Source organism: Cyclobacterium qasimii M12-11B, assembly GCF_000427295.1.
In the GTDB taxonomy this organism is placed as follows: domain Bacteria; phylum Bacteroidota; class Bacteroidia; order Cytophagales; family Cyclobacteriaceae; genus Cyclobacterium; species Cyclobacterium qasimii.
Map to the genome: position 1 here is coordinate 57,672 of NZ_ATNM01000018.1, position 57,671 is coordinate 115,342.

Sequence of the window (57,671 nt, forward strand, 5' to 3'; positions counted from 1 at the left end):
ATAGCCAAGGAATTAAATGTTTCTGCAAGAATCCAACTGGCACCTAAATTTTTGGTAAAAATAATGGGCCTATTTAATCCCATTATGAGGGAATCTGTGGAAATGCTCTACCAATATGACAGGGATTATGTATTTAATAGCAGTAAATTTGAAAAAGCTTTTGATTATACCCCTACACCCTATGAATTGGGAATTAAAAAATAATCGAGACCGATTATAGGTGATCGGGAGAAGTGCAAACACAGGAACATGGAATTATTTGAACGCAAAATAGATCCAACTAAAAACCTTTTACCTTTTGGTGGAACCGTAAATTATTATGGGAAAATATTTGATCAAAAAAGAGCAAATGAATTCCTCTCAATTTTGATGCAAACCATCGAATGGAAAAATGATGAAGCCATAATTTTTGGTAAAAAATCATAACCAAAAGAAAAGTAGCATGGTATGGTGAAGAAGCATTTGAATACACTTATTCTAAAACCACCAAATCGGCATTGCCATGGACGCAGGCCTTGCTTGAATTAAAGCATTCAATAGAAAACCTTACTGAAGACACTTTCAATTCCTGCTTATTGAATTTGTACCATGATGGAAATGAGGGAATGGCCTGGCATAGCGATGGAGAAAAGGACCTGAAAAAACAAGGAGCCATTGCTTCACTAAGTTTTGGAGCAGAAAGGAAATTCTCTTTTAAACACAAAGAAACCAAAACCAAATCAGAGCTGATTTTAGAAAATGGAAGTTTGTTAATAATGAAGGGAGACACACAAACCAATTGGTTACATCGCTTGCCCCCTTCAAAAAGAATTATAAATCCAAGAATTAACCTGACTTTTAGGACCATTTTTAGTCGCTAAATCACCTACTAAAAATGAGCTTTAACGAAATTTAAGTGCTGTGCCCCTTAATGAAATTAATTCATTGTTCAACTGATAAAGTTCAATAATATAATTGAACTTTATAATCGAAAAAAAATAACATTTACCCATTTCACATAAACCCATGAATTGGATTCTTTTAATTATTGCAGGTCTTTTTGAGGTAGCTTTTGCCTCCTGCTTGAGTATGGCAAAGGCCTCATCAGGCAAGGAAATGTATGGCTGGTATGGTGCCTTTTTACTTTGCCTGACCATAAGTATGGCATTATTGATACGCGCTACACAAAGTTTACCGATAGGAACAGCTTATGCGGTTTGGACAGGTATTGGGGCTGTAGGGACAGTCTTGGTGGGTATATTTTTCTTTAAAGAACCGGCTCATTTCTGGCGATTGTTTTTCATTTTCATGTTGATAGGTTCCATAATTGGTTTGAAGGCAGTCTCGCATTGAAACAATTAAGGTTTAGTAATCCCGTTTTCTAGCGATTTTAGGAATTGTAAAATAGAAGGTACTTCCCTTTCCTGGTTCTGATTTTGCACCTATTGTTCCTCCATGAATTTCAAGGATACGCTTGCAAGCAGATAGTCCAATCCCTGTTCCTTGAATGCTGCCGTGAGGATCCAATCTTTTCATGAAACCAAATATTTTTTCAGATGCTTCTTGTTTAAAACCAATGCCATTGTCCTTGACAAAGACAGTGATTTGATCCTCTTTATCTTCAAATGTAACCGACACCACTGGGTCGGCATCCGACCGGTATTTAATGGCGTTGCTAAAAAGATTCTGAAAAAGTCGAATCACCTGAATCTTGTCAGCAACGATTACCGGCAACTCTCCAATAGTAAAAGTTGCATTATTTTCTTTCGCCTGATCTTCAATCATTTCCAATGCAATGCTACAAGCCTCATTTAATGAAACCTCTTCAAATTCCTTTTCATCCCCTTCCATTTTGGAATAATCGAGCAAGTCTTTGATCATTTGTTTCATTCTTTGGGTATTGTTTATAATAAGGGAATAATACATCTCCCCTTGGCTACCGGGTGGCAAATAACCTTCTTTGTCCAGCAAACCCATCAAACCAGAGATCGTATTCAGTGGTGCCTGTAAATCATGGGACGCTGTGTAAGCAAATTGTTCCAGTCCTTCATTAATATGCTTAAGCCGTTCTACAGTTTGCTCCGCCTGTTTTCTTGCTTTAATTAGCTCCACCTCATATCGCTTGCGCTGGGTAATATTAAGCACCGAAAACCTAAAAAAGGATTCTTTAGCTGAACTACCAGGAATACGTTTTCCATTTATCAGGGTCGGCAGTTTTCTGGTCTTTTTCCCTTTAAGATCGATGCTTATTTCAGAAATTTCCCCCTGCATTTGAAGTATGGGCATCATATGCGTTTCAAAATAAATCTTTTCTCCCATCCCCAGTAAGTCCTGAAAAGATTTTTTGAAGTAAGATTTCGTCTCTTTCATATCCCAACCACACTAGCAATGTGGTATTAATATTGACAATAAGCCCATCAGCGCGCATGGTCATATAACCAAAAGGGGCATTTTGATAAAGATCTTCTGAATCTTCTATAAATGGTTTTGCTATCAAAATCAGTTTTCTAAATAAGATTGTATGCTTGAAATAACTTGATCAGGTGATGTCAGGTGAGGACAGTGCCCGGAAGAATTCAAAAGCACATATTTGCTTTCCTTAATTTTATTATGAACAAATTCACCAACAGTAACGGGTGCTATCATATCCGGGTGACTCTGGAGAATCAAAGTGGGGGTAGACACATTTGTTAAATCCTCTCTGTTGTCCCCCATAAAAGTTACCTTGGCAAAATGCTTTGCTATATCAGGGTTCATAGAGCAGAAACTATTCCTTAATTCTTCGGAATATTCAGGCAACTCAGGATTGCCTATAATTATTGGAGCTATAAAACTGGACCAACCTAAATAATTACTCTCTAATGTTTCTACCAATTCATCAATATCATCCTTGTTAAATCCCCCCAAATATTCATCCTCATTTATGTAGCAAGGTGAGGGGCCTACCAATATTAATTTATCAAACAAATCAGGCCTTTTTCCAGCTGCAAGTACACCGATAATGCTACTTACTGAGTGACCAACAAAAACCACATCCTGTAGATCAAGATCAACAATAATCTTTATGAGGTCTTCAGCATATCCCTCCAGGGAGCTGTATTTTTGGTAATTGTAAGCCCTTATGTCTGATTTTCCCGAACCTACATGATCAAATAAAACAATCTTATAATCCTTCTCAAAAGCAGGTGTAATATGACGCCACATTTTCTGATCACATCCATAACCGTGACCAAAAACAATGGGCTGTATACCATTGCCGGAAATATTTACATTGTTCTTAAATAATTTATCATCAATCATTGTCGGTAGCGTTCAGGTGATCATTAATTCATTTCAATTACAGCCTGTCTTTTTATTCAACCTTAAATGAATCCGCCTTAAAACCGAATCATGTTTGGTTTGGTTCAAACAAAAAAAATATGCAGAAATTTTATCAAAATAGCTATATAATAATTGGATGGGTGAAATCCCGATTACTAAAGTTATTCTTTGGTTTAAGTTTTTGAGCCAAACCATTTAATTTGATGCTCAAACAAAATAAAATAAAAACTTAAGATTGATTTGAAGCAATTATTATACCTAACTTCTTTGACTATAAAATGAAAAAAATTTGACCTGATGGAGAATCCACTCTGAAATGTGCATAAAATCAGGAGGGAATTCCTCCCCATTGTGATTACAACCATTACAAATCATTCACTTACGCTTTTTATGATTTTATTGGTTCCTTAAAATTGTCAAGAAATTTTACCGCCAGGAAAAAAAATGGTCAATACCTACTTCGGCTTTACCCATAATGTGTATATGGTAAGATCAGAATTACATTGGCATTAATCCTTTAACTGCTTAATTTATGCCAGAATCAAAAAAAATCCCAATTTCAAAAAGCATAAAACTTTATGAAATTGGGATCATTTACTTTAAATTAAAGAGGCTATAATTATTATTTTGCAGGTACCCAAAGTACTGCATCAGCTACAACTGCACCATCAGCACCTTCTGTACTTACAGTAACAAAAGGATTAGTACCTACTTCTAAGGTATGAGCACCTACATTTACCCATTCGCCTCGTGTCTGACCTTCAACTCTAATATCAGATTCTTTTACGACAACCTCTTTTTCTGCATTACCATCTGAAATAATAATTTTCGTTTGGCTGCTTGCATCCTCGGTACCTGAAAAATAGACATAAATATCGTATTTGCCATTTTCTACCACCTTTGGACTAAAACGTACTGTATTAATGGAATTGTCTTTACCAGCGTTTTTCAAAAGTGTAGGGCCATATCCATGCCTATTTTGAACTCCCCAATCTCCAGTAACAACTACTCCCTCATCATCATTGTCAACCAATATCTCTGCGGTGCTACCATCTGCCAATGGATTTGAGCGGAGCTCTCCTTGTAGCTTTTGGATGGATACCTCTTGAACAGATTGCCCTTCATCCAATGCCAAACTTGCAGCTACCGCTGCTGACTGTCCTAACACCATAAAGACGGGTTCCATACGAATAGAACCATAGGCAATATGACTGGCAGAAAGCGCTACCGGCACAAACAGATTTTTTGCTTCGCTTGCTTTTGGAATAATAGATCTATAGGCAATCGGGTAAGGACCAAAACCGCCTTCTTCTACATTTCCTTCATTCTTCACCATTTTTTTACCGTCCTTTTCCAAGACTACACGTTGAATATTGTGAGAATCCATGGTATAAGCAGCCATTCCAACGCCATCCTCCACAACTTTATCACCCACGCAATTGGCTTGAGTCATTACATATTCTCCCACCATTCTCCTCACTTCTCTTACATACAATTGAGGGGTCCAATTTTCAGTATCTACGTATTCGTCTTTTGGATAGCCCCATTCCTGAATGGCATCCTGAAGTTCTTTCGGTACCCTTGGATCCGTCTTATAAAAGTACAGAAGGGATTGTGTGTAAAGTGTATGGGCATCTATGATCTCTTTTCGTTTTTCATAACTCCCCTCAGGATATTCATGGTTCGCACCAATCATATCTGTAGAGAAACCTCCCCTATTGTTGATATCAGTTTTGCTATTTGGCATTTTGCTCCAAATAAAATACTGTCCCAAACTTCTTTTTTCTGGTTGCGCTTCAAAAAAGCCTAACCAACAAGTCAAACATTGAAGGATCATAACCTTCCGGCTTTGTTATTTCTATGCGATTACTTGGGTCATTGGTCAAACAGATACGATAATTGTAGGCTTGAATTTTATCATCTTCTGTACCATCTTCGGCCAAAACGCCATCACTTATACCCCACAGAAGTCCACTTGAAGGATCACCAGGTGTTTTATAAGGATCAATTCCGTCAGGAAACTGATGGCCATTCATTAATTGAACTCCATTGAAGGTTTCACCATATTTATCATTGGCTTCTCTACCGATGTCATAGCTAACACCAGCCTTGGCCATCAGGTCTCCTTCATAGGTTCCATCAATAAACATTTTACCAGACACTTCCCTTAGCGGTTCTGAAGGGTTGTTGGAATTTTCCAGGGTAATTTTGTTAATCCAACCATCCTTATTTTCTGCATTTTGGATTCTAAATCCATATTGAACGGTGATTCCTGCACGGTCCAAATATTCTTGAAAAGTTGCTTTGGCTACACTTGGTTCAAATATCCATTGCTCAAACTTCCCATAATGATTTCCAAGTTTCCTATAAAAATCCCTTGAAAGGCCGGTAACGGCAAATTTATTTCCAATATCTGTATAACCAAGACCTCCGGTAGTCAAACCACCTAAGTGTTGACTTGGCTCAATTAGCAAAACTGATTTGCCCATGGTTTTGGCTGTATAAGCAGCTATTATCCCAGAGGAAGTGGCTCCATATACGACAACATCATACGTTTTTTCTTCGGCTTTTTCAGAACCTGAACAGGAAAACATCAAGCTCGACAATATCAAGCAACCTATTACTAAATAATTAAATTGTTTCTTCATTACTAATTATCAATTACTTTTAGTGAATACAATCAATCTTAAATCCATTACCTGGCTACCGGGAATATCAAGTGCTTTGATAGACAAAGTAGCCTCTCCTTTGTCCAGGTTAATCTCTCCCAGAGACATGTCTTTGAAGTCTTTCACGTAAGACTCTATACGTTTTACCCGATCATTTTCTTTCCCTTTTAATGGTGGATCATGTGGTAAAGTCACCTTCCCATCAAGAATGTTTTTCCCTACCTGAAGTCTAAAGGTAGCACCAATATCTTTTTCCGGGCAAGTATAATAAAGTTCAACATCATATTTCCCTGCTGTCAATACCTCCACATCCCAAGTGATACTGTCTTGCAAAGTCACCCAATTTGTAAAAAAGGAGTCATTAGGAAAACGATTAGAACGCTGAATCTGTCCATAAGAAGTACCATCACGAGCAGGCATTTGTGTGTATTTGGCTTCAGCAGCACCTAAAGTAAATGGCCTAAACTCAGGATCATTGGCCTGTTCCTCAGCCATTTCACTTTCCCAGCTCACTTTTGCTGCTATAAGTTTTGCCGAAACTTCTGGATATTGATCTTGGACCGGATTTTTCTGAAAGGGATCTTCATTCATCTCAAACAAGGCACCTTCGTGATCAAGAAGGAAGTTTTGGGTCCTTAAACTCGTTCGGTTGTTCCAGTGCCTATAGATTATCCTATCCTCCCAGTTTTTTGGCTTCTTTAAATATGAGGGGTTTTAAACTTATTCCATCGAAGGGTTTGACTGATTTATGTGCTAAACCCAGCATGTCCATCAGCGTGGGGAAAAGATCAATTGCCCCTGAAATTTCCTTAACAACATCTCCCCCTATAATGGTCCCTTTCCATTGCATAAAAAACGGGCTTCTTACACCCCCTTCTTCTGTAGATCCCTTTCTACCTTTCATACCACCATTCCACCTAAAACTATTGGGGCCATTGTCACTAAAATAGATAACAATGGTGTTTTCTTCAAGGTTAAGGGCCTTGAGTTGGTCCATAATTCTTCCCACATTCCAATCGATGTTTTCACACATGGCCAAAGCTGCCTTGGTAAACACCTGGTCTTCATCATTCACAAGGCTATCAAGTGCCTTGTTGGCAAATGAATCGTACCAACGATCAGGAACCTGCATGGGTGAATGGGGTGTGTTCAGCGGAAGGTAAACAAGAAAGGGTTGCTCCTGATTTTGCTCAATAAAGGCCATGGCTTTCGATGTAAGGTCATTAGCAAGAAAACCTTCTCCTTGAATAGGTTTGCCATTATGTTCCAAAGGAGGACTAAAGTAATCGCCCCAATGTCCTGAACAAAAGCCATAAAACTCATCAAAACCCCTTGCATTGGGATGATAGGGATGCTGCATCCCATTGTGCCATTTACCAAAAGCACCTGTTACATATCCTGACTTTTGAAGTACTTCTGCAAAGGTAACCTCGTCAAGATCCAGTCGCTCCTGACCTGCGGAAGTACCGCTTACCCCTCCACGCATATGGTACCTACCAGTAAGCATTTCTGCACGGGTAGGTGAGCAAACGGGAGAAACATAAAAACGATCAAAACTGATTCCATCAACACCCAACTTGTCAATATTTGGAGTTTGCAGGTTGGGATTACCGGTAAAACTTAGGTCTCCCCAGCCCTGATCGTCAGATAAGATGATCAGGATATTAGGTCTGTCTAGTTCTTTTACTTCTGACTTGCAAGCCATGAAAAAACACGAGAATATGAACAGGAACAAACAGGAATCAGTACGTTTCACAGGTATACATTTTAATTTAGCATTGACAATTACCCTATAGCAGCCTATTAAAAGTCTAATGGGAAAAATAAACAATAGGTACTTCAAACATTGTAAGTCATTGGTACTTTATCGTTTACTTTCACCATTAAATCAGCAACTCCACTGACACAATTTTTTATTATTAATGTATTTTATCAGCTAAAGTCAATACTTGGCCATCTTCCAATAATTTTGCTTTTAAGGAAGCATAAGGAAGTTCTTGTACACTAATCTCCCCATCCAATGCCATAACTGCTGCAGTAGCGGCTGACTGTCCTAAAATCATAAATACAGGCTCCATACGAATAGAACCGAAGGCAATATGACTAGCAGAAACAGCGACTGGAACCACCAAGTTTGTAATTTCATCAGCTTTAGGTACCAAAGACCCGTAAGCTATTTCATAAGGTTGACTAAGCCCAACGCCTATATCGCCTTCATTTTGCACATGCCCATTTTCATCCACATACCGTTGGATATTGTGTGAATCTATGGAGTAAGAACCCATTCCTACTGACTCAGGAGTAGGTCTTTTCTGCATCAACTCATTTTCAGTCATTACATATTTCCCAACCATTCTTCTGGCTTCTCTCACATAAATTTGATGTGGCCAGTTGCCATTGTCAGTGAATTCATCTTTGGCCAAGCCCCATTTTTTAAATTCATTCTGGGTTTCTTTCGGTACCCTTGGATCGTTGGCTACATAATACAATAGTCCTTTTTGGTAGTCCTCATGTTCTTTGATGATCTCTTTCCTTCTTTCATAACTGGCTTCAGGGTAATCATAATTCATCCCAATATTGTCTGAACTAAATGGACCATGGTTGTTTGTATCCGTTTTCTTATTAGGGATCATGTCAAATTTACCAAACCATTCTGTCCATCCTGCATCAAAAATTCGACCTAGCAATTCATACTGGGTAGAATCATAATTATCAGGTCTTGGGAAAGGCACCTGATTGTCTGGATTTACAGACATACATGTTCTGAAGCAATAGGCCTGAACTTTATTGTCACCTTCACCTTTAACACCTGGGTCTTCTCCACTAATTTTAGGAAGCAATCCTGAAGAAGGATCTCCTGGGATTATATAAGGATCTATGGGCTGATCCAAAGCTTTGAAGTGGTGTCTATGGTGGAATACACCAGTCTGAACACCATTCCACTCTTCATCGTAAACACTTGTTCCTTCTCTACCTACGTGATAACTTACACCTGCAGCGGCCATTAAGTCTCCTTCGTAAGTAGCATCTACAAACATTTTACCTTTAAACTCCTTACCACTCAAAGTTCGGATAGCGGTGATTTTTCCATCCTCCACAGTCACACCGGATTCTCTGTCCAACCATTCATCGCGAAGGACTTCAATACCTAATTCCTCCACCCATTCGTCATAAACTTCTTCAGCCACATGAGGTTCAAAAATCCACATGGTCCTGAACTCCCCATCTATAGCTGGAGTACCTTGTCCTTTATTACCAAATTCAGATTGGGCTTCCCATTTCCAGGCACCATCTTCTGTATATTTTTCGTAAACTCTTTGGTAAAACTCCCGAGATAGGCCTCCTATCACTTCTTTTTTACCTGTATCTGTCCAGCCTAAACCTCCGGCTGTCAAACCTCCTAAGTGCTTGTCAGGGGAAACCATTATTACTGATTTGCCCATTTTTTTTGCTTGGATTGCTGCAGTCACAGCTCCAGATGTGCCACCATATACAATGACATCTGTTGTTTCTTCCTGCTCCGCTTTTGGGCTACATGCCATAAAAACAAAAAGCAAAGAAAGGTTTAAAAACACAGCCTTTAAAATACTTGTTTTTCTCATAGTTATATTTGGTTAATTGCTTATTTATTAATTGTTTATATGATATTTTATTTGTTTTCTTTCACAAATTTATAGTTTAGATATTAATCAACTTACACAAAAACCACACGTTAAGCCTTAGGAAAGACCAAGGCAACAGCCATTGAGATTGCAATAAGTGTTGCTAATTTATATAAAAATTCCTCTCTGAGGTTTTTGGATTAAAATGGCATAATTAGAATTTTTAATTGTCAATAAGAAAATTCAATAACATCATTATTGGTTAAACTGAACATCCATAAGATAATCGCAAATTCAATTTAAAACGTACAATCTCAAATAATTAATTACTTTTCATAATCTAAAATTTGATTGTCTTTAAGCAGTATTTCAACCAATAAATTATAATCAAGATCCTGAACAGCTACCTGATGGTCAATCGCTAAAGAAGCGGCCGTGGCTGCAGATTGTCCCAAAACCATAAATACAGGTTCCATTCTAGCTGATCCAAAGGCCACATGGGTAGCACTTATACATACTGGCACCAATAGGTTTTCTTTTTCTCCTTTTTTAGGTACTATAGACCTGTAAGAAATAGGATATGCACTCAAGCCTCTCGCCTCGAAGTTACCTTCATTTTGAACGTAACCATTGTGATCTACATACCTTTGAACCATATGAGAATCCATCCCATAAGACCCCATTCCTACGCCATCTTCCACTTGTGGAACCAATCCTTCACAATCTGCCTGGGTAACCACATAATCACTCACCATTCTTCTTGCTTCCCTTACATACAGCTGTGGTGTCCAACCGTTTCTGTCTGTAAATTCATCCTTTGGCATTCCCCATTGGGAAACTACCTCTCTAACTTTTTTAGGGATTCTTGGGTGGTAGGCCAATGACCACATTAAGCCTTGCTGGTATTCCAATTGCTTTTGACTAAAGGCCTCTCTATCTGCATAACTTGCTTCAGGATAATCAAAATTTTGACCTATAAAATCAGTAGAAAAACCTTTTTGATTGTTTGTATCCGTCTTTTTATTGGGCATTGGAGTATTGATCCAGGGGACTAAAGGATCTCCATAATGGTACATTTTTTCAATAGGTCCATTCGCTGCTTCATAATTCCTGAACAACAACTCAAATTCCAACTCATTGTAGTTAGCGGGTTTTTCAAATGGAACTCGATTTTCAGGTTCATTTGTTAGTGTCATCCTATAGCAATAAGCTTGAATCCCTTTGTCAGCTGTTCCATCTATACCAGGTCCTCCCTCAATAATAAATGGAAGTAGGCCACTAGAAGGGTCACCTTTCACCACATAAGGATCAACCCCTGGTACAAAATTGTGGTGAATAGCATTTCTGGAAACATTCCCTTTAAGGGTAATATTATAAAAATTGGCTTGTACACCATTTAACGTTTCTCCATATTGGCTATTGGCTTCTCTTCCTGTAGTATAACTTACATCTGAAGCAGCCATCAAGTCACCCTCATAAGTGGCATCCATAAACATTTTACCTGTATAGGTCTCCCCACTTTCCATGGTGATAGAAGTAATCTTATTGTTCTTAGATTTTACACCACTTTCTCTGTTTAATCGCTTTCCGATGACTACTTTTATGTCTTCATCTGCCAACATTTTCTCATATACTTTCATGGCTACAGATGGCTCGAAAGTCCACATGGCATCTTCTCCCTCCACAGATCTGGTTTGATCTGGTCTGGATAAATAGGCGGCCCTGTCCTCATATTTCCATGTCTCAGGATTGTCATAATATGCTTTGATATTTTGATAAAACTCTTTGGAAATACCTCCAATCACCTTTTTATTCCCTATATCTGTGGCTCCTAAGCCTCCAGTGGTAAGGCCACCTAAATGATTTGAGGGCTCAATGAGTATTACCGATTTACCCATCCGTGAAATTTGAATGGCTGCGGCCACCCCTCCGGAAGTGCCTCCATAGACGACCAGGTCATAAGAGTGCTGTGCCTGAGCTGGACAGGCAAACCAAAGAGTAAAAAGAAATAGAATTGCTGTAAACGTTTGCTTCATGGTGTTGGGACTTTAGTGTCGCAACCTTCTAGGCTGCGATTTGAGTGCTTGTTTATTCGTTTATAATTTTTTGTTTATGTTTCATTTTGTATTGACCGTTAACTGCAATCAAAGAATGAATGGAATTGGGTATTGTCTTATTGCGATTAGATGGCCGAATTTAAATGATCGTTTAATAGCTTTAATAATTTTTCGGCAATTTCAGGATTCTTCAGCGCCAGGTTTATGGTCTCACCAGGGTCTTCCTTCAGGTTATAAAGTTCCACCGGCGATACAAAAGGATATTCACCTACCACTTTCCAATTCCCTTGACGCAATCCATAAACATTTCCACTGCCTCGCACCACTACTGATTCTCTTTTCCCTGCAGTCACATTATTACCATAGAAAGCGGATAATAAGTTATGTCCATCCCTTGCGGTTCCGTCTGGTAAGGATTCTCCCACTAGCCCTGCTAAAGTAGGTAAAATGTCATTGAGCGCGATGAGTTGATTGCTTACCTGGCCCTTTGGGAATTTCCCTGCCCAACTTACAATTAATGGCGTGCGAACCCCACCTTCATGGACGGACCACTTGGTACCTTTGAAAGGAAAATTGGGTTGATGCGCATCTGGATTTATTACCTTTTCCACATCCTGTGGGCTATTGGTCGCTTGCTCATTGTCTCCTTCCGGGCTTGTAGCAATAAACTGCGAACCATTGTCACTGGCGAAAATTATTATGGTATTGTCTTTCAAACCTAGACGGTCAAGTTCATCTATTAATTGACCAATGTAGTGATCCAGTTCAAAAACATAATCGCCATAAAGACCTGCATCTGTTTTCCCTATGAAGTCTTGATCAACAGCTAGGGGAATATGGGGAACATAAGGAGAATAATAGAGGAAGAAGGGGTTATCGGTTTCCTCTTCTTTGAATTGCTGGAGGTAATCAATACTTTTTTCCGTGATATAGGGTAAGAAACCCTGCAATGGGATTTTCTCAAGGTGTTCTGTTCCAGAGGCAGCTTCAATCGTATACAAATCGTGAACGAGTGCGCCAACTATATGATTGTCTTCGAATATCCAACATTCACTGGCACAACTAAACCCTAACCAGCGATTAAACCCTCTATCTAAAGGCCCATCACTTACGGGTTTGGTGACGTCAATATTAGCTCCATTTTGATCATCTTGAAATCTTCCATATCCAACTGGTGTCTCGCCATCCTTAGTGGGGAAAGTAGTTCCCAAATGCCATTTCCCGAACCCCACTGTTTGGTATCCTGCATTCTGAAGCATTTGAGGCAAGGTAAGTTTTCCTTCATCAATCATTGAAGGTTCATAATTGGCCATCACTCCAGACTTTTTCCAACTCCTCCAAGGGTACTCTCCGGTCATTAAAGCATATCGACTTGGAGAACACACTGAAACTGGACAATAGGCATCAGAGAACCGGATCCCATCCATTGCCAATTGATCCAGATTAGGTGTAGGGATTTTTGAAAGTGGATTGTATACTCCCAAATCACCATGCCCCAAATCGTCCGCATAAATAAAAAGGATATTAGGCAAGGACTCTTTTAGTTTTCCTTATCACCGGAATTGCAAGACGTAAGCATATAGGCAAAAACCAAAATAACAATCTGTATATATCTCATTCTGCCAATAAATTATTATTACTTATTTAAATGATTCTGATTTTACTTTTTATCAATCGAAATTAGCACTACTACATTTCATTCTCAATGCCAATCTCTTCCTAATACCCCATGGTTCATTGTTAAAGAATATACGATCAAGCCTAAAATAGTGAATAATTCCTTTTTTAAGATTTTGCTAACAAAGAAATTCATTTCCAGAAGATTTTTATTTATCATTAAATAGAGGGTATTAATTCCAAAATTAAAGATGCAAAATGAAATGGTATAAAATACAATAGATTTGATTTTCAATAAATGCCAGGGTTTCGGCATTTGAATATCCCTAGCAAGTTATAAAAAAGTTAATTGCCCTGCCCCACCTAATTTATAAGTGGAGCAGGCAATTCATTATGTATAGCTTATTATCAATTTACAATTGCCAAATCATGGATTTAGTAACCTGGATTTTGAGTCAATGCAGTATTGGTTTCCAATTCTATTCTTGGAATTGGCCATAAATAATCTCTGTTTGGATCAAAGGCCCTTGTTTCCACAACTACCATTTCATCAGCATTGCTAATATTGTTATAGCTCGGAGTACCAATTTCATCAATCATTGGCGCCTCAGCCAACCAGCCGCCGTCACCATATCTATTGACTCTTCCTCGATAAGGGCCAGGCATCACCTCTTCTGCTACCTTCCATCTTCGTATATCAAAATACCTAAATCCTTCAATACCTAATTCATGCCTTCTTTCCTTGCGAACAATGTTTCGCAATTCTGTTTGGGTTTTGCCCATTTCAATTGCAGGCATTTGCACTGAAGCCCTTCCACGAATTGCATTCAAAGCTTCGTAAACAGTTTCGTCTAGTTGATTCAACTCTACTTTTGCCTCGGCATAGTTAAGCAATACCTCACCTAGTCTGAATATGGTTAAGTTTTGATCCGTAGACCCTACATCTGTAGGGTAGTTGGCTACATCTATGTGTTTTCTATACAGATAGCCTGTAAAAGAGGCATAAGCATGACCCGCTTCTATATTGGGCACCCTTATCATCTCATCCCCTCTGAATTCCCAGGTCATGGTACTATCACGGTGGGTTTCATAGATCCAGTTGACCAATCTGGATCCAGGCACTACCAAAGTATAGTTCAACCTTGGGTCTCTATTTTCGAATGGACTTTGGGGGTCGAATAAAGGAGACTCATCGATAGGCAATCCATCTATGCATTCATAAGAGTCTACCATGTCCTGAGGTGGTTTTTTATTGGAGTGTCCAAGTGCCATTCTGGAAAGAAAATTTCTCGGCATACTGTGTGTATTTACCCCACGGAGGTATTGAATCCTCATGATTACTTCACTGGAATTGTCACCAGCGAAGGTAAACATCCCCTCATAGTCAGGGTCAATTTGATAGGCATCTGCATCCATTAACTCTTTGGCCGCAGCAGCTGATTCTTCCCATCTTTCATTCCATAAGGCCACTCTAGAAATCAATGCAAGAGCCACACCTTTTGTAACTCTTCCCTTCTCAGCAGCATTCATAGGGAGATGCTCTTTTATTTCATTTAATTCAGCTAGAACAAAATCAATCACCGCTTCTTTAGAAGATCTTGGTGTTTGAGATTCCTCTAAGGTAAGGTTTGAAATTACTAAAGGAACATCACCATAAAGCTCCGCGAGATAAGCATAAAAGTAAGCTCTGATAAATCTCGCTTCTCCTACAAGTCTGTCATACTTGGCAGGATCCATTTCTTGTCTTAAGTGGCTACCTTCAGAAGTAATGAAGTTCACCCTGTTAATACCACTGTAGAAATGAGACCAAAAACCATTGGTATAGCCATTGTCAGCATTTTGCTCTCCTCTGCCTAAGGCTTGTAGATCACTCCCATTTCGATCCCATCCATCATCGGACGCAAAATCAAATGACAGGAACCAAGCGATCCCAACAGGATAATACCAAAGTTTATTATAAGCTCCGGTGACTGCCATGTCCAGTTCTGTTTCATTGGCAAAATAAGTCTCACTAGAAGGCGAGTCTAGTGGCAACCGCTCCAAAAATTCTTCATTACATGCTGAAGAAAATAGTAAAGCGGGTATAAGTAGTGTATATATTATTATCTTTTTCATCAGTTCCCAGTCTTTAGAAATTAACATTCAAACCCATAGTATAAGTAGCCATTTGGGGATACCATCCTCCATTGCTAACAGGTGCTTCCGGATCATAACCTTCATAAAAATTATGAATGGTAAACAGGTTTCTACCACTTAAATAGATCCTTAATCCCTGAATATTTAATGGAGCCAAAGCTGCTTCAGTAAATGAGTAACCTACCTGAATATTCTGACCTCTCAAATAAGCGGCATTCCTCATCCAAAAACTTGAATTTTGCTCATTATTGGTTTGGTTCCAGGCCAACCTAGGGTAGGCCGCATCTGTATTGGTAGGAGTCCAATGGTCTTTGTGTTGCTCTTGTACTGTACCACCTTCGTAGAAAGGCATAATCCCTTGACCGTATAAGTAACCATCGGCCTTCCCAACGCCCTGTAGGAATATGGAAAAATCAAACCCTTTATAGTCAGCGTTTAAACGTGCACCGAAGGTATGCCTTGGAATAGGACTTCCTATCACAGCCAGGTCTCGGTCATTGATCATACCGTCACCATCTGCATCTTTGTATTTGATGTCCCCGGGGGCAATATTCCCAAACTGGTCTGCATGATTGTCAACTTCCTCTTGAGACTGAAACAAGCCTTCATCTACATATCCAAAGAAAGAACCTATTGGATACCCTTCTCTGTTTACCGTCAAGCCAGTATTTTCTATCCCTCTTATGTCTACGATTTCATTCTTAACATCAGAATAGTTCAACATGATGCTGTAATTGAGTTCGCCTACCTTATTTCGGTAGTTTACCATTAATTCATAACCTTTGTTTACCACCTCACCTGCATTTTGGAAAGGTGCACTTAAACCGATGGTTTGAGGAATATTTAAGGCAAGGAGAATATCCTTCGTTCTTCTTACATAATAATCTGCCGAAACATCCAATTTTCCCCATAGGTTAAACTCAAGACCTATATCTGTCGTCTCTGTTGTCTCCCACTTGATTGAAGAGTTGGCCATACTGTTTAGGGCAGCTCCAGGTGCATTCAAGCCACCAAAGGAATAGTCCTGTGAGCCTCCTCCCAATGCCATAAAAGCAGCAAAAGGATAAAGACCAATATTTTGGTTACCCAATTGACCCCAGGAGGCTCGAAGTTTCAATTGATCGATTAACCCTGAATAATCCTGCATAAATGATTCTTCAGAAATTCTCCATCCAGCAGAAAAGGAAGGGAAAATACCTGACCTGTTTCCTTCTGCAAACCTGGAAGAAGCATCTCTTCGAACATTGCCTTCTAAAAGATATCTTTCGTCAAAATTATAGGCAACCCTACCAAATACGGACTGCAAAGCCCAATGAGAGGCAGCCCCACCTGTTCGCTCATTTGCACGATTTCCGGCATTGATCTGCTCATATTGAGGCAGGGGAAATACTTCCCTGTAAGCTGAAATCCAAAGATTGGTCTGATCTTCCTGCTGGTAACCGGCCGTTATTCCAAGGGTATGAACATCATTAAAGGTCTTGTCATAGGTGACAATGGCTCGAATATTATTGTACCATTCCCGATTAAAACTTTCCGACAATGAGTTTCTTTGTGGGACAAAGTGAGTTGGGGTAACTCCATCTCTGGCATAAGTCTGGGTAATATTGGAAAAACTCTTATTGTGTGGATTCCAAAATTTAGGCGCATACATCACCTCTGCATTTAGTCCTTCTGTAATTTTATACTTCAGGCGAAAATTCAGGATTGCGTCCAGGCTTTCATTGGTATTCAACCCACCATCTTTAGCCCTTGCCAAAGGGTGGTCACCGTTCCATCCTTCACCGTAGAGGCCATTGGACAATATGCCTACTTCGTTAGAAGGGATCCTTCTCATCCAGTGAAAAACATAACCTGTTCCACTAGATGGTTGGGTTTGTAAAGCCCTTCTTAAAAATATATCCGTAGAAAGTGTCAACCGCTCAGAAACATTAATGTCCGAATTAAGTCTTAGGTTAAATCGATTAAAGCTTGTATTTGGAATAATCCCCTCCTGCTCTAAGTAACTAACAGAAGCAAATAACTTTGACTTTTCACTTCCTGCATTCACGCTCAAATTGTGGTTTTGCATGAAGGCTGAATTAGCCATCGTAATTCCCTGCCAATCTGTATCAGGATATTGATCAGAAGGCATTCCTGCTTTATAAGCATTGATGAAATCGTCTGTGTATTGTGGATCATTACCAATGTTGGTGAAAGCCTCATTGGCCATTTCCATATGATCAATCGCTCCTACAATTTTTGGTAACTGAGTGGGTACTTGAAAACCAGCATACATATTATAGTTTACCCTCACTCCTTCAACACCACGTTTGGTAGTAATTAACACAACTCCATTGGCAGCTCTCGCACCATAGATGGCAGCAGAAGAGGCATCCTTCAGAATAGAGATACTCTCAATTTCATTTGGGTCTACATTGTTCAAGCTTGTTTCTACTCCATCTACCATTACTAGTGGATTAGAATCGCCCAGTGTACCAACTCCCCTAATACGAATGGAACCGCCATCACTACCTGGTTGACCACTTCTTTGGGTTACAGTAACTCCTGCTGCAATTCCTTGCAATGCCATTGAGGTTTGCCCTACTGGCTGGTTGACAAGTTCTTTGGAAGTAATGGAACTCACCGCACCAGTTAGGTTTACTTTTTTCTGCGTGCCATAACCTACGACAACAATTTCATCTAAAGAGGATAAATCTTCAGCCATCGTCACATTTACTTCGCTTTGGTTACCTACGCTGATTACTTGTTGCTCATAGCCAATAAAGGAGAATATCAAAACAGCATTGTCCGGTATGTCTAAGGAAAAATTGCCGTCAATATCGGTGGCTGTTCCCATATTGGTTCCCTGTATCAATACAGTGGCACCAGGAATGCCCAATCCTTTACTGTCCACAACCCTGCCTTTTATAGGACGCTCCTCTATGGTAATTTCAATCTTTTGACTAGAAACCACGTTGGTTCCGTTCGCTACATAAATTGAATTGTCAACCTGCTTAAATTTTATTCCTGCAGCTACTGCAATATCCATCAACAATTCATTGACTGACTGTCGCTTATTTTTAATTTTAATTTGGGTTTTTGTCTAATATTTCTTCTGGAAGTACAAATTTATAATCGGTTGATTTTTCTACTTTTCGAAAAATCTCCGCCAAATCCCATTGAACTTTATTAAGTCGGATAAAGGATTCATCAATGGGTCTGATCTGAGCATTAATCTCATGGGCAGCTAATGTTGTCATAAACAAACACTGCATCAATAGGCCATATAATAGGTTTTTAGATACCATTTTAATTAGGCACAGTAATTTTCTTTTCATAATTTTAAATGATTTTAAAGGTTAAATTTTAAGGTCTGCAGGGTAATTCTTTTCATTTGGCGATGTTCGTTTTGCCCTGCTTTTTGTTTCTATTTCATTGGCTATTTTTTTTATCATTACCTGGTTTTTGTTTATACTAAATTCAAATTCCATTGAAAACCCAAGACCTGTTAAAACATCGCTTAGGTTCTTGTTTCGAAAGGTCCCAATCACCCTTCTATCCACCTTGAACCCTTCCTCAATTGTTATTTTAACGTCATACCATTTTTCCAGGTCATTAAAAATGGACCTTAGCGCAACCCTGTCAAAGTTTAGTATTCCTTCTTTCCATCCAACTATTTCATTGAACTCAAAGGCTTCTATCTTGAAATTTGATAAAGGATCATGTTTATCCAAAATGAGTCTTTGACCAGGCTTTAGTTCAACCTTCTTATTAGTCTCTTCTATCGCAACCTTTCCTTCGGTGAGCGCAACCGCATAAACGCCATCTCTTGCATAGGCATTGAACTCGGTCCCCAAAGCTGTCGTCCGCATCCCTCCGGTTTGAACCTGAAAGGGTCTCAAACTATCTTTTGCAATCTCAAAGTACCCTTCACCTGTCAACTCGATAAATCGATTTGTTTTACCAAAGCCTGACGAAAATTTAATACTGGAATTGGCATTCAAAACGATGCCCGTACCGTCAGGGAGCTTAAGTGTCAATTTTTCACCCAAGCCCGTCTTTCGTAGAATTGTCCTTTCTGCCAAAGTGGGTGTTTCTTCCTTGTAATCAATCCCTTTTTTAATCAGAAACATACTCGCAACCAAAAGGACAAAGCATGCCACTAATCTAAAAATCTTGGACCATGGGGCAATTGAGTACAGTTGAGATCTTTTTTTCTCTACCGATGTTCTGAAATGGATTTGCTGAAGAAGCTTTTGGTAGTCTGTTTCGTCCTCTTCTTTTGGGAATGTGCTATCCCATTCTGTTTTTAATATCTCATCCAAGGCTTTCTTTGCACCAGGTTGCGCTAACCACACCAATACCTGACGCTGTTCTTCAAGAATAGCTGTATGCCTTAAAAATTTGATGATAATCTCTCGTTTCAATGGGTTTATTGTAATTTGGGTATATAAACCATCAACTAGTACATTTACTTAATTAAAAGCAGAAAAAATTACAAATAAATCTAAAAACAATTAAAATATATTAAAAATAAAATTTAATACTAAAATATGAGGACTAACATTCTTTTTCAAAAGAATATATTGAAGAAAATTATTAAGTTAAGGGTAGGGTTATGGAGAAGGTTTTTTTTCAGTGATTTTGAAGCCAAGTAAATATGATGTTCAATGGTTCTTTTTGATAAATTCATTTGGTGGGCGATTTGGTCACTGTTCATCCCTTTTAATTTATTCAACTTAAATACCTCTTTTTGTACTTTAGGTAGTTTTTCAATAAGCTCCATTACCATCCCCTCCATTTCGCTATAGGTCAAGTCATCCTCTTGATTATTTGAAGCAACCAAACAATCCACTGACAAATCATCAAGGCTACAATCTTTCTTCCTGTCTCTTATATAGTTATACATGTAGAATTTGACAGCTTGAAAAAGGTAGCTTTTAAATGATTTTGTTTCATCTAACTTTTTTCTTCGCTCCCACACTCTTACGAAAACTTCTTGAACCGCTTCTTCTGCCAATTGTTGATCCGCTAAAAAAGTAAGTGAAAAAGCCATCAATTTCTTGGCATACCGGAAGTACAATTCATCAAAAGCAGCCATATCTCCTTGTTTAAGGGAAATCAGCAAAATGTCGTCTGCATGTTTCATCAGTATACCCATGGGTTTATTGCTTGGTGTTACAAATTCCCATCAAAAGTAATTGAAAGCGAAGGAAATAATATAGATTTCGAAAGACAATATAGTCTAATAAAATTTAAATAAAAAAATGTCCTATTCCTTTATTCCCCTATAAAAATAGTTACTTTCCAGTGTGTTTTGTAATCCATCGAATAGCATAATATTCGCATGTTCCTTTCCCTGCATTTCGAATACCATGAGCATCCTGCGCATGCAAATAGATTAGTGAACCTGGCCCTAAGAGGTAAGGCACACCATTTATCATCTCTTCCACTTCGCCCTGAAGCACCACTATTATTTCCTCATCAGCATGCACATGAGGGTCATGACTTTTTTCACCTTCCTTTAAGGTCGTAATGTGCATCTCCAATTCCTGTAAAGTAGGTGTAGGGCCTCTTGCCACATCTCTTCTTCCTCCCTTAGTACTTTCCTTAAAAGCCAATTTCTGATAATCATAACTGGTCAATGAGCTAACGTCTGGCTTGAATTCATTCCCCACCTTATCGGCGTCCCATTCTATCACAAAAAATGCTGTAGGAGAATCTCCCAGATGTTGAATCTTAACCGACTTATCTCTTGGTAACCAAGCTACACTCCTACTCCCTATTTGACCACTTTCACCTCCCTGTTGGATTAGAAGTTCACCAGCACCTATCAATATCAATTTTTCATCCCCTTTCTTTATGGAGATTGATTTACCTTCTGATAGTTTATAATGGTTGACACGGAAATTGTTTAATGTTTCGGTAGGACCATCAATAATTGGCCTTATTTCCTTACCAGCCACAGCTGAAGCAGGCAACATTTTCCATTCAAAAACAGCAGAAGGTATAGGTAAATACTGTGCATTTGCAAAGGCGGGTAGGGCCAATAACAAAAGGAAGAGAAGTTTTTTCATAATTTTGGGTATTGCTTGTTTTCTTAATCAAACAATAAAACACCATTTTATTTGGCCTCCAAATATATTTAGAAATTACTAACCCTACCGAACCTATATCACCTAATAATTATACCTGAAAAGGCCTATTTTCCATAGCATTTCAACTTTTACGCTTGGCCTTTTCCCAGGTACTTTTTTGACTCCCTTTCATAAAGCGAAGCAAACCTGCTACCACAGCATAATTCATCATACAAAAATAGAAAGGAACGAATAGAATCTTGATCCTAATTTTTCTACTTTCCAAAAAGTATCCAAGTAATGCCGCAGCATAAAAAAACAATTGACTAAACATCAATAGCTGGTAAATCACTCCTTGACTCAAAAGAAAGAAATTGACCACAAAAATTAACACCAACAAAAATGGGGTGATCGTCCATCTAAGGACCCTATGTGAAAGATACTGGAAAAATAAAACTGGGTGATTGAATGGGGTGATTTTGAAAAACAACCTTTTCATTGATTGCCAACCACCGGCACTGATCCTTATTTTCCGTTTTAATTCTTCTCCGGTTGAGTCTGAACCAGTTTCCATCGCATAAGCCTCAGGTTCATAAACAATTCTGTAACCATCAGAAGCGATAAGAAGTGATTGCATAAAATCATCTAAAATGGTATCTTCTGGCAAGTCACGATAGAGATCAGATCTGAAAGCTACCAACTCTCCTGCAGCCCCTACTGCTGAATAAAGCTTTGAATCCATCTTTTTTAGAAAGGATTCATACTTCCAATACATGCCTTCCCCTGCAGAACTGGCGGAATCTTCTTCCTCTACGAGCACTCTTTTTTCTCCAGATACGCAACCTACTTTTTCATCACTAAAATGTCTGACAATATTTTTTATAGCCTTGACATTCAGCACGGTATTGGCATCAGTAAATACCACAATCGGACTGCTAACAAATTTCATTGCCCTATTTTCTGCGGCAGTCTTCCCTGCCCTTCTATCATCATGAAGCAATTTCACTTGGGGGAATTCTGATAAAACCTCCTTAAAATTATCATTTGACCCATCTGTTATAAAAAATATTTTCAATTTTTCATTCGGATATTCAAGTCCAAGCGAATTAAGTACCTTGTCTTTAATTATATCAGCCTCATTGTAACAAGGTACAACGAGTGTGACATCAGGTAAAAATTCTTTTTCTGTTTGATTTATCTTTTTACTCAATAAATCCTTTAATTTTACTAGGAAGCCAATCACGATGCCATAACCTAAAAATGTATACGCAACCACACCTATTGCTATCCAAAAAACTACTTGCACCATAAGAATTAATTTAAATAATGAATTTGTTTTTAAATTTAAAATTTCGATTTTGTAAAAATTTAAAGTCCGTTTAAAACAAAACTAGATTTTTCTCAGATACTTTAATTTTTTAAAAAAATAGAACTACTCTATTTAGCTTAACAAGAATTGATTTTATTTTGGTAATTATTTTGAGATAATGCATCCATCTCAAGAAAGTATAATTCAGAGTATGAAAAAAAATATTTCAGATAATAATACGGAGAATACCGGACATATTAAAAAAATGATACCAGAAAATAATTCCATCCATGAAAATAACTCAAAGATTGCAACCCTAGCAATAAAATTAACCTCATGTAATCATGCTTTTCTATGCACATTAAAGGGTGATGGTATTTATATCAATGCTTCGTCTGATCTGGAATCTTCAAATAGTATCAAAACAAACGACCCTCTATTTGACTTTTTAAAAGAGGCAGTTGAATTTACAGAAATTCAAGATTTATCAAATCATAAAACGCTAGCTAAAAGTGGCTATCTAAACCTGTTAGGCGAATTAAAATTCCTTGCTGTACTCCCAATTACGGACCAAATGGAGGGAAACATAGGTTATTTAGTAGTTTTAAATCAAGAAATTCCCGCAGAAAATGCTTCAATAGCAGATAATTTACGCCTTTTAACCCCACAAGCACAAGAGTTACTAATGCCTCAATCTGACGATTTAGAAGACAGGATACTTAGCAAAGCCATGGTCCTATCCCAGGACCTTATTACCATTTTAAGATTTGACGGGAAATTCATTAAGGTAAACAAAGCTTTTAAGACACTACTAGGCTACAACGAAAATGAGCTTTCTAACAAACCAGTAACTGACTACATACATCCTGAGGATGTAGTCAGTACGATGAAACAGATAAATTCATTAATTACTGGAGGGCCCACTACTAGTTTTAGTCATCGTTTAAAATGCCAAAATGGAGGATATAAAACTTTTGCTTGGCGGGCTACTGGGGATTTTAAAAACAAATGGGTTTTTGCCATTGGTAGAGACATTAGTGAAGAGAAAGAGAATGAAGAACGACTTCTTGCAAGTGAAGAGAAATTCCGTTCCTTCTTTGAAAACAGCCAAGGTCTGATGTTAACGCATGACATGGAAGGCAACTTTTTGAGCTTTAACAACTATGGTGCTAGGCTTTTGGGCTATACTGTAGAGGAAATGTTAAAGAAAAAGCTGTGGGACATTATACCTTTAAAATTCCGACACGAGATTGATGATTATCTCAAGGAGATTAAGGAGAATGGTAAGGCACAGGGATTAATGACAACCTTCCAGGCGAATGGTCAATTAAAGGTTTGGTTATACAGCAACAAAATGGAAAAAGACCATTTTGGCAATAGCTATGTAATAGGAAATTCCATAGACATTTCTGAAAGATTACGGCTGGAAAAGAGAATCCAAAATGCCAGAGAAATTCTAAACCAGACCCACATCATGGCAAAAATAGGTGGCTGGAAATACGATTTAGAAAAACAATCTATAACCTGGACAGATATCACCAAAACAATTTTCGGAGTATCTGAAGACTTCATTCCTACCCTAGATAACGGTATTACCTACTATAAAGAAGGTTATAATAGAGATAAAATAAAGGAAGTCATTGATTTGGCCATAAATTACGGAAAATCATGGGACGAGAAATTAAAGATTGTAAATGAATTAGGAGAAGAATTATGGGTGAGAACCCTTGGAGAAGCCAATATTGAAAACGGAAAATGCCTTCATTTGTCTGGCACCATACAAGACATAGACGAAGAAGTTAGAAGAGAAAATCAGCTTATTCAGAAAGAGCAAATGCTTTTGGCTATATCTAAAGCTACAGATGAGCTCCTTTCGAATAATAAAGTATATGAGGCCATTCAAAATAGCCTTGAAATAATTGGTAAATCTGTAGGAGTAGACAGGATCTATTACTTTGAAAATAGTTTGGATGAAAACAGTGAGAAAATTTCTTCACAAAGGTTTGAGTGGAGTGCAGACACAGTAGATCCTCAGATAAATAACCCAGACCTACAAAATGTACCTTTTGAAGCATTTGGAGAATTTATGCTCCCAATGAAGAACAATGAAATTTTTCAGGCAATCATTTCAACCTTACCCGAAGAATCTGATCTCAGGAAATTGCTAGATGCACAAAATATAAAATCAATATTGACAACACCTATTTTCACAGACAATGGGTTCTGGGGATTTATTGGTTATGACGATTGTACCAATGAAAGAGAGTGGTCCCAAGCTGAACTATCCCTTTTAAAAAGTTTTGCCAACAGTATTTCTAACGCTATTGATAGAAATAGTTTAGAAAGTAACCTTATCGAATCCAAGGAAATTGCAGAAAAAGCGAGCTTAGCCAAATCGGAATTTCTGGCCAATATGAGCCACGAGATAAGAACGCCTCTCAATGGCATTATTGGTTTTACTGATCTTCTCGTGAAAACAGAACTCAATGAAACACAAAATCAATACATAGGAATTGTCAATCAATCTGCAATTGCTTTATTAAACATTATAAATGACATCCTGGATTTTTCGAAAATTGAGGCTGGTAAACTCGAACTAGAACTTAATAAATCAGATATTTTTGAACTTTCAGGCCAAGCCACTGATGTTGTGTCTTATCAAGCACAGAAAAACGGAGTGGAAATGTTGCTTAACATCGAAAAATCCCTGCCAAGATTCATTTTCGTGGATGATATTCGCCTAAAACAAATATTAATCAACCTTTTAGGAAATGCTGTTAAGTTCACAAATGAAGGTGAAATTGAACTTAAAATACAAACGCTCGAAATAATTGAGGAAAACAAAAGAAAAATTAGGTTCGAGGTTCGAGACACAGGGATAGGCATCTCTGAAGAGTACCAAAAAAGAATTTTTGAAGCCTTTATGCAGGAAGATGGCTCTACAACAAAGAAGTATGGAGGTACAGGTTTAGGCCTTACTATATCCAATAAACTTTTGTCTATGATGGGCTCAGAACTACAGTTGAAAAGTAAAATAAAAGAAGGGAGCACCTTTTACTTCGATATAGTCCTCAACACAGAAGAAGGGGTTTGTATCAAACCAGAGGATTACCCTATCAATAATGTTCTGGTAGTGGATGACAACGAAAACAACAGGTTTATCCTCAAAGAAATTTTCTCTTTGAATGATATTGCAATGGATGAGGCTCAAAATGGCTTTGAAGCGTTGCAGCAAATAGAAAACAATGATTATGATGTAGTATTAATGGATTTGAATATGCCCTATATGGATGGGCTAGAGACCTCCAAAAAAATAAGAGAGAATTTCAGCGGGGAAAAAGCGCAAGTGCCTATATTACTATTACACAGTTCTGCTGAGGACGATTTCATACAAAAGCAATGTAAGGAACTATCAATAAATATCAGGCTATCAAAACCAATCAAAAACAATGAATTGTTTAAGGCCTTGGCTAAATTGACGCTACCTACCAAAGAAAAAACACAAAGCCCCTCAGGTGAAACTGACATAAGTAAGCATCAAAACAAGGGAAAAGTGCTTATCGCCGAAGACAATACAATTAACATGTTTTTAGCTAAAACAATTGTTTTGAAGGTTTCTCCACAGATTGAAATCATTGAGGCTACAGATGGGCTTGATGCCTATGAATTGGCGATAGAACATCTACCGGACCTTATCCTTATGGACATTCAGATGCCAGTAATGAGCGGGCATGAGGCCACTCGGAAAATTAAAGCAGATTCAAGGACCAAAAATATACCTATAGTAGCCATTACCGCTGGAAACATTAAAGGTGAGAAAGAAAAATGCCTGGAGTCAGGCATGTCAGACTTTGTTCCTAAACCAATAGTTGAAAAAAACATACGGTATATTTTCGATAAGTGGCTAAAAGTGAAAGAGGATAGTTTAGATACTGAAAAAGAGGTTCCATCGGCAATTGACAGCTCAAACAGCATAAACACCCAAGACCAAAAGCCACATTTTGATGTTGAAAAGGTAAAGGAATACTTGGGTGACGAACCGGAAATTATAAAAGAAGTACTCAAGCTCACGATTCACGAGTTGGAACAGTCGAGGAAAATCCTTCAAAATCATTTCAACGACAAAAACTTAGAAGGTTTAAATTCTGAAGGCCATAAACTTAAAGGATCTGCACTTACTGCTGGGTTGGGAGAAACATTTAAAATAGCTTTAAAACTAGAGGAAATGCCAGTATTGGATTTAGAATTATCGAAAAATCTAATAGACAGCTACAATACTGAAAATGAAATAGTGAAAGATCTAATTAATGATTACATCCTCAATGGCAACTAATCTTTTTTAAACTCAATTAGAGATTGACTTTAAAGTATTTGATCACCACTTGCCAAGTCTTCCAAAGGTTTCCCCAAGCGAATAAGCTAAAAAAAAGAAATTTAAATCATTACAGAAGTACTGCACTCACAATTCTAGAAGTTTAAAGGCTTTACATGAACAGAATTGTGAAGGCAAAAAATTCAAAATTGGGAATAAGTTAGTGCAAGCCCAGCAGCCTTAATCTCCAGACATTTCAGTTTATTTTCTTTTGCAGAAATTGACTAAAGAACCAAAAAGGTTTAAATAAAATTGAATTATTCGGTTTAGAGGAAATTTACACTACTTTTAATTGCTCTTTATATTTAGCTCCAATAGGTATTATTTTCCCATCAACTACAGAGGTATCGCTATCAAAATCTGTAAGATAATGCAGGTTTATAACATAGGATCTATGTACTTGAACAAATTCCAAGTTTCCTGATAACTTGTCTAGAAAATTTGAAATAGTTGATTTAATAGTATAGGTTTTATTTTTACACTTCAGACTAATATAATCTCCTTTACCTTCACAATAGCTTATATCAGAAAAGAGTATTTTTTTATATAACCTATCATCTTTCACAAAGATAAAATCTTTTGAATAAGCATTTGGATCGATGTTAAACTCTTTTTCCTTTCGCTTTTCTAATCCCTTTAAAAATTGAGGATAACTAAATGGTTTAGGTAGGTAAAAGCAGGCATTGGTTTCAAAGGCCGCAATTGCATTGTCATTGTTGGCAGAAATAATTATTAATGCGCCATTGTACTGACTGTGTTTTAAGATTTCAAAACCATTCATTTCTGGCATTTCAATGTCTAGGAATAAAAGGTCAATCTTTCCTCGGTTTTCCACCAAATAGTTCAATCCATCAATTGCATCTGAGAACTCCGCCATTAATTTTAGCGTCTTTGTCTTTTCAATATAATGTGAAAGTACTTTTATGCTAGATGAATCATCATCCAAGATTACGCAGTTATCCATTGTTAAAATTGTAATATCAAATAAAGATTAAAAAAAGCCAGCTGCACTTAGCAGGTGTCTTTTATTTTGTTTTGGCACTTCAAGATTTCGGATAAGTTTTGCCGGAACTCCTCCTACTAAAGTGTATGGAGCTACATTTTTTGTAACTACCGAACCAGCAGCCACAGTTGCCCCCTCTCCTATTTCCACTCCTTTCAAGATCATTGATCTAGTGGCCAACCACGCATTATCTCCTATAATGATGGCATCCGATTTACCAGGCGCTTCCCTGTCATCTACTCCATGAAAATCCCCATCCATTATAATTACCTGATTGGCTATTTGGCAATTTTTGCCAATAACAATCCGATTACTTGCTGACACTATACAAGCCGTATTAATGAAAGTACCTTCCCCAATTATTAATTCTGCACCCCTATCAGCAAATAACTGAGTAACCCCCATATGAGACCAAATCGTACAATGGTCACCTATTCGAATGTCACCTGAACCTTCTACTCTCAAAGGCCCTCGAACAGTTATCAGTTTACCAGTACTTTTACAATTTCTTAAGCGGAATTTCCCATTAAGAACTCGAAGTACTCCTTTTGTTAGGTCTTTAATTAAGGAAACATATACATAAAGTCTTTCTTTAAAACCGCTTGTTTCCCGTCCATAAATACTGTAACTTAATTGAGATATTTTACTCGAAATCTTGCCTTGAACCATTCGATTTTTTAAATATTTAATGAATATAGAAGTGAAAATTTTAAATTCAAAAAAAGGATAAACTAAAATTTTTATTACATTTATTTTAAAAATAAGATAAAAACAGTTAATTATTTTACGTGAAACATTTAATGTCATTGATATATAAATAAATGAAATTCATATTTAAAAAGCCTCAAGTCAATTTTTTTATTTATACAATTGCGTTTTTAATTTTTTTATTTCCGAGAAAAATCTTTGTGCTCAGGAACAAAATGATATTGAAAAGTACATAAATTTAAATATGCCTCTTGAGAATCAATTGCCAAAATTAGACAGTTTGATTGGAGTCGCTATTTCCAACCACCCAACGGTAAAAGTTAATCAAGCCTTGGTAGGTTCGGCAGAAGCTAGAATAAGTTTGGCCAAAAAATCATGGTCGGATTTGGCACGTGTTTATGTTGATTATTCTTATGGTAATCAAGCAATATTATATGCTTCTGGGTCAGACTTATCCAATGTAGCAAACGGTTACAGAACAGGAGCAAACCTCAGTATTCCGCTTTCAGAGATCTTTTTGAAAAAGGATAGGGTTAAACTTCAAAAACAAGAACTTGAGGCGACCTTTTATAAAACAAAGGAAATGGAATTAACCATTGCAAACCAAGTGATAGAGGAATACAACAGTGCGTTATTGGGTCAGAAGCTAATGCTCATTCGGTTAGAAATGCAAGAGAAAGCCCGAACCAATTTACAACAGATGGAGATGGAATTTAACCTGGGAAACCTTGATCCAACAGCCTATTTAAGAAATCAGGAAATATATACCATTGCACGTTCAGAGTATGAAAATGCAAGGAAAAACTTTTTTGTAGCTATTCAAAAATTAGAAGTTCTATTAGGAGAATCGCTCGCCAACTTTATTCAGTGAAATGACTATAAAACAAATTATTCGGCTTCTTTGGAAAAACAAATATTGGATTTTTTTAACCCCGATTTTTGTAGCTGTAGGTGTATTTTTACTTACTCAAAACCTCCCAAGGCAATATGAAAGCTCCACATTGGTGTTTACAAACCCTACCTCCGACAGAGGTGCCTCTGATGGAGGAGTAACAAGAATGGATTTTTATACCTCCAACAACCTCTTTGACAATTTAACACTTATCGTAAAGTCTAGAAAAACCATCACCGAAGCCTCCCTTAAACTTTTAGCAAAACACATGGCCCTGCCAGAGCAGAATGATGAGGTCCTATGTTATGATGCTTATATAGATTTAAAAACACATTTTCCTCCCCCACTTTGGGGACAATTGGCAGTGACAAATGATGAAGAAAAAACGCTTGAAAACATAGTAAAGAACTTAGGGGAGGACGAAAATTCTCCAATTGAGTATTTACTTAGAGAGCATGAATATTATTCCGTCAATAATATAATCAATAAGTTATCTGTCTCAAGAAAATTTTCCAGCGATATGATGGAAATTAAATACAGTTCAGATGATGCTGGTATTTGTTATTACACACTCAAAATGATAGCGGAATCCTTTATGAATGGATACTCTAAGATGAAAGAGTTAGAAAACACGAATACCATTGCCTATTTTCAAAATCAACTGACCATAGCTCAAACTAAGTTAAGGGATGCAGAAGAAATCCTAAAAGGGTTCATGTCAGACAATCGAATACTAAACTATTACGAGCAGGGCAAATACCTTGACATCGCTAAACTAGAGCACGATCAAGATGAAGAACGCTCACGACGGCTTCTTTCAGGAACCAGTTTTAATTTAGAGCAAATCGAGCAAATGTTTGAAAATTTTGACCAGCGACAAGTCATCATTGAAAACATCTCAACCCTACAGCAACAAATTGTAAGTAGAAATTTAAAAATACAAGGTCTCTCGGTTCTAAACAATCAAACCACGCAGATTGAAAACATCAAAAAAGAGGTAGCCTCTTTAGAAAAAGACATAAAAGAGCTTTCAGATAAATTGTTTAAAAACAGCAATTCAATTCAGGGAGTCCAAAGAGAAACCATTTTAGAGCAATGGTTGACTTTAAAAATATCTTACGAGGATCAAAAACAAGCCTTGGATGTAATGAAAACTCGAAAAGCTTATCTATTAGAAAAGATTGATGAATTTGCCCCACTAGGTGCTGAATTGAAAAAATTAGAGCGCGAAGTGACTGTCAATGAAGAACAATACCTTTCTATCCTGCATGGTCTTAATATGGCCTATCTTCAGAAATATGACTTAGAAATGGCAGCTTCCCAAAAACTCATTGACAAACCTTTTTATCCTAAAACACCAATGGCATCAAAAAGGATGATGCTGGTCATTGGCGGAATGCTCGGTACAGGAGGTTTAGTCCTCACAGGAGTATTGCTTTCCTTTTTCTTAATTCAACAATCAAATCCGGCAAGCGTGCCACCGAATTAACAGGCCTTCCTGTTATAGGGGGATGGGTCAATGAAAACAAAATTCCAAAGAAAGTGTATTTGGATGAATTACAAAACAACCAAATCAAACAATTTTACAATAATTTGAGCATGCATTTTACCAGCTCTGGGCAGAAAATATTGCTTTTCTATAGTCATCAGAATGAGGAAGGAAAAACATTTTTAATTGAGTTTTTGGCAAGAGAACTTTTACGACAAAACAGAAGCACAATTTATTTCGGAAATCAAGAAGGCGCCAAGAATATGCCTTGTGAAACATTGGTAATGGATAATGATTTTATATCTAACCCGGTAAAAGAAGCCCAATTCTGGGAAGAAAAGTTAACGAAATCGCCCTATGAATTCATCCTTGTAGAGCTTCCAAACATTAATGTAAAGCCTTTTAATTACAGCTTGATTAATAAAGCCAATGCTCTGATTTTGGTCACAGAGGCTAACAGAACCTGGAAATCCTCCGACACCTACCTTAACAACAGTCTTAAAGAAATGATTAAGATTCCTCATTTACTTTGGCTCAATAAGATGGATGGCGATGAACTAGAAGACATCAATGGTGAAATACCGAGTAAAAGATCATCTATTAGAACAAAGGTCAAGCACATGCTTTCTTAATTATTTTAAATGCATTATATCGGAACAAATATCACAAATAAGGTCTTCTGTCTTCTGATAGCGGGATTATTGAGTGTATTTGTAGTTAAAACGGGTGTTATAGGCATTGGGTTAATGTTGGTTTTGCCATTTGCACTTGCGTTGGTGATATTCATGATGAGCCACCCTAATAAATCTTTGGCTATGGGGCTTGTTTTTGCATTCGTATCTATCGGTGCCACACGCTACATTACCAATTTACCTTTGGGGCTTTCGGTAGATTTGGCTTTAGCAGCACTAATCGTCAGTGCCATGTTTCATACCAATATAAAGACAGATTTCTCCAAGCTAAACAATAGTCTTTTTCTAGTTACCCTCATTTGGATGGGATATAATGTAGCAGAAATCTTTAACCCGGAAGCAAGAAGTGTTTCGGCCTGGATCTATGCAGTAAGGGGAACTGCTTTGTACATGTTTCTTACAGTACCACTAACGCTACTTTATGCCAATAAACCTTCGGATCTAAATAGGCTTTTCATCATTGTTTTTTCTTTTGCATAATTGCCTCATTTTGGGGATTAAAGCAATTTTATATTGGATTAGACGCTGCCGAAAACCGTTGGTTAGATGCAGGAGCACGATCTACTCATGTTTTGTTTGGTAATCTAAGAGTCTTTAGTTTCTTCTCAGATGCAGGTCAATTTGGCGCTGGAATAGCTCATGCAGGAGTCATGGCAATGGTTTTAGCCATAGGCCCTTTCTCTTTAAAAAAACGAATAATATTTGCTTCAATGGCTTTATTATTCTTTTACCTTATGATAATGAGTGGCACCAGGGGTGCATTAATGGTGCCTGTTGCTGGCACAATGGCTTACCTGTTTGCTTCAAAGAATTTCAAATTAATGCTCATAGGAATCTTGGGGTTAGCCTTGGTCTTTTCGTTCTTAAATTATACTACAATCGCTAATGACAACTACCAGGTTCGAAGAATGCGATCTGCTTTGGATCCTGACGATCCTTCTTTGAATGTAAGGTATTTAAATAAAAGAAAATTCTCCGAATATTTAAAATCAAGACCTTTTGGGGGGGGCATAGGCACTTCAGGATTTTGGGGACAAAGGTTTAGTCCAGGAACATTTCTGGCAGACACGCCAAATGACAGTTGGTTCATCAAAATCTGGGCGGAGATGGGGATTGTAGGCCTTTACCTTCACATAGGCATCCTTGCCTTTATTGCAGGTGTGGGATTATTGAAAATCTGGAAAGTTAAAGACCCTAAGTTGCGGCAAAAGCTACTCGCTTTATTCGGTGGATATGTAGGTATCGCTGCAGCCTCATATGGCAACCCACTATTGGGTCAAATGCCTACCGGTATCATTCTCTATATGTCTTGGGCCTACTTTTTTCTAGCCGAAGACATGGACAAAAGTTTAATTAAATCGTCTAAAAATGAATAAACCATTAATTTCCGTTATCACCATTAATTATAATGGACTGATCCATACCATGGGATTTTTAGCATCTTTTCAAAAAATCACCTATCCCAATGTGGAAATAATAGTGGTAGACAATGCCTCTAAAGAATCTCCCGATAGCATTCTTGATGAATATCCTGACACCATATTAATCAAAAACCCAGAAAACGAAGGGTTTGCTGGAGGGAATAACCGTGGAATGGAGGTAGCCAAAGGGGAATATTTCTTTTTGATCAACAACGATACAGAAGTCGCTCCCGATATTTTAGAAGTCTTACTAGAACGTGCTCTAAAATCAGAAAAAGTTGGTTTGGTATGCCCTAAAATCCTTTACCATGAAGAACCTGATATCATTCAATATGCTGGATTTTCGGCCATTAACCCAATAACAGGTAGAGGCAAAGGAAAAGGTTATTTAGAAAAAGACGAAGGTCAACACCAGGTTGCAGAAATTACTCAATTGGCACACGGCGCTGCCATGTTTATACCAAAAAAGGTAGTAAAAGAAATCGGTTTAATGGCTGAACTCTATTTTTTATACTATGAAGAGATGGACTATTGTGAACGAATCAAACAAGCAGGATATGAGATATGGTATGAGCCCAAAAGTTATATTCTTCACAAAGAATCGATGAGTGTAGGAAAAAACTCTCTTTTAAAAACCTATTATATGAGCCGAAACAGGTGGTTATACCTCAGGAGAAATGTACATTACCCATTATTCATTTTCACCGCAGGTTATTATCTGCTAGTTGCCCTTCCAAAAAACTTGTTGGTCTATGTCTTTAGATCAGAGTGGGATCATTTCAAGAAATACTTTAAAGGATTTTTAGACGGACTTTTTTTAAAAGACATCAAAGAGAACCCTACCTTAATTAATTAAACTACCCTCCGATGAGAATAGGCATAGAAGCACAACGTATTTTTAGAAAGAAAAAGCACGGCATGGACATGGTAGCCCTTGCCCTGATTAGAAATCTGCAACAATTGGATACTGAAAATGAATATTTCATTTTTGTAAATGATACTGAAGACCCTTCAGCCATTAAGGAAACAAGTAATTTCAAAATTGTCCCCTTGCCTCCAGCCCCCTACCCTATTTGGGAACAAAAGAACCTTGCCAAAGCTATAAAGACGTATCAATTAGACCTTCTTCATTGCACTAGCAATACAGCACCAGTATCTTGTTCAATACCATTGCTTATCACTTTACACGACATCATTTACCTTGAAAAAATCAACTTAAAAGAAGGAACCTGGTACCAAAGGCTTGGCAACATTTACAGGAGGTGGAATGTACCAAAGGTGGTAAAAAAAGCAGCCATGATTTTTACTGTTTCCCATTACGAACAGAAAAGAATTGTAGAGCATTTTGGGCTGCAAAACAATGAGGTTCAGGTCATCTACAATGGGGTGGCAGGTCATTTTAAAATAGAAGATATCCAAAAACAGGAGGCTATCCGATTAAAGTATGATCTACCCAAATCGTTCATCCTTTTTCTGGGTAATACTGACCCAAAGAAAAACCTTCGTGGGGTACTTAAAAGTCTTGCAATTTTGGAAGAGAAAGGCATTGAACACCCTGATTTAGTCATGCCTGATTTTGGAAAAGAGGTTTTAATATCCATGTTGGAGGAAATTAATGCTTCACACTTGATTTCAAGGATTCACCTTACTGGATATATTCCAAATGAAGATTTACCTGCCATTTATAGCGCAGCCAAAGTATTCTTATACCCATCTCTAAGAGAAAGCTTTGGTCTACCAATTTTAGAAGCAATGGCTTGTGGTTGCCCTGTAATCACCTCTGACACTTCTTCCATGCCTGAAGTAGCTGGAGATGCTGCTATTATCGTTGATCCATTTAATCCAGCATCAATCAGCAAGGCCATCGAAAAATCCTTGACCGATTCTGCGTCAAGAAACATGCTTATACAGAGAGGATTTCTTAGACCACCTTTATTCGATTATAAAAAAGGAGCATTGGACACCCTTTCTGCCTATCAGAAAATTTATTCGCGCAAATGACAGATAAGAAATATTGGCTTACTGGAGGATTTTTCACAATGATGCACCGAGGTGTAGATTTTTTACTCGGCTTCATAGGATTCATGCTGTTGGTAAGGGTATTTAGTCCAGAAGAATTTGGAATTTGGGTATTATTAATCACCATAGTCTCCATTATTGATATGGCCAGAAATGGATTCATTCAAAATGGGATGATTAAATTCCTTGTCGGTAAGAATGATGCCATACAAGCAAAAATTCAGACCGCTTCAATCTGGTTAAATGCCGCTCTAAGCTTTTTGATGGTGCTTTTATTGTGGCTATTTGCCAAACCTTTAGAGCAACTGTTAAATGCAGAAGGGTTGGCCGATTTATTAAAAATTCACTCTTTGGTACTTCCTGTATTGATTTTTCATACCCATAATATGGTGCTTATGCAGGCCAAGTATGATTTTAAAGCCTACTTCATTGCAGGAATAAGTAAAAGCCTGCCTTTCTTTTTGGTTATTCTTTTTGCCTACCTAATTGATACTAAGCTTAGTTTGATTGAATTGGCCTGGTACCAAAATCTCGCCTTCCTATTGGCTACTTTTATGTCTGTGTATCAGGTTAGGCAATATTTTAAATTTCGTCTCAAAGCGAAAAAATACTGGTTAAGCAAAATTTTCCATTTTGGTAAATATGTTTTTGGTACTAATCTAGTGTCAATGCTAACAAATAGCCTTGACAAATTTCTATTGGGTGCTTTGTTGTCACCAGTACAAGTGGCAATGGCCAATACTGCAGGAAGAGTAATGAATATGGTGGAAATACCCGTCAACTCCATCGCTTCTATCAGCTACCCAAAAGCGGCAGAGGCACATGACAAAAAACAATCCGGCCTTGTGGGGGAAATCTATGAGAAAACCTTGGGAATGATGCTTAGCCTAACAACTCCCTTTTGGCTGTTTTGCATGCTATTTGCCCATTACATCGTTCTTCTAATAGCAGGTGAGGCCTACTTAGACGCCGTTCAGTTTTTAAGAATCATGGCTTTTTTAGCATTAATAAAGCCTTTTGATAGACAGTCTGGCGTATTCTTAGATGCAATAGGTAAGCCTTTTATAAATATGATAATGGTATTTGGCACATTCATCTATGGTGCCCTTTTTAGCTGGATTTTTATCCAATGGTTTGGTCTTTTAGGAGCAGCCTACGGATTGGTACTTGCAATTTTAACAACTGCAATAATTAAACACATCATTTTAAGCAAATTTATTGAAGTCAATTTCGGTCGTTGTTGGATAAAAGCAATTCAAAATTATCCCATCATGCTCCATACGCTACGCAGTAAGCTTAAGAAATAAAATCATAAAAATGCTAAGCCAATTACTTCCAATATTTTTCAAGGTGTTTAAACTCTTTTTTCCTAGCCTCCCATAGTGGCCCAATCTCAGTAATTTCATTGTGAGTTGTTGCCATAAAATCCTTATTGGCTTTCCTAATGTTAAGCATTCCAGAGATTTGCCCCAACACAAATAGAGGTATTTTAGGAATGGCGTTTAGCACTTTTTGAGGTGTCTTATTAAGCAGTAATAGCAATAGGAAACCTAGCGCAAACAAAACAAGGCTCCCTGCTAAAAGGAAGAAATAGCTCCATTTGATAAATAACGCAGCTATTGCCAGCAAGCCACTTATACCAACCAAAAACACCATAGGTGGCATAGCAGTCATCAGGGCAAAATAAATTCGGTTCCAATCAAACTTTAAGATCCCATTCACAAATAGTTTTAATGTTCCGGGCAACTGCCCAAAATAACTATTAAGCCATCTTCCCCTTTGCCTACCAATTTGTGTAGCAGCGGTAATCTTCTCATCAAAAATAATGGCTGCCGCAGCGTAAGCAATTTTATGTCCTTGATCTACAAGTTCTGATTGCAAAGATTTATCTTCTGCTACCACCACCCCTTGTTCCTTTAATACCAATAACTCTTTAGCGATATTATTACTGTATAGCTTTTTTTCAATAGACATTCCAGAACCTGCAATTGTAGAAGACGACCCTAGTAGAAAAGGGATATTTCTCACAGCAAAATCATAGTAATACTCTCCCAAGGCATCCAATGCGGCATAGGTACCAGCTATATTTTTAGCAATTCTTTTTCCTTGCACTGCCATATACCCACTTGCATGAAACTTACTCATTACGCTTAAGAAATGACCAGGCACCAGGTTATCCGGATCAAAAACCACCACATGACTATGGTTCTCTTTCATTTTTTCCAGCACCAATCCCAAAGAGGCTACTTTACTATTTAGAAAAGGACTAGGTTGATATACGGTGAGCTTTTCATGTACCATTGCATCCATATTTTCTGTGATCCCATCAGCTACTAAATAAATGTGAAAATGAGGATAATCCTGAGCCAGAAGAGCTCTGACCAAAGGCCAGGCAATATCTTTTTCCTTATAAACGGTGATCACACACGCAAAATCAGCGGTTAATGTAGATTCATTAAGCTTTATTTTACTACCAAAAAATGAAATAAAAGTACTCAATAATGGGAATAAAAGATAAAAACTGCAAATACACGAAATAATAATAAATAAGATCAAAGCTTTAAAAATTAATGGTTTACATAAACCTAAATTTAAGCTTTCCAATGCGGAAAACATTCATTATTTTAGAAAAAAAACAGCTTTTTATGAAGGATTTTTCTAACCTTACTTTTGACAAGGTTACCATAGTAATGACTAGCATGTCCCGATGGGACGGTGAATTTTCATCAGCTTCCTGGTCGCTTGCCAAAACTTTTGCTCAAACCCAAAAAGTTATCTATGTAGACTATCCATTTACTTTATTGGATTACTTCAAAGAGCGCAAGAAACCCTCCGTCTACGCCAGAAAACAAGCCTTAATTTGGGGGAAGAATAGCCTTAAACCATTGCCTCAATTTAGCCCTTTTCTATATGCCCTGACTCCTCCTTTGATGCTGCCAATAAACTGGCTTCCTCATGGAATGTTGTACAACCTACTTTCAGATTGGAATGACAGAAGATTAGCCAAATCAATAAAAAAAGCATTAAAAGAACTTAGTGAAAATGATTTCATTTTCTTTAATTCATTTAACCCTTTGTACCTAAGTAAATTACCCAAAGAATTTAAACCCAACGCGTTCGTTTACCAATCCCGGGACAATATCAGAGCTTTAGAACTGTATTTGAGAAAGCATGGTGCGCAGAAAGAAATTGAAGCTGTTAGAAATGCAGATGAAAGTCTTGTTACATCCTTAATGCTGCAAAAAGACCTGGAACAACTTTCAGGAAAAAAGGTCTCCTACTTTCCAAATGCAGCAGATTTTGATTTGTTCAAAACAGCCTACGAGAAGCAACTTGAAATACCAGAAGACATTAAAAGCATCCCAAAACCTATAATTGGTTATACTGGAAACATTTGCCATAGACTGGATTATGATTTGATAAAAAGTATTTGTGAAGCAAATCCAGATAAAAGCATAGTGATGGTAGGCCCTAGAAATCATCAAGGACACACCACAATAAATTTGGATGAAATTTCAAACTTATACTTTACAGGACCTAAAAAAATAGAACAACTTCCCCAATACCTGGCGCATTTCCAGCTTTTGATATTACCATTTCTGTGCAATGAGGTGACAAAAAGTATCTATCCTCTAAAAATCAATGAATACCTCGCATCTGGAAAACCCATAGTAGCGACACCCTTTTCAGAGGACATTCAATTGTTTCATCCACTTATTAGCTTAGAAAAAACGCATAAGGCATTTAATGAAGCTATCGAAGCGGAATTGGCAACTGATACAAGTCAAAAAGCTGAGCTTAGGTACCTTGAAGCTTCCAAAAACACTTGGAAAGGGAGGGTTAAGTTATTTTGGGAATTATTAATGGACTAAACATTTTCACTTTGAAACAAAGCTGGGATAGTTCTTAGAAGAATTTTTATGTCAAACCAAATACTAAAATTTTTGACGTAATCATTGTCAAGGCTTAATCGTTCTTCTTCAGACATGGCGCCTCTTCCACGTTTTTCTACTTGCCAAAGCCCGGTAATCCCGGCTGGACCAAGAAATCTAAGTGAATATTTGTCAGTAGTGATTTTCTCGGCCTCATAAAGTGGTAAAGGTCGATTCCCCACAAGCGACATGTCTCCTCTTAGCACATTCCATAATTGAGGCAGTTCATCAATACTGGTGTTTCTAATGAATTTCCCAATACGTGTTACTCTCGGGTCGTCTTTGATTTTAATGAATGCGGCGTCCTTATTGCTATCTTTTTTAGCCATAAGTATTTTCTCGCAAACCATTTTATTGTCATCATACAATGGCTGTAGACATCCCCCTCCTGCTTGTTCACAAAACTCACAGAGTTCCTTAACTTCATTTACTACTTTAGAAGATTGAACTTCTTCTTCCACTTCTTCAGGATCATTGTATTGGTTGAGATGCTTGAGTTGCTGCAATTTGGCATCTGCATCCGGATCCATAGACCTGAACTTGTAAAATTTAAAGATATTATAACCTGTCCCAACTCTATAAGAATAATAAAATACGGGACCTCTTGATTCTAGTTTGATTAAAATAGCTACAATCAGGAACAAAGGAATCAATGCTAAAAGAATAAATCCGCATACTACTATATCAAAAACTCTTTTAATAAATGGCGTTTTAGATTCTTTTAAAGCCGTGTATTCAGCATTCTTCTTTTTTATTACTGGATGATTCATTTGAAACTCCAGTCGGGTTTTTAATTGCCTACCATTGATAGGCTTTAAAATAAAATCAGAAACCCCTTTAGAAATGGCATTATAAATGTCTGTTGGTGTGGCTTTATCCACGATCATGAAAAATGGAAGGTGCCCAAAACCTAGTTTTTCAATTGTATTTTTTAAAGCGACCCCGTGCACATCTAATAATGAAGAATCACTTAGGATCAAACAAAAGCTATCTGTAGAGGTAGAAAGCGAATTATAAAAAATAATACCATTAGAAAAAGTATTAATTTCAAAGACATCGCCAACAGCCTTTTCAATTGCATCGATCACTTTGGGATCCTCGGAAATCAACGCGATTTTTTTAGTTTGTTTATTCATTTATGGAATCGATTGCAAATTTTCCTGTTCTTCTCAAAATTGAATTTATTCTAGCTTCAAGTTCTTTGGGGTTAAATGGTTTAACCATAAAGTCGTCTGCTCCAAGATTTAAAATATCGATTTTCTTTTCAGAAGAATCGGTAGCAGAAAGAACGATTAAAGGAATAGAAGAGAAAAAGCCGCTTGAACGAACAAGACCGACAAATTCAGCACCACTTATCTCGGGCATATTCAAGTCACAGATAATAATGTCCGGCAGATCTCCCTCTTGCATATTGGCAATGGCATCTGCAGGCTTATTAAATACCTTGACGTCAAATTTCTCTTTGAAATAATGCTGAATGATCAGTAAAACTGAAGGTTCATCGTCAATACCAAAAATTTTATATTTACTTTTCATGGTTGCCAAATAAAAATTTCACCTGTTAAATTACTATTAAAGGTAAAAACGAACGTGCATATAAAAAAAGGTTTTAATATTTAATTTCCTTATTTAATTAAATGTTTTGGGAAATTAAAGAACAATTCTTCTTATAAAATTATAAAATACAATATATATGATTTAAATAACTTAATTATGTATTTCAAAACAGTGAGCAGAAGGCAAAAAAAAGCATTGCTCCTTTGGAAAAGAACAATGCTAAAATAGAATTTGGGACCTATATGTTATCCTCTTTTAAAACAAGATCGAAATATTTTATAGTTTCAATTAAACCTTCTTTCAACTGCACTTTAGGCTCCCAATTTAGTTCTTTTCGCGCCAAATCTATAGTTGGTTTTCTTTGCATAGGATCATCTTGAGGCAAAGGCATAAACTTAAGTTTACTTTTTGAATCAGTAAGTTCCAATACATTTTCCGCCAATTCCAGCATGGTAAATTCCACTGGATTACCAATATTGATTGGCCCAATCACACTGTCCGGACTATTCATCAATTTATGCATTCCTGAAATCAAATCGCTCACATAACCGAAACTACGTGTTTGCTTGCCATCTCCAAAAATCGTGATGTCTTCTCCTTTCAAAGCCTGAACAATGAAATTACTAACTACCCTACCATCATTTGGATGCATTCTTGGTCCATACGTATTAAAAATCCGCATTACCTTTATATTCAAATCATGCTGCCTGTGGTAATCAAAGAATAAAGTTTCTGCACATCTTTTCCCTTCATCATAACAGGCCCGAGGTCCTATTGTACTTACACTGCCCTTATATGATTCTGGTTGAGGATGAATTTCAGGGTCCCCATAAACTTCACTGGTACTGGCCTGTAAAATTTTTATTTTCAACCTTTTGGCAAGCCCCAACATGTTAATGGCACCAATTACACTTGTTTTTGTGGTTTGAACTGGATCAAACTGGTAATGAACAGGACTGGCAGGACAGGCTAGGTTATAAATTTCATCCACTTCTACATACAATGGAAGCGTCACATCATGCCTTAAAAATTCGAAATTTTTATTCTCCAATAGGTGGTGAATATTTCTTCTTCTTCCTGTAAAAAGGTTGTCGGCACATATCACTTCATGACCTTCACCCAAAAGTTTATCACAAAGATGGCTACCTAAAAATCCGGCTCCACCGGTTACTAAAATCCTTTTCATTTTATTAAATAATTAGTTAAAAACTTAAAGTCTACTATTGCTGCTGTGTAACTTCCAAAAATAATAATATATTACCCATTCAAATAACATTTTTTTAATGTTGTCTATAATTTACTTAAATTTAGGTATCTATTTAATAATTTAAACAACAAAATCGTTAAAAACCTAAAATAACATGAAAAACAGCCTGCCTATTTTAAAGCTATTCACAATAGCACTACTTTTCATTGTTTCCTTTTCTCCGTTGACAGCCCAAGATGGCAAGCGCGATCTTTACGAGATAAGGATGTATCATATCGAAAATTCAAGCCAAGAAAAAGTAATTGATAACTACCTGGAAAATGCCTTTATCCCTGCAGCACATAGGGCAGGTGTAGAGCATGTAGGTGTATTCAAGCCTTTGTCTTCTGAACCAGATGCAGGTAAAAAAATCTATGTTTTTTTACCATTTACTAACTCTAAAGACTTTTTCAGGTTCCAGAGAAAGTTAAATACTGATGCCAAACACCAAGCGGATGGTAAAGAATATATCCAGGCTGCTTTCGATAACCCTTCTTTCAGCAGGATAGAAACGTCTTTAATGCAAGCCTTTGAAACGAGAACCAGAATGGCACTGCCTAAACTAAGCGCTCCTAAAAGCGAAAGAATCTATGAATTAAGAAGTTACGAATCAGCCACTGAACGTCTATACAATCAAAAAGTGAAAATGTTTAATGAGGGTGAAATCGATATTTTTGATGAATTGAATTTCAATGGCGTATTTTATGGCGAACCAATTGCTGGTGCAAATATGCCTAACCTGGTTTACATGACTGCATTTGAAAACTTGGAAGATCGAGACGCTCATTGGGCCACTTTTAGTGATTACCCTGCTTGGTTAGACTTGAAAGCAAATAACGAGTATGACAATACAGTAGCTAAAAATGACAAAAGACTTTTGAGACCTACTGCTTACTCAGATTTCTAATTTTATTTTCTACATAAAAAAGCCGATCATAATTTCTTATGACCGGCTTTTTTATGCCTTGAAGGACCTGGACGAAAATAGAAACTGCATTATATACGGCCATTACCTTAAAAGCCTTTACTTATAATTTTTCAATTATTTCTTCTGGTGCTAACCTTTTATTTATTAAGCCAAGATTAAGCAAAGCATCCAAGGTCGTATTAATATCAAGATCAGGCACCTCCTCATCAATTGCCCAACTGGTTTGTGCAATCCATTCTTGAACATCCTTTTTATCAAGCTTATAGTTTTCACTTATAGGCAAAACAAAGCTTTGCTTGTCTTCCATAAGTGTTTTATTGATACGGTATATTTCTTTTTGAATTTTGTGAAGCAATTCTTTATTCTCCTTTAACATTTGTCCAGAAGCAACAATTACAAAGCACGGCCAAGGTGTTGGGATTTCTCCTACCCGACGAAATATACCACTATCCACCAGTGGCTTCGTGGTATATTTTTCCCAAAGAAAAGCCTTAGCCTTATTGTCCTTAAAGGAATTAATGGCACCGTCTAAATTACTAATAATATCAAAATCAAGGCTATTTGGATCCCAACTTTCTCTTTTCGCTAGTAGGTAAGCCATTAAATGTGAGCCAGACCCCATTCGACTTACTAAAAAAGGTGCATTCTTCAAGTCATTGAGGCTTTGTACCTCACAGGCCCCAGGAACATGAATCCCCCAAACTAAAGGAGATTTCACATGATAGCCTATGATTTTACCCGGATTCCCTTCAACCTTGTCTTTCAAAAAACTTTCAGTAAGAACAATGGCCAAATCTGTAGCACCAGTCCTAATGGCACTATTCATGGCACCAGATCCTCTGGGCTCATTTTCCCAAACCAATTCAACCTCATCTTCTAAAAAAGGTTGTTTTTTAACCAACTGTTGCCAGGGAAAATTAAAATGTTCCGGTACCCCTGTAATCCTTATCGTTTCCATAAAACAAATATATAAAGGAAATTTTATAGTTTCCAACCAATAATTTTAGCTTTAAAATTTATGAAATATTCGGTAAAAATGTATTTTTCAACCAAATCATAAGGTAATTGTTCTGCACTATTTATATCTTTGAGTTCCAAACCTTTCTTTCAATGGATATGGGGAGGATCAATATTTAATAGAACCATAAAATATTTAATATGAAATTCAAACCTGGAGTAAAGTACGGCGAAGAGCTTAAAGACCTATTGGCCTATGCGAAAGAAAGTGAATTTGCAATGCCTGCAGTAAACTGTATCAACAGTAATACTGTGAATGCTGTATTAGAAACCGCGAAAAGGGTCAACTCCCCGGTAATGATTCAGTTTTCAAATGGTGGTGCTCAGTTTTATGCTGGTAAAGGTCTGCCAAATGACAAGCAACAAGCTTCTATTGCAGGTGGTGTTTCTGGCGCCCTGCATGTTCATAAAATGGCTGAAATATATGGTGTCCCTGTGGTTTTACACACGGATCATGCTGCAAAGAAATTGCTTCCTTGGATAGACGGTTTACTTGCTGAAGGGAAAGCCTATTTTGAAGCTTATAAAAAACCTCTCTTCAGCTCTCACATGCTAGATTTATCTGAAGAGTCTATCGAGGAAAACATAGAAACATCTGTAAAATATTTCAAGGAGTTTGCCAAAATCAAAATGGCAATTGAAATTGAACTAGGTGTGACTGGTGGAGAAGAAGATGGTGTAGACAATACAGAAATCGATAGCTCCAAACTATATACTCAGCCTGAAGAAGTAGCTTATGCTTATGAGGAGTTGAAGAAAGTGGACGACCTGTTTACTGTAGCTGCAGCATTTGGAAATGTTCACGGTGTTTACAAACCGGGTAATGTTTCATTGAAACCTATAATTTTGAAAAACTCTCAGGATTATATCAATGTGAAATTCGGAACTACTGGCAAACCTGTAAATTTCGTGTTCCATGGTGGATCAGGATCTACTGTAGAAGAAATTAGAGAAGCCAATAGCTATGGTTCTGTAAAAATGAATATTGATACAGATCTTCAGTGGGCATTCTGGGAAGGTGTGTTGAAATACTACCACAGCAAAGAAGGATATCTTCAAACTCAATTGGGAAATCCTGAAGGCGCAGACAATCCTAACAAAAAGTCTTATGACCCAAGGGTATGGCTTAGAAAAGGTGAAGATAACTTCAGCAAAAGACTGGAACTTGCTTTTGATATGCTTAATGCATTGGATAGAAATTAAGTTTAGAAAATGCTATTTTATTGTTAAAGCTGCCCTATTTGGGCAGCTTTTTTTGTTCTATTTTTTTTGAGATCGCTTCTAAAGCTATTACTTAATGACTTAAAGTTTTACAATTGACACTATTTAAAAGGGGACCTCAACTTACAAATCTTCTCCCTATAATGGTTTCAAAATAGCCGCTTCCCCGCTAAAAATTGTTGGCGCTTCAGGCGCACCAGCAAGGGTGTTGCCCTATTTAAGTAAAGTTTAAATTAAAACATAGAAAGGGAAATTTAGACAGACTCTTTTTCGACTTGGTTCCTGATGGCTTCTGCTACAAAATTATTCAATGAGGTCTTTGATTCCATGGCTTTTAAAGCTGCCTTTTGGTGCAAAGTAGATGGTATTCTAACATTAAAACTCCCTTTAAATGGTTTCTCAGGAGCCTTGCCCTCATCTCTACAATCTGCTAAATAACTATCTACTACCGCTTTAAAGTCCTCTTCTAAATGCTTCCCAGTTTCTCCTTCATATGAGATCAGCCCCATCACCCCTAGTACCTTACCATATAGCAAGTTATCTTCGGGACTGTACTCAATTGTGCCTGTATAACCTTTGTATTCCAAATATTTCATAATTCCAATAATTCTTTTATCTGCCTCATCTGATACCGCTTCATAATCCCGTTTGGATGTGGTTTATGAAGTATAATTGGAACGCTCACTTCATTCTCAAATTTCACCCTTGATCCTGAAGTCTTCCCTTTCTTTACTTCCTTAAAACCAAAATACCTAAGAAGTCTCGCCAACTCTTCGTAATGAAAGTCGGATGGCATACTCAAAAACCTAGTAATTAGTTTTTCCCTCTTAGCCATAAACTCAATGCAACTACATTTAGTTGCATATTACAAACTATTTTTTCATTTTCATAATGAATATCGCCTTAAACCCCTGATTGTAGGCATTGTACCGACCTGTTTGGTGTCGTCCCGTTTTATGTATCTGAGTGGTAGGTTCTCCCCGTTCACTTCAGTACCTATCTGGGTTAATAACACACTCCTATTAAACAAAAAAAGCACCGAGTCGAAACCCGATGCTTTATAACTGTGTTCATGATAACTTTATTCATGTTTCAGGTCAAACCTGTTCCTGAAATTGAAAGAATATCCTTGCTTAAGGATTAAGCCATTTTGTCAAATGGGCTTTTCTATCGTTTGCATTTTTTACGGAAAAGGCTTTGATTTTTCGTTACCTCCACGCTCAGGCAATAATGAGTGTTCTTTTTTCAACTCAGTGTTTTCATGAAGTACCAATGGGTTGGTAATGCTCAAATTCTCCAACAAGTCTGGTAAATCATAATGCTTCAATGCACCTGCTACTGTATAATTAATTTCACTAGTATTGTACTTAAAAGACTCTACAATTCCTCTGTATGAACTCATTGGATCTATTAATGCTATTGAAGATATAGCAGTGTTGAAATTTGCTGCATGAAGCAGTACCGAAGACATTTCTCCTTTAGCAAGGCCTTTGATCTCTCTGGCGCCTTCTTTTTCCTGTAATACAGCTACCAGACGATTGGCATCACCTGCATCAATTCCCACAATGCTTCTTCCAATAAGAATGCTTTCAAACCAGAGGTTATATGAATGGCCGTCGAAATTGGCATCGCCTCTAAAGCCACCATTGCCCATCTCTCCGGTATTTAAGAGGTCCGGTGCAAGCACCATGGCTCCTGCTTTAACTAAAGCCTCCATGTCTCCGCCAACACCAGCATCAAGAGCTTTACCAGAAGGATCTAAATAAAGCACCGCTTTATCCGTAGCCTGGTCAGGTTTCATCAATAGATAAGGCAACCAGTAGTCTCCCTCTCCCTTCATAAGGTGTTTTTCTATGGTATACCCGTCGCGTTGAAATCTTCCCACCATCATGGTTTCTGACAATATTTCTGGCTTTTGATAACCGGAAAGTTTCTTTGCCCAGGCTACTTTCTCTTCCAAAGAGCCATTCAATTCCTGTAGCTCAGCCTTGTTAAGGTCATACGTTGTTTTACCATTATAGCTAGTCACTAGCTGCCCTGTTGGTGATACCTGCAAAATCTCCATGGACAATGTATCTATGTCCTGGTCCACTACTGATCCTGGAAGGTCTAGGTGTTTTCTAAAGAAAGCATACATGCGCTCTCTGTTTTTCTTTGTCGAAGCATGGCCATCATCATCTTCAATTTTTTGAAAATTCTCAGAAACACCATAGGCATCATATATTCTTTGAACCTCCTTACTTGTTTCTCTAACCCCTTCTATATTGAACATGTCACGGGTAGTGGAGATAAGCAGGTTGGGTTTAGGAGCTCTGACGATCATTAGATCAGAATGGTCTAATCCCTCTGCAATGGCATGGTAAAAATTTTGTTCTGCATCCTGAGGACCATGAGTAAGCATCAGTCGCTTAAAATTGGTAATGTAGTTTTCAGGGGCAGAGGCGTTAATCCTTTCATCAAAGGCCGCAATTTGTGAGGATTGTGTACCTCCTCCAGACCTACCTGTGATTCCAATTCTTTCAGGATCCACTTCTTTTCTAGTCATTAGGTAATCTACCACCCTGATACCATCCCATATCATGTGCCTGGCCTCAGAGGAGCCTACAACAAATGCTTGTGCTCCTGGATAAGAATGTTGCTTCGTGGGACCACCTACAAGATCTTTATTGGTTTCATGATCAAAATATTCCAATCTTTCTCCTTGTCCAACAGGGTCGAAGCCAAAGACAATAAAGCCTTTTTTCACCAGGTTAAGAATTACATGCTGGTAAGTAGGAGCTCTATAAGCCAAAGGAGTATGCCCTGAGCAATATATAATGGTAGGTGTTTTCCCTTTCACTCCGTCAGGAATAAACAGGGTCCCACTTACATAAAATCCCGGCTGGGACTCAAATACAATGTTTTCCAATTTATATCCATCGCCTTTATGCTTTCCGGTAACTTTTGGATTTAAAGGAGTTTTTTCAGGAAAAGGACCTACTACTTTCATTAGCTTGTCTTTCGCATTGGCCTGCCAGTCTTTCCATTCGTTCAAGGAAGTGATGGAGGAAATGGCCTTTTCTCTTTTTTCAAGCATTTCAAGTGCTTGTTGGCTTTGGTGTTTGTAGAGGGCATTGGGACCATCGGTAAAGTTAACCCAGTGAGATTGGATCACTGTTAGGTCTTCTTGAGCAAACCCGATGGTAGACAAGCCTATAAAAAGCAGTAGTGTCAGTGGTATGTTTTTCATTTAAAGAAAGTTTGTAATTAAATGGTCCAACTGGTTTTCAAAACCAGCTGTCGTTTGTTTATAAAATTTATTTAGTTAAATATTAGGCCGCTACTATTGGAGTAAAAACGGAAGGTTTTTTCCTTCAAAACAAAAGAAAAACCTTCCTGATTTATTGTAAAGAATAAAATACCAACTTTTTAGCTCTTTATTCTTAGTAATTATACTTGATCTGGAACAACATAGGGAGGTCGGCTAGGTCTGGTAAGCATGGTATCTGCCTCAGAATCGTTAGCAAACTTCTCATAATCCCCCATAAACTTAAGACCTCTCTCCAAACGATAGGAAATGTTAGCTATCTGCGGTAAAGCAGAAGAATAATAGCCTTCTCTAATATCGCAATTCAATGCTTCATTGTTTCCTGCCCTGACACTATCAAGGAAGTTAGCATAATGCTCAGAACCTCCTGGAGCAGCCACCAATACATTACTACCGGAAACTTCAGATTTAGCCATTTGGGAAGTAGCAAATGGTTCTTTCTCATCTGTACGGAAAGCTTTCCAAGTACCGCCGTTAAGTTCAAGGTACCCATCAGTGCCATAAAACATGTTTCCTATTTTGGTTCCAAGACTAGACTCTCCATTGGTATACCTTCCACGGGTTTCAAATTCCAAGGTTTTACCATCCTCATACTTAAAGATGGAGGTCTGCGTATTAGGGGTTTCCTGAGAACATTCTTGAGGGGTTATTCCGTAAATGGCTCCTGAAGAAAATACAGATACAGGATGCTCATTTTTATTCAATCCCCAGCGAGCAACATCAAATTGATGTGGCCCTTGGTTTCCGGTATCACCATTTCCTGTATCCCAGTGCCAATGCCAGTTATAATGTCCTTTTTTCTCGTTATATGCCCTGTACGGTGCTGGCCCTAGCCACATGTCGTAATGTAAGCCTGTAGGCGGTGCACTGTCTTTGGCAATACCAAAACTATTTCTTGGCTTGTAACATAAGCCTCTGGCCATGTACACTTCGCCTATATTACCATCATGAAGAAATTTCATGGCTTCTTGTACATTCTCAATAGACCTATTTTGAAAACCTACCTGAACAACTCTGTCGTATTTTCTGGCTGCTTCAATCATCTTCCTGCCTTCAAAGACATTATGACTAGCAGGTTTTTCAACATAAACGTGTTTTCCAGCCTGACATGCCCAAATAGTGCCAAGTGCATGCCAATGGTTTGGGGTAGCAAATGAAACGGCATCAATTTCCGGATCATCCAAAACCTTCCGCATGTCCCATTCTGTAGCAGGCTTGTCTCCTACTGAATCCTTTACCAATTTTACTTTTTCAGCCCAGGTATTCTCATCCGTATCACACAAGGTTTTGATGACAACATTTCGGCTTTCCTTAAGCTTACAATATTGGTTGATATGATTGGTTCCTTGACCCCTAATCCCGATCATTCCGATCTGTATACGGTCATTGGCACCTAAAATATTCCCATAGGATTTGGCACTCATGGTCATCCCAGCTACTGCTAGACCCGCACTTCCCAAAAGGCTTTTTTTGATAAAATCTCTTCTTTCTGTCATTTCAATTTTTTGAATAATTTTGGTTCTCTTGTCCTATAAGTTTTTTAGGAACCTATCAAATGTTTCTTTTTGGGCAATCATAGCTGCTAATTTGTCAGCCGGATCACTATGTGCTTCAATTAGTATCCATCCATTGTAATCGGCTTGGTCCATCAACTTGAAAAGTTCCTGAAAAGGATAATCATTTTCATCAAAAGCCCGGATATGAGTGGTATCTCCTAACCATTGTTTGACCATATCAAAATTCCCCTCAAGTCCTGGATCCATTAGGTCCGTATTGTTGCTGTTCCAGCAAATTTTAACATTAGAAGAGGTTACCTGATCAAATATTTCTTTCATTACAGGTAGCTGTTGGGTTACTTTTCCATGAACTTCTACCCGCACCAACTGACCATAGTCTTTGGCATAATCACCTACCTCACTAAAGGATTTTGCAATTTGCGCAATGGTTTTCTCCCTGGATACTTCTTCTGGAAGTCGGTTGGGCTTTACTTTAATTCCCGTGGCACCAATGTCATGGCACAATTTGATGTATTCTTTGGTATCTCTAATATTTGCAGCCAACTCTGCAGGGTCCGCACTATGGTATTCATAATTGCTACCGTACCCAACACAGGTCACTGGACTGCCTTTAAACCTCTTTTTAACTTCTTTCCGTTCTTTTTTGCTAAGACTCGTTTCCACGCCATGGGCATGTTGTGTCCGAAGCTCTACCCCTTCATAGCCTGCTTTTTCACAGTTAGAGATAAGTTCTGGCAAAGCCCAGTCTTTTCCCCACAGGTAGGTCACCAAACCCAACTTCATGGAAGCTGCCCTAGGAATAGCTGGACTGGCCCATGTGGCCCCCATACTGCTTAGCGCTATCCCGGATAAAAGGCTTTTTTTAAGAAAATCTCTTCGATTATTTTGATCGTTATTCATTGTTTTGGGTTTACCATTTAATGTTGTCTATGGAAGTAATTCCATAAGCAGGGAAAGGATTCTTATCATTGAAAGGATACAATGCTTTTTGGTCTTCCACTGTAACTGCTTCTTCTTTTAAGCGGCCATCACTGTACATCACTTTTGAAAGATCCAGTTTTAAGGTTTTGGCTAGAAAAGGATAGACAGCTTGTCTTTTCTTTTCATCATAGCCATGATTGTCCTCAGGGATATGTTTGTTTTCAACCTTATCAGTTTGACCTTTTAGCCCATAAATGTATTGAAGGAATGGATATTCTACATTCGGTGTATTCTTGGTCCAGTCACCTCCTACTGAGGTCAATAAAAGTGGTTTTGGTGCAAATACCGCTGCAATCTCTACATTATTGGTTTGATAGTTTTTTGCTTTGTGTATAGGCATGCCACTCTCACACTCACATCCACCAAAAAAATGGGCCGAAACCATTACTACTGGTGCTGAAACATCAATTCTGTCATCCACTGCTGCCAGAAGAAACGATTGCGTTCCTCCACCCGATGCTCCGGTAACCGCTAATTTATCAGGGTCAGCACCCAAAGAAAGTATAAAGTCAACACTTCTGATACTGTTCCACAATTGTAATTTGAGTACATCTCCTTCTCTGTGTTCCCAGCCAATTTCTCCCATTTGGCCATAACCAACAGCGTCATATGCCCATACTATGGCACCCATTCTGGCCATAGAAGCAAATCTCTTTTGCGCATCAGGTCTGTATCTTCCTACATCGCCAGGCTTTGTCCAGTGGCCATGAGGGCTAATGATACCTGGTAGTTTACCCGGGTTTTCATTAGGCATGTACAAACTACCAGTTACAAATACTCCCGGCAAACTTTCGAAAGCAACATTTTGGACCACATAGCCATCAAACTTTCTAACCTCACCCATAATTGGTTTTAAAGGTGATTTTTTAGGCATTTTAACAAGGTCTGTACCCTTAAGGATTTGTTTTCTAATCGCCGCAGCTCTTTTGTCCCAGGCTTTTTCGGTGCTGTATTTTTCCTTTTCCATTTGAAGAAAGGAAGCTCCTTCTGCCTCTGTCCAATGATCGCCAACACAGAGCATGTCGGCGTCTGCGCTTTGTGCAGTCACTACCTTTGGAAAGGTGAAAACCATAATTAAAACTGCTGCTAAATACCAATTTGAATTCATAAGTAAGGTGTTTTTCATAAGAAAATAGTTAATTTTTTAACCACTGATCCCACCACTCAAAAGCCTCTTTTTGCATGGCTTGGTCAAACTTGTGTGGTCCTGGGTAATAGGAAGCTTTGTAATTTTCTTTCGCTCCTGCTTTATCAAAAACCGTTTCCAGAATTTTATCTGCTTTCTGCATTTCTGGAAGGGTGTACAATTGATCTTCACTATCATTAAGCACCAAAGTGGGCAATGGAACACGTAGACCCAAAATTTCAGGAAAATCCAATTCATTGGGTAGCCTTGGCACATAAGCCATCCAAGTGTGTGTATAGGCTCGATTTAATAAAAAATCTGTCCACGTACTCATAAAACCCACACAGACCGCACATTTGATCCTATGGTCTAATCCTCCCATCATGACGGTTCGCAAACCTCCACCAGAAAGGCCTCCACAGCCTACTCTGTCTGGGTCTACATCTTTTCTTGCAAGCAGAATTTCCAAGGCGATTTGGTCTTCTGCAAAAAACACCGCTGGCCAGCTTGTACCACCACAAAACAAGGATTTGGCCATCACATGTTCATGGTTGCCAGCCCATTTATTATAGGCCTCAATATTCTCGTTTTTCTCTGGATTTTCATCAGTCAATCCACCTCTACGGTTCTCAGGCACTTCCTCCAACAATACCCTGCGACTAGCAAAGGTGAAAGAATCCGGCACAATGACTACATATCCCCTTTTGGCCATTTCATTGGCCCAGGCTTTACCTTCATAGTAATGGTCCTGATGTTCCACCATGAGTGGATGCTGTTCTTTTCCCGTTCGGGTAATTTTTCTTACGCCAAAATATTTATTTCCTCCATGATCGTGAAAAGCCAAAATAGCAGGCAACTTACCTTTGGCGCCTTCTGGCTTAATAACCAATGCTTTGGTAGGATTGCCATAGGGCAATTGCCAACTGATATCTTCAAAATGCAAACCATCGTTTACATAAGTATCATGTACAGTCACTTCCGGTACAGGCCCTATATCAGGAATTCCAAGGCGTTCTTTAGCTGCCGCCATGGCCTCTTTTTTCCAGGAATCAAGCTCTTTGAATCGCTCGTTTCTGTAAGAAAGTGAGGGCAATTCTTTGCTTATCAATCCGTTTGCCCAGGGGCCATATGGACCGATGATACTAAGGTCGCTTTTGGTCATGACAAGGTCTTTTATAGCAGATGAAGAAGCGAAAGTTTGAGGGGATAAAACACCTCCTGCTAAACCAAAGCCTGCCAATCCAGCAGTTTTAATAAAGTCTCTCCTTTGCTTTTTCATCTGCTTTAACTTTTTTAGTAGCGATTTCTTATTTGGCTAATTCTAAAGCCTGTGTAGTAACATAGTATTTGGCCAACATATTTGGCACTTCCCATTCAGGCAATTTACCTTCTTTAAGATAGTTGATGTAGGTTTCAGTTACTTCTCTGAAATGATCTTCATGTCCATGTCGGTAAGCTTGTGGGATTACAACTCTCCATGAGTTTTTACCTTCTACTTTCACAACATCCAAATCTTTGAAGGTACCAGCAAGCACTTTTACTTGTTCGGTTACATTCGCTTCAAATTCAGCCAAATCCTGACCTTCAACGGGCTCTATGTATAGCTCAGGCTTGTATTTTTCCTCTGCATCCTGTCTGATAACCAAATTAGATTTGGTTCCTCTCATAATAGAGTAATGCGTATCAGCAGAACCTTCGGGGGCTTTATAATTCCAGATTACAGATACTTTCGCATGAACGCCATTAATCTTATAATTAATTTCGCCATTGCCATACACTTTCAATAAACCATCAGATACTACTGATTGAAGGTAATCAGGGAATTCTTCGATACCTGTAGAGCTAGTAAACTCTTCAAGGGTAAGATCAGTCGTCCATCTTTTGGCATTGATCATTTCGATGTCCGTTTTATAATTTATCACCTTGTCAGGAAAGCTTTCCCACTGAACCAAATCTACCAAGTGAGTAGTCACATCAACGATACCGTTACCTTGCTGATTGACATCATAAAACCATCCTGGCCTGATCAAAGGCTTTCCAGCAACTTGTTTGAAAAAATGGTGAATGCTCTCCTTTGTGATTGCAGGATTTTCAACTGTTCCATTCTCCATTTGTCCGAACACCTCTGGAATCAAAGAAAACTCTCTTTGAAGCATGGTAGAAATCTCAAATCGCTCAGTCATGATGTCAAATAAAAGGACATCATTTTTTCTGCCAATTCAAAGGCCTCCTTAAGTGTTTCAAAACCTGCTGCGTCTATTGCCATTGGCTTATCCGCCAACACATTTATTCCAGCTTCAATGGTGGCCTTAATATTTGCCGTTTTTTCTTTGTTGTTCCCAGCGGTAAGCATTACGTTGCCCTTCTTTTCACTTAGCATTTTCTGAAGGTAGTCATCTCCTTTGTATACCTCTAGTTCCCAACTTGTAGGATCCTCTTCACGGGTATTGTAGCTTTCAACGGATTTTAAATACGAAGGTAATTCCGGTCCATCAGGTGCATAAACAAAAATCTTAGGGTCCACTTGATCATACATGGACTTCACCACAAGGTGTGCATGGAAATGTCCTGGATCAAGGGTAATTAGTTTAATTTCGTCTTTCCCACCAGTGAAGGTATTAGTTACTTCTTCTTCCACATTTTTTTCGTTGGAACATGATACTGATAAAAGCAAAATTGAGGCAGCAAAAGGTGACCAAAATTTACTATTGAATCTCATAATATTTGGTTTTGGTAATTAATTAGAATTAGGTAATCTATTTTGATGCAAGAAGATCCAATTATTGTTCAAATAAAAGAACAGCAAGAAAAACCATCAAGGGATTAAATATAAAGAATATAAAAGGAGAATAAAACAATTATTAGCGTGACCGATTGCATTTAATGCATAAGAACTAATAATTCGTTATAAATGGTATTGAATGGTAACCATAAAAACAATCATTTTGGCAATTAAGGTTGAAAAATAACCGGGATTTTTCATCTCTGGTAATTGCCATAAAAATTAAAGGTCCTTCTAATAACGCATTTGTTTGTAAGTTTAGCGAAATCACCCAAATTTAAAACTCAATATGCCTATAGGACAATACAGGAAATAGTGAAATTTATTATTGAAAAAAATGAGGAATCCTTAAAATCCATCTCCACCTAATTCTTTGTTGATTGATAACTATTTGCTAAATGTCCAAATCAAACTTTAGTAGCCATTCCAACCAGCTTAGTTACGGACCCGTTGAATGAAAATGAGGCTATGTCATTGCTTCTTTAGCTAAAACACTTAAAAATCTTGACTTCAGTTATCTAAAAACGTTACTTATTTATACTTTCGAATTCAAGTAAAAATGAGCAGGTAGATTTTCTTTAATAGTGGTACAGAATTTGATGAAAGTTTCGCTATAAAACACAGCATAGGCATTTTACAGTGGGTTGTGAAGCGAATTGCAACTTTTGAAAAAAATAAATACTTTGACACTATATTTCGTTAGTATTTATGACATTGTAATACCATTTCAGAACATGGATAAAAATGACTTGAGATTTTCTGATATCGAAGGTCTTTAACAAATACAAAATGAAACCATTACATCATTTATTAACCCTCTTCAATTACCACTACCCGTAGACTTTAAATATCATAATTAGAAAGATTGCTTGCTAAATCACAAGCGAAAAATATTTTTAAACCACATTAATTATACTAATTGTAAGTAAAGCATGAAACTATTAAATAGACAAAATATCCCAACAACTGATCCTCGTCCATTGAGAGTTATCCAATTTGGAACAGGGAATTTTTTAAGAGGATTTGCTGATTGGATGATAGATGTCCTTAACGAAAAAACATCATTTAATGGCGACATTCAGATGGTACAAGTACATAGTCGTAAGCCAGCGCAAGGAATAAATGATCAGGAAGGCTTGTATCATATTTTGACCAGGGGTATAAGTAAAGGTAAAACGATAGAAGAAAACAGACTTATACAATCAGTTAGAGGTGCTGTGAATCCTTTTATAGATTACGGGACTTATTTAGACCTTGCAAAATCACCAGATTTAAGGTTTGTCATTTCCAATACTACCGAAGCGGGAATATATTTTGATGAAAACGACAAAGATTGGGCGACAACACCTGAATCCTTCCCAGGGAAATTAACGGCATTACTCTATAAGCGCTTCAAGCATTTCAAAGGTGATCCGCAAAAAGGCATGGTAATGATTCCTTGTGAGTTGGTAGACAATAATGGAAAAAAACTAAAGGAAAACATCCTTAGATACATCAACTTATGGGAACTACCAGGGTCATTTGAAGATTGGATCGTCAAACACAATACATTCTGCAATACTCTTGTAGACAGAATTGTTCCAGGATATCCATTGGGAAATGGCAACGATATTCAGACTCAAATCGGATTTAAAGATGAACAAATGGTGATGGCTGAGCCTTTTCACTTTTGGGCAATAGAAGGTCCGGAATGGTTGAAAACCGAATTACCTCTTGACAGCGCGGGTTTTAATGTCCTTTTTGTAAAAAATATTGCTCCTTTTAGAACCAGGAAAGTACGTATCCTAAATGGTGCCCATACTTGTCTTGTGCCCGTAGCTTACCTTAAAGGAATCAGGCTAGTGAAAGATGCCATGGAGAATGAGACCACCAGCGATTATCTTCAAAAGGTTATCTTTGAGGAAATAATCCCAGCAATGGACCAACCTGCTGAAACCCTCACTCCTTTTGCGGAAGATGTTCTTGACCGTTTCAGAAACCCATTTATCAAGCACAAGCTAAGTGACATTGCACTAAACTCTATTTCCAAATGGAAAGTCAGGGTATTGCCTTCCTTGCTAGACTTTATCAACAAAAAAGATAAAATCCCTACGGGTATGGTTCAAGCTTTTGCAGCTATGATCGTTTACTACAGAGGTCACTACAATGGTGAAATTACACCTATTAAAGACAAACCTGAAATAGTTAAATATTTTGATCAGGTTTGGAAGATTAAAACGCCTGAAGTAGTTGTAGAAAGTGTTTTGGCAAAAGTAGAATATTGGGATCAAGACCTCAACTTAGTCTACGGACTTAGTGAAGCATTGATAAAAGAAGTAAAGGTACTTTTGGCGCAAGAAAAAGTAGCTTAGAAATTCCTATCAAATAAAACCCATAAAAAAAGCGGCTTAGAATTCTAAGCCGCTTTTTTTGAACCTGATCAATATTGGTCTTTAGATATATTGATTCAGAATATTTTCGTACATCTCTTGCTTCCCACTGATCATTTTTGGGTCGCCAATTACCAATGCATGATTTCTCAAAGCCTCCAGGTCTAGTTTGCCTGTTTCAAATTCTTTTCCTTTTCCTCCATCAAAAGAACTGTAACGTTGCTTTCTCAGGGATTGGTAATCTGATTTTTCCATGATATCACTTGCGATAAGTAAACTTCTGGCAAATGCATCCATACTACCTACATGTGCATGGAAAAGATCATTCAGGTCTGTTGAGTTTCTT

At 37.8% G+C, this 57,671-nt stretch carries 48 protein-coding genes and 1 pseudogene (2 of these 49 cut by a window edge); 17 read left to right on the top strand and 32 right to left on the bottom strand.

Annotated features, from left to right (window positions below):
- From ADICYQ_RS01835 to ADICYQ_RS01845, 4 genes are all read left to right on the top strand, one after another.
- A protein-coding gene (locus tag ADICYQ_RS01835; RefSeq protein WP_020890221.1) for an NAD-dependent epimerase/dehydratase family protein crosses the window boundary here: on the top strand, positions 1–204 show its final stretch. The gene continues 705 nt to the left of window position 1, outside the view; only the last 204 of its 909 coding nucleotides appear in the window; its start codon lies beyond the left edge, outside the window; its stop codon occupies positions 202–204.
- A gap of 45 nt (positions 205–249) precedes the next feature.
- Entirely contained in the window at positions 250–426 is a 177-nt protein-coding gene (locus ADICYQ_RS29480) for an alpha-ketoglutarate-dependent dioxygenase AlkB family protein (protein WP_020890222.1), read from the top strand.
- Positions 423–860: an alpha-ketoglutarate-dependent dioxygenase AlkB family protein gene (locus tag ADICYQ_RS01840; protein ID WP_316929254.1), complete on the top strand. Its 438-nt coding sequence runs from the start codon at positions 423–425 to the stop codon at positions 858–860. The genes ADICYQ_RS29480 and ADICYQ_RS01840 overlap by 4 nt, the downstream gene beginning before the upstream one ends.
- Positions 861–1,005: 145 nt before the next feature.
- Complete coding sequence (locus ADICYQ_RS01845; protein ID WP_014022996.1) at positions 1,006–1,332, top strand: DMT family transporter; 327 nt, start codon at positions 1,006–1,008, stop codon at positions 1,330–1,332.
- A 12-nt stretch (positions 1,333–1,344) separates the two neighbouring features.
- Here ADICYQ_RS01845 and ADICYQ_RS01850 read toward each other — a convergent pair whose 3' ends face one another.
- The 16 genes from ADICYQ_RS01850 to ADICYQ_RS01930 form a co-directional block, all read right to left on the bottom strand.
- Positions 1,345–2,349 carry a sensor histidine kinase gene (locus ADICYQ_RS01850; RefSeq protein ID WP_235114261.1) on the bottom strand — a complete coding sequence of 335 codons (1,005 nt, stop codon included), beginning with the start codon at positions 2,347–2,349 and terminating at the stop codon, positions 1,345–1,347.
- A gap of 129 nt (positions 2,350–2,478) precedes the next feature.
- Positions 2,479–3,279 carry an alpha/beta fold hydrolase gene (locus ADICYQ_RS01860; protein ID WP_020890226.1) on the bottom strand — a complete coding sequence of 267 codons (801 nt, stop codon included), beginning with the start codon at positions 3,277–3,279 and terminating at the stop codon, positions 2,479–2,481.
- 643 nt (positions 3,280–3,922) lie between these two features.
- Complete coding sequence (locus ADICYQ_RS29485) at positions 3,923–5,137, bottom strand: FAD-dependent oxidoreductase (RefSeq protein WP_316929251.1); 1,215 nt, start codon at positions 5,135–5,137, stop codon at positions 3,923–3,925.
- The gene (locus ADICYQ_RS29490; protein WP_316929252.1) at positions 5,097–5,948 is read right to left on the bottom strand and encodes an FAD-dependent oxidoreductase; all 852 of its coding nucleotides are present in this window, start codon (positions 5,946–5,948) and stop codon (positions 5,097–5,099) included. The genes ADICYQ_RS29485 and ADICYQ_RS29490 overlap by 41 nt, the downstream gene beginning before the upstream one ends.
- A 9-nt stretch (positions 5,949–5,957) precedes the next feature.
- Positions 5,958–6,560, bottom strand: coding sequence for a hypothetical protein (locus tag ADICYQ_RS28045; RefSeq protein ID WP_020890230.1), 603 nt, complete (start codon positions 6,558–6,560; stop codon positions 5,958–5,960).
- A gap of 82 nt (positions 6,561–6,642) precedes the next feature.
- Positions 6,643–7,725 (bottom strand): arylsulfatase, encoded by a 1,083-nt coding sequence (locus ADICYQ_RS28050; RefSeq protein WP_235114263.1) that lies wholly within the window; start codon positions 7,723–7,725, stop codon positions 6,643–6,645.
- 163 nt (positions 7,726–7,888) lie between these two features.
- Complete coding sequence (locus ADICYQ_RS01880) at positions 7,889–9,571, bottom strand: FAD-dependent oxidoreductase (protein WP_020890232.1); 1,683 nt, start codon at positions 9,569–9,571, stop codon at positions 7,889–7,891.
- Between the two features lie 326 nt (positions 9,572–9,897).
- Positions 9,898–11,607 carry an FAD-dependent oxidoreductase gene (locus ADICYQ_RS01885; protein ID WP_020890233.1) on the bottom strand — a complete coding sequence of 570 codons (1,710 nt, stop codon included), beginning with the start codon at positions 11,605–11,607 and terminating at the stop codon, positions 9,898–9,900.
- A gap of 146 nt (positions 11,608–11,753) precedes the next feature.
- Entirely contained in the window at positions 11,754–13,160 is a 1,407-nt protein-coding gene (locus ADICYQ_RS01890) for a sulfatase family protein (protein WP_020890234.1), read from the bottom strand.
- Positions 13,161–13,680: 520 nt separating this feature from the next.
- A complete protein-coding gene (locus ADICYQ_RS01900; protein ID WP_161625561.1) occupies positions 13,681–15,360 on the bottom strand; it encodes a RagB/SusD family nutrient uptake outer membrane protein in 1,680 nt (559 codons plus the stop codon).
- 13 nt (positions 15,361–15,373) lie between these two features.
- Positions 15,374–18,409 carry a SusC/RagA family TonB-linked outer membrane protein gene (locus ADICYQ_RS01905; protein ID WP_020890237.1) on the bottom strand — a complete coding sequence of 1,012 codons (3,036 nt, stop codon included), beginning with the start codon at positions 18,407–18,409 and terminating at the stop codon, positions 15,374–15,376.
- Between the two features lie 37 nt (positions 18,410–18,446).
- Complete coding sequence (locus tag ADICYQ_RS01910) at positions 18,447–18,698, bottom strand: hypothetical protein (RefSeq protein ID WP_040413971.1); 252 nt, start codon at positions 18,696–18,698, stop codon at positions 18,447–18,449.
- A 21-nt stretch (positions 18,699–18,719) separates the two neighbouring features.
- Positions 18,720–19,787 carry a FecR family protein gene (locus ADICYQ_RS01915; RefSeq protein WP_020890239.1) on the bottom strand — a complete coding sequence of 356 codons (1,068 nt, stop codon included), beginning with the start codon at positions 19,785–19,787 and terminating at the stop codon, positions 18,720–18,722.
- A 146-nt stretch (positions 19,788–19,933) separates the two neighbouring features.
- The gene (locus ADICYQ_RS01920) at positions 19,934–20,509 is read right to left on the bottom strand and encodes an RNA polymerase sigma-70 factor (RefSeq protein WP_235114272.1); all 576 of its coding nucleotides are present in this window, start codon (positions 20,507–20,509) and stop codon (positions 19,934–19,936) included.
- Positions 20,510–20,660: 151 nt separating this feature from the next.
- Positions 20,661–21,437: a cupin domain-containing protein gene (locus tag ADICYQ_RS25650; protein ID WP_020890241.1), complete on the bottom strand. Its 777-nt coding sequence runs from the start codon at positions 21,435–21,437 to the stop codon at positions 20,661–20,663.
- A gap of 142 nt (positions 21,438–21,579) precedes the next feature.
- Positions 21,580–22,746, bottom strand: coding sequence for a glycosyltransferase family 2 protein (locus ADICYQ_RS01930; RefSeq protein WP_020890242.1), 1,167 nt, complete (start codon positions 22,744–22,746; stop codon positions 21,580–21,582).
- Between the two features lie 211 nt (positions 22,747–22,957).
- Here ADICYQ_RS01930 and ADICYQ_RS01935 point away from each other — a divergent pair, with 211 nt between their 5' ends.
- Positions 22,958–27,079, top strand: a complete 4,122-nt coding sequence (locus ADICYQ_RS01935; protein WP_040414025.1) for a response regulator — start codon at positions 22,958–22,960, stop codon at positions 27,077–27,079.
- Positions 27,080–27,395: 316 nt separating this feature from the next.
- Here the strand turns inward: ADICYQ_RS01935 and ADICYQ_RS01940 are convergent, their stop codons facing one another.
- Positions 27,396–28,082, bottom strand: a complete 687-nt coding sequence (locus tag ADICYQ_RS01940) for a LytR/AlgR family response regulator transcription factor (RefSeq protein ID WP_040413973.1) — start codon at positions 28,080–28,082, stop codon at positions 27,396–27,398.
- A 27-nt stretch (positions 28,083–28,109) separates the two neighbouring features.
- A complete protein-coding gene (locus tag ADICYQ_RS01945) occupies positions 28,110–28,928 on the bottom strand; it encodes an acyltransferase (protein WP_020890245.1) in 819 nt (272 codons plus the stop codon).
- Between the two features lie 145 nt (positions 28,929–29,073).
- Between ADICYQ_RS01945 and ADICYQ_RS01950 the strand changes: the two genes are divergently transcribed.
- The 8 genes from ADICYQ_RS01950 (at position 29,074) to ADICYQ_RS01980 (ending at position 36,649) form a co-directional block, all read left to right on the top strand.
- Positions 29,074–29,700: a TolC family protein gene (locus tag ADICYQ_RS01950; RefSeq protein WP_020890246.1), complete on the top strand. Its 627-nt coding sequence runs from the start codon at positions 29,074–29,076 to the stop codon at positions 29,698–29,700.
- Between the two features lies 1 nt (position 29,701).
- Positions 29,702–31,210 (top strand): GumC family protein, encoded by a 1,509-nt coding sequence (locus ADICYQ_RS01955; protein WP_020890247.1) that lies wholly within the window; start codon positions 29,702–29,704, stop codon positions 31,208–31,210.
- A 110-nt stretch (positions 31,211–31,320) separates the two neighbouring features.
- Positions 31,321–31,842, top strand: coding sequence for a hypothetical protein (locus tag ADICYQ_RS01960; RefSeq protein ID WP_040413975.1), 522 nt, complete (start codon positions 31,321–31,323; stop codon positions 31,840–31,842).
- Between the two features lie 9 nt (positions 31,843–31,851).
- Positions 31,852–32,382 (top strand): hypothetical protein, encoded by a 531-nt coding sequence (locus tag ADICYQ_RS28055; RefSeq protein ID WP_235114273.1) that lies wholly within the window; start codon positions 31,852–31,854, stop codon positions 32,380–32,382.
- A gap of 92 nt (positions 32,383–32,474) precedes the next feature.
- Positions 32,475–33,278 carry an O-antigen ligase family protein gene (locus ADICYQ_RS28060; protein ID WP_020890250.1) on the top strand — a complete coding sequence of 268 codons (804 nt, stop codon included), beginning with the start codon at positions 32,475–32,477 and terminating at the stop codon, positions 33,276–33,278.
- Positions 33,271–34,179: a glycosyltransferase family 2 protein gene (locus tag ADICYQ_RS01970; RefSeq protein ID WP_020890251.1), complete on the top strand. Its 909-nt coding sequence runs from the start codon at positions 33,271–33,273 to the stop codon at positions 34,177–34,179. The genes ADICYQ_RS28060 and ADICYQ_RS01970 overlap by 8 nt, the downstream gene beginning before the upstream one ends.
- Positions 34,180–34,190: 11 nt before the next feature.
- Positions 34,191–35,324 carry a glycosyltransferase family 4 protein gene (locus tag ADICYQ_RS01975; RefSeq protein ID WP_020890252.1) on the top strand — a complete coding sequence of 378 codons (1,134 nt, stop codon included), beginning with the start codon at positions 34,191–34,193 and terminating at the stop codon, positions 35,322–35,324.
- Positions 35,321–36,649 (top strand): oligosaccharide flippase family protein, encoded by a 1,329-nt coding sequence (locus ADICYQ_RS01980; protein ID WP_020890253.1) that lies wholly within the window; start codon positions 35,321–35,323, stop codon positions 36,647–36,649. Before ADICYQ_RS01975 ends, ADICYQ_RS01980 begins: the two co-directional genes overlap by 4 nt.
- A gap of 22 nt (positions 36,650–36,671) precedes the next feature.
- On the opposite strand, the gene ADICYQ_RS01985 is transcribed toward ADICYQ_RS01980, so the two are convergent.
- Positions 36,672–37,841, bottom strand: a complete 1,170-nt coding sequence (locus ADICYQ_RS01985) for a glycosyltransferase (protein WP_020890254.1) — start codon at positions 37,839–37,841, stop codon at positions 36,672–36,674.
- A gap of 146 nt (positions 37,842–37,987) precedes the next feature.
- Here ADICYQ_RS01985 and ADICYQ_RS01990 point away from each other — a divergent pair, with 146 nt between their 5' ends.
- Positions 37,988–39,214 (top strand): glycosyltransferase, encoded by a 1,227-nt coding sequence (locus tag ADICYQ_RS01990; RefSeq protein WP_020890255.1) that lies wholly within the window; start codon positions 37,988–37,990, stop codon positions 39,212–39,214.
- On the opposite strand, the gene ADICYQ_RS28065 is transcribed toward ADICYQ_RS01990, so the two are convergent.
- The 3 genes from ADICYQ_RS28065 to ADICYQ_RS02005 all read right to left on the bottom strand — a co-directional run bounded on the left by ADICYQ_RS28065 (position 39,211) and on the right by ADICYQ_RS02005 (position 42,017).
- On the bottom strand, positions 39,211–40,410 hold the full coding sequence (locus tag ADICYQ_RS28065) for a sugar transferase (RefSeq protein WP_020890256.1): 1,200 nt from the start codon (positions 40,408–40,410) through the stop codon (positions 39,211–39,213). The two genes, ADICYQ_RS01990 and ADICYQ_RS28065, sit on opposite strands and share 4 nt — an antisense overlap.
- Positions 40,403–40,810, bottom strand: a complete 408-nt coding sequence (locus ADICYQ_RS02000) for a response regulator transcription factor (protein WP_020890257.1) — start codon at positions 40,808–40,810, stop codon at positions 40,403–40,405. Before ADICYQ_RS02000 ends, ADICYQ_RS28065 begins: the two co-directional genes overlap by 8 nt.
- Positions 40,811–41,069: 259 nt before the next feature.
- Positions 41,070–42,017, bottom strand: coding sequence for a UDP-glucuronic acid decarboxylase family protein (locus ADICYQ_RS02005; protein WP_020890258.1), 948 nt, complete (start codon positions 42,015–42,017; stop codon positions 41,070–41,072).
- Positions 42,018–42,192: 175 nt separating this feature from the next.
- Here ADICYQ_RS02005 and ADICYQ_RS02010 point away from each other — a divergent pair, with 175 nt between their 5' ends.
- Positions 42,193–42,984: an NIPSNAP family protein gene (locus ADICYQ_RS02010; protein WP_040413978.1), complete on the top strand. Its 792-nt coding sequence runs from the start codon at positions 42,193–42,195 to the stop codon at positions 42,982–42,984.
- A 121-nt stretch (positions 42,985–43,105) separates the two neighbouring features.
- On the opposite strand, the gene ADICYQ_RS02015 is transcribed toward ADICYQ_RS02010, so the two are convergent.
- Entirely contained in the window at positions 43,106–43,963 is an 858-nt protein-coding gene (locus ADICYQ_RS02015; protein WP_020890260.1) for a substrate-binding domain-containing protein, read from the bottom strand.
- Between the two features lie 200 nt (positions 43,964–44,163).
- Between ADICYQ_RS02015 and fbaA the strand changes: the two genes are divergently transcribed.
- Positions 44,164–45,225, top strand: a complete 1,062-nt coding sequence (gene fbaA / locus ADICYQ_RS02020) for a class II fructose-bisphosphate aldolase (RefSeq protein WP_020890262.1) — start codon at positions 44,164–44,166, stop codon at positions 45,223–45,225.
- A gap of 272 nt (positions 45,226–45,497) precedes the next feature.
- Here the strand turns inward: fbaA and ADICYQ_RS02025 are convergent, their stop codons facing one another.
- The 8 genes and pseudogenes from ADICYQ_RS02025 to ADICYQ_RS30605 all read right to left on the bottom strand — a co-directional run bounded on the left by ADICYQ_RS02025 (position 45,498) and on the right by ADICYQ_RS30605 (position 54,893).
- Complete coding sequence (locus tag ADICYQ_RS02025) at positions 45,498–45,839, bottom strand: type II toxin-antitoxin system HicB family antitoxin (protein ID WP_020890263.1); 342 nt, start codon at positions 45,837–45,839, stop codon at positions 45,498–45,500.
- Positions 45,836–46,039 (bottom strand): type II toxin-antitoxin system HicA family toxin, encoded by a 204-nt coding sequence (locus tag ADICYQ_RS02030; protein WP_020890264.1) that lies wholly within the window; start codon positions 46,037–46,039, stop codon positions 45,836–45,838. The genes ADICYQ_RS02025 and ADICYQ_RS02030 overlap by 4 nt, the downstream gene beginning before the upstream one ends.
- Before the next feature lie 387 nt (positions 46,040–46,426).
- Positions 46,427–48,472, bottom strand: a complete 2,046-nt coding sequence (locus ADICYQ_RS02035; RefSeq protein WP_020890265.1) for an alpha/beta hydrolase family protein — start codon at positions 48,470–48,472, stop codon at positions 46,427–46,429.
- A 200-nt stretch (positions 48,473–48,672) separates the two neighbouring features.
- Positions 48,673–50,046 carry a Gfo/Idh/MocA family protein gene (locus tag ADICYQ_RS02040; protein ID WP_020890266.1) on the bottom strand — a complete coding sequence of 458 codons (1,374 nt, stop codon included), beginning with the start codon at positions 50,044–50,046 and terminating at the stop codon, positions 48,673–48,675.
- A 33-nt stretch (positions 50,047–50,079) separates the two neighbouring features.
- Positions 50,080–50,967 carry a sugar phosphate isomerase/epimerase family protein gene (locus ADICYQ_RS02045; protein WP_020890267.1) on the bottom strand — a complete coding sequence of 296 codons (888 nt, stop codon included), beginning with the start codon at positions 50,965–50,967 and terminating at the stop codon, positions 50,080–50,082.
- A gap of 10 nt (positions 50,968–50,977) precedes the next feature.
- Complete coding sequence (locus ADICYQ_RS02050; RefSeq protein ID WP_020890268.1) at positions 50,978–52,174, bottom strand: alpha/beta hydrolase family protein; 1,197 nt, start codon at positions 52,172–52,174, stop codon at positions 50,978–50,980.
- 10 nt (positions 52,175–52,184) lie between these two features.
- Positions 52,185–53,453: a prolyl oligopeptidase family serine peptidase gene (locus tag ADICYQ_RS02055; protein WP_020890269.1), complete on the bottom strand. Its 1,269-nt coding sequence runs from the start codon at positions 53,451–53,453 to the stop codon at positions 52,185–52,187.
- Positions 53,454–53,481: 28 nt separating this feature from the next.
- Positions 53,482–54,893, bottom strand: a pseudogene (locus ADICYQ_RS30605) (putative oxidoreductase C-terminal domain-containing protein).
- Between the two features lie 995 nt (positions 54,894–55,888).
- Between ADICYQ_RS30605 and ADICYQ_RS02065 the strand changes: the two are divergent.
- Positions 55,889–57,307 carry a tagaturonate reductase gene (locus ADICYQ_RS02065; RefSeq protein ID WP_020890274.1) on the top strand — a complete coding sequence of 473 codons (1,419 nt, stop codon included), beginning with the start codon at positions 55,889–55,891 and terminating at the stop codon, positions 57,305–57,307.
- 81 nt (positions 57,308–57,388) lie between these two features.
- On the opposite strand, the gene xylA is transcribed toward ADICYQ_RS02065, so the two are convergent.
- Positions 57,389–57,671, bottom strand: partial view of a xylose isomerase gene (gene xylA / locus ADICYQ_RS02070; protein ID WP_020890275.1) — the end only. It continues 1,031 nt past the right edge of the window; the window shows 283 of its 1,314 coding nt (coding positions 1,032–1,314); the start codon falls outside the window, past its right edge; its stop codon occupies positions 57,389–57,391.

What these genes read in the sequence shown, in the direction of transcription:
- ADICYQ_RS02055 (WP_020890269.1), bottom strand. Translation starts at nt 53,453, where the DNA reads ATGAAAAAGCAAAGGAGAGACTTTATTAAAACTGCTGGATTGGCAGGC.
- ADICYQ_RS01885 (WP_020890233.1), bottom strand. Translation starts at nt 11,607, where the DNA reads ATGAAGCAAACGTTTACAGCAATTCTATTTCTTTTTACTCTTTGGTTT.
- ADICYQ_RS01990 (WP_020890255.1), top strand. Translation starts at nt 37,988, where the DNA reads ATGAAGGATTTTTCTAACCTTACTTTTGACAAGGTTACCATAGTAATG.
- ADICYQ_RS02030 (WP_020890264.1), bottom strand. Translation starts at nt 46,039, where the DNA reads ATGCCATCCGACTTTCATTACGAAGAGTTGGCGAGACTTCTTAGGTAT.
- ADICYQ_RS28045 (WP_020890230.1), bottom strand. Translation starts at nt 6,560, where the DNA reads ATGAATGAAGATCCCTTTCAGAAAAATCCGGTCCAAGATCAATATCCA.
- ADICYQ_RS02035 (WP_020890265.1), bottom strand. Translation starts at nt 48,472, where the DNA reads ATGAAAAACATACCACTGACACTACTGCTTTTTATAGGCTTGTCTACC.
- ADICYQ_RS01975 (WP_020890252.1), top strand. Translation starts at nt 34,191, where the DNA reads ATGAGAATAGGCATAGAAGCACAACGTATTTTTAGAAAGAAAAAGCAC.
- ADICYQ_RS01860 (WP_020890226.1), bottom strand. Translation starts at nt 3,279, where the DNA reads ATGATTGATGATAAATTATTTAAGAACAATGTAAATATTTCCGGCAAT.
- ADICYQ_RS02000 (WP_020890257.1), bottom strand. Translation starts at nt 40,810, where the DNA reads ATGAAAAGTAAATATAAAATTTTTGGTATTGACGATGAACCTTCAGTT.
- ADICYQ_RS29485 (WP_316929251.1), bottom strand. Translation starts at nt 5,137, where the DNA reads ATGATCCTTCAATGTTTGACTTGTTGGTTAGGCTTTTTTGAAGCGCAA.
- ADICYQ_RS01850 (WP_235114261.1), bottom strand. Translation starts at nt 2,349, where the DNA reads ATGAAAGAGACGAAATCTTACTTCAAAAAATCTTTTCAGGACTTACTG.
- ADICYQ_RS29480 (WP_020890222.1), top strand. Translation starts at nt 250, where the DNA reads ATGGAATTATTTGAACGCAAAATAGATCCAACTAAAAACCTTTTACCT.
- ADICYQ_RS01920 (WP_235114272.1), bottom strand. Translation starts at nt 20,509, where the DNA reads ATGAAACATGCAGACGACATTTTGCTGATTTCCCTTAAACAAGGAGAT.
- ADICYQ_RS28065 (WP_020890256.1), bottom strand. Translation starts at nt 40,410, where the DNA reads ATGAATAAACAAACTAAAAAAATCGCGTTGATTTCCGAGGATCCCAAA.
- ADICYQ_RS02005 (WP_020890258.1), bottom strand. Translation starts at nt 42,017, where the DNA reads ATGAAAAGGATTTTAGTAACCGGTGGAGCCGGATTTTTAGGTAGCCAT.
- ADICYQ_RS01905 (WP_020890237.1), bottom strand. Translation starts at nt 18,409, where the DNA reads ATGGATATTGCAGTAGCTGCAGGAATAAAATTTAAGCAGGTTGACAAT.
- ADICYQ_RS02015 (WP_020890260.1), bottom strand. Translation starts at nt 43,963, where the DNA reads ATGGAAACGATAAGGATTACAGGGGTACCGGAACATTTTAATTTTCCC.
- ADICYQ_RS01940 (WP_040413973.1), bottom strand. Translation starts at nt 28,082, where the DNA reads ATGGATAACTGCGTAATCTTGGATGATGATTCATCTAGCATAAAAGTA.
- ADICYQ_RS01935 (WP_040414025.1), top strand. Translation starts at nt 22,958, where the DNA reads ATGAAAAAAAATATTTCAGATAATAATACGGAGAATACCGGACATATT.
- ADICYQ_RS01950 (WP_020890246.1), top strand. Translation starts at nt 29,074, where the DNA reads ATGCCTCTTGAGAATCAATTGCCAAAATTAGACAGTTTGATTGGAGTC.
- ADICYQ_RS02010 (WP_040413978.1), top strand. Translation starts at nt 42,193, where the DNA reads ATGAAAAACAGCCTGCCTATTTTAAAGCTATTCACAATAGCACTACTT.
- ADICYQ_RS28055 (WP_235114273.1), top strand. Translation starts at nt 31,852, where the DNA reads ATGCATTATATCGGAACAAATATCACAAATAAGGTCTTCTGTCTTCTG.
- ADICYQ_RS01970 (WP_020890251.1), top strand. Translation starts at nt 33,271, where the DNA reads ATGAATAAACCATTAATTTCCGTTATCACCATTAATTATAATGGACTG.
- ADICYQ_RS29490 (WP_316929252.1), bottom strand. Translation starts at nt 5,948, where the DNA reads ATGAAGAAACAATTTAATTATTTAGTAATAGGTTGCTTGATATTGTCG.
- ADICYQ_RS01910 (WP_040413971.1), bottom strand. Translation starts at nt 18,698, where the DNA reads ATGAAAAGAAAATTACTGTGCCTAATTAAAATGGTATCTAAAAACCTA.
- ADICYQ_RS02025 (WP_020890263.1), bottom strand. Translation starts at nt 45,839, where the DNA reads ATGAAATATTTGGAATACAAAGGTTATACAGGCACAATTGAGTACAGT.
- ADICYQ_RS02065 (WP_020890274.1), top strand. Translation starts at nt 55,889, where the DNA reads ATGAAACTATTAAATAGACAAAATATCCCAACAACTGATCCTCGTCCA.
- ADICYQ_RS01880 (WP_020890232.1), bottom strand. Translation starts at nt 9,571, where the DNA reads ATGAGAAAAACAAGTATTTTAAAGGCTGTGTTTTTAAACCTTTCTTTG.
- ADICYQ_RS01980 (WP_020890253.1), top strand. Translation starts at nt 35,321, where the DNA reads ATGACAGATAAGAAATATTGGCTTACTGGAGGATTTTTCACAATGATG.
- ADICYQ_RS01960 (WP_040413975.1), top strand. Translation starts at nt 31,321, where the DNA reads ATGCATTTTACCAGCTCTGGGCAGAAAATATTGCTTTTCTATAGTCAT.
- fbaA (WP_020890262.1), top strand. Translation starts at nt 44,164, where the DNA reads ATGAAATTCAAACCTGGAGTAAAGTACGGCGAAGAGCTTAAAGACCTA.
- ADICYQ_RS01900 (WP_161625561.1), bottom strand. Translation starts at nt 15,360, where the DNA reads ATGAAAAAGATAATAATATATACACTACTTATACCCGCTTTACTATTT.
- ADICYQ_RS02045 (WP_020890267.1), bottom strand. Translation starts at nt 50,967, where the DNA reads ATGAATAACGATCAAAATAATCGAAGAGATTTTCTTAAAAAAAGCCTT.
- ADICYQ_RS02040 (WP_020890266.1), bottom strand. Translation starts at nt 50,046, where the DNA reads ATGACAGAAAGAAGAGATTTTATCAAAAAAAGCCTTTTGGGAAGTGCG.
- ADICYQ_RS01845 (WP_014022996.1), top strand. Translation starts at nt 1,006, where the DNA reads ATGAATTGGATTCTTTTAATTATTGCAGGTCTTTTTGAGGTAGCTTTT.
- ADICYQ_RS01945 (WP_020890245.1), bottom strand. Translation starts at nt 28,928, where the DNA reads ATGACATTAAATGTTTCACGTAAAATAATTAACTGTTTTTATCTTATT.
- ADICYQ_RS01930 (WP_020890242.1), bottom strand. Translation starts at nt 22,746, where the DNA reads ATGGTGCAAGTAGTTTTTTGGATAGCAATAGGTGTGGTTGCGTATACA.
- ADICYQ_RS02050 (WP_020890268.1), bottom strand. Translation starts at nt 52,174, where the DNA reads ATGAAAAACACCTTACTTATGAATTCAAATTGGTATTTAGCAGCAGTT.
- ADICYQ_RS01955 (WP_020890247.1), top strand. Translation starts at nt 29,702, where the DNA reads ATGACTATAAAACAAATTATTCGGCTTCTTTGGAAAAACAAATATTGG.
- ADICYQ_RS25650 (WP_020890241.1), bottom strand. Translation starts at nt 21,437, where the DNA reads ATGAAAAAACTTCTCTTCCTTTTGTTATTGGCCCTACCCGCCTTTGCA.